At 64.8% G+C, this 51,226-nt stretch carries 55 protein-coding genes; 12 read left to right on the top strand and 43 right to left on the bottom strand.

Annotated features, from left to right (window positions below; all coding sequences use genetic code 11):
- Positions 1-124 precede the first annotated feature (124 nt).
- From MLGJGCBP_RS48230 to MLGJGCBP_RS48190, 9 genes are all read right to left on the bottom strand, one after another.
- Positions 125-922: a hypothetical protein gene (locus MLGJGCBP_RS48230; RefSeq protein WP_007299925.1), complete on the bottom strand. Its 798-nt coding sequence runs from the start codon at positions 920-922 to the stop codon at positions 125-127.
- Positions 922-2,760: a hypothetical protein gene (locus MLGJGCBP_RS48225; protein ID WP_160100505.1), complete on the bottom strand. Its 1,839-nt coding sequence runs from the start codon at positions 2,758-2,760 to the stop codon at positions 922-924. The genes MLGJGCBP_RS48230 and MLGJGCBP_RS48225 overlap by 1 nt, the downstream gene beginning before the upstream one ends.
- A 2-nt stretch (positions 2,761-2,762) precedes the next feature.
- Entirely contained in the window at positions 2,763-3,179 is a 417-nt protein-coding gene (locus MLGJGCBP_RS54585; RefSeq protein WP_373418959.1) for a hypothetical protein, read from the bottom strand.
- 243 nt (positions 3,180-3,422) lie between these two features.
- Positions 3,423-3,767, bottom strand: coding sequence for a hypothetical protein (locus tag MLGJGCBP_RS48215; protein WP_007299928.1), 345 nt, complete (start codon positions 3,765-3,767; stop codon positions 3,423-3,425).
- Between the two features lie 27 nt (positions 3,768-3,794).
- Complete coding sequence (locus MLGJGCBP_RS48210) at positions 3,795-5,093, bottom strand: AAA family ATPase (protein ID WP_007299929.1); 1,299 nt, start codon at positions 5,091-5,093, stop codon at positions 3,795-3,797.
- A 69-nt stretch (positions 5,094-5,162) separates the two neighbouring features.
- Positions 5,163-6,317, bottom strand: coding sequence for a hypothetical protein (locus tag MLGJGCBP_RS48205; protein WP_236581470.1), 1,155 nt, complete (start codon positions 6,315-6,317; stop codon positions 5,163-5,165).
- 33 nt (positions 6,318-6,350) lie between these two features.
- Complete coding sequence (locus tag MLGJGCBP_RS48200; RefSeq protein WP_007299931.1) at positions 6,351-6,545, bottom strand: hypothetical protein; 195 nt, start codon at positions 6,543-6,545, stop codon at positions 6,351-6,353.
- Complete coding sequence (locus MLGJGCBP_RS48195) at positions 6,542-7,801, bottom strand: vWA domain-containing protein (protein WP_012686792.1); 1,260 nt, start codon at positions 7,799-7,801, stop codon at positions 6,542-6,544. The genes MLGJGCBP_RS48200 and MLGJGCBP_RS48195 overlap by 4 nt, the downstream gene beginning before the upstream one ends.
- Positions 7,798-8,898, bottom strand: a complete 1,101-nt coding sequence (locus tag MLGJGCBP_RS48190) for an ATP-binding protein (RefSeq protein WP_012686791.1) — start codon at positions 8,896-8,898, stop codon at positions 7,798-7,800. The genes MLGJGCBP_RS48195 and MLGJGCBP_RS48190 overlap by 4 nt, the downstream gene beginning before the upstream one ends.
- A gap of 310 nt (positions 8,899-9,208) precedes the next feature.
- Here MLGJGCBP_RS48190 and MLGJGCBP_RS48185 point away from each other — a divergent pair, with 310 nt between their 5' ends.
- Both MLGJGCBP_RS48185 and MLGJGCBP_RS48180 read left to right on the top strand, forming a co-directional pair.
- Positions 9,209-9,427 (top strand): hypothetical protein, encoded by a 219-nt coding sequence (locus MLGJGCBP_RS48185; protein WP_007299934.1) that lies wholly within the window; start codon positions 9,209-9,211, stop codon positions 9,425-9,427.
- 32 nt (positions 9,428-9,459) lie between these two features.
- The gene (locus tag MLGJGCBP_RS48180) at positions 9,460-9,756 is read left to right on the top strand and encodes a hypothetical protein (protein WP_007299935.1); all 297 of its coding nucleotides are present in this window, start codon (positions 9,460-9,462) and stop codon (positions 9,754-9,756) included.
- 546 nt (positions 9,757-10,302) lie between these two features.
- Here the strand turns inward: MLGJGCBP_RS48180 and MLGJGCBP_RS51145 are convergent.
- Positions 10,303-10,452 carry a hypothetical protein gene (locus MLGJGCBP_RS51145; RefSeq protein WP_007299937.1) on the bottom strand — a complete coding sequence of 50 codons (150 nt, stop codon included), beginning with the start codon at positions 10,450-10,452 and terminating at the stop codon, positions 10,303-10,305.
- A 142-nt stretch (positions 10,453-10,594) separates the two neighbouring features.
- Positions 10,595-11,455: a DUF3800 domain-containing protein gene (locus MLGJGCBP_RS48175; protein WP_148222645.1), complete on the bottom strand. Its 861-nt coding sequence runs from the start codon at positions 11,453-11,455 to the stop codon at positions 10,595-10,597.
- A gap of 457 nt (positions 11,456-11,912) precedes the next feature.
- Between MLGJGCBP_RS48175 and MLGJGCBP_RS52830 the strand changes: the two genes are divergently transcribed.
- The 3 genes from MLGJGCBP_RS52830 (at position 11,913) to MLGJGCBP_RS48160 (ending at position 13,234) form a co-directional block, all read left to right on the top strand.
- A complete protein-coding gene (locus MLGJGCBP_RS52830) occupies positions 11,913-12,104 on the top strand; it encodes a hypothetical protein (protein WP_231869096.1) in 192 nt (63 codons plus the stop codon).
- On the top strand, positions 12,094-12,591 hold the full coding sequence (locus tag MLGJGCBP_RS48165) for a hypothetical protein (RefSeq protein WP_007299939.1): 498 nt from the start codon (positions 12,094-12,096) through the stop codon (positions 12,589-12,591). Before MLGJGCBP_RS52830 ends, MLGJGCBP_RS48165 begins: the two co-directional genes overlap by 11 nt.
- Before the next feature lie 118 nt (positions 12,592-12,709).
- The gene (locus tag MLGJGCBP_RS48160; protein ID WP_007299940.1) at positions 12,710-13,234 is read left to right on the top strand and encodes a DUF2441 domain-containing protein; all 525 of its coding nucleotides are present in this window, start codon (positions 12,710-12,712) and stop codon (positions 13,232-13,234) included.
- Between the two features lie 36 nt (positions 13,235-13,270).
- Here MLGJGCBP_RS48160 and MLGJGCBP_RS48155 read toward each other — a convergent pair whose 3' ends face one another.
- Positions 13,271-13,531, bottom strand: a complete 261-nt coding sequence (locus tag MLGJGCBP_RS48155; RefSeq protein WP_007299941.1) for a hypothetical protein — start codon at positions 13,529-13,531, stop codon at positions 13,271-13,273.
- Positions 13,532-14,344: 813 nt separating this feature from the next.
- Positions 14,345-14,605 (bottom strand): WhiB family transcriptional regulator, encoded by a 261-nt coding sequence (locus tag MLGJGCBP_RS48150; RefSeq protein WP_269454487.1) that lies wholly within the window; start codon positions 14,603-14,605, stop codon positions 14,345-14,347.
- Positions 14,606-15,081: 476 nt separating this feature from the next.
- Here MLGJGCBP_RS48150 and MLGJGCBP_RS48145 point away from each other — a divergent pair, with 476 nt between their 5' ends.
- On the top strand, positions 15,082-15,705 hold the full coding sequence (locus tag MLGJGCBP_RS48145) for a hypothetical protein (RefSeq protein WP_043827263.1): 624 nt from the start codon (positions 15,082-15,084) through the stop codon (positions 15,703-15,705).
- Positions 15,706-15,730: 25 nt separating this feature from the next.
- Here the strand turns inward: MLGJGCBP_RS48145 and MLGJGCBP_RS48140 are convergent, their stop codons facing one another.
- The 4 genes from MLGJGCBP_RS48140 to MLGJGCBP_RS48125 are packed head-to-tail and all read right to left on the bottom strand — an operon-like array spanning position 15,731 to position 18,409.
- The gene (locus MLGJGCBP_RS48140) at positions 15,731-16,456 is read right to left on the bottom strand and encodes a hypothetical protein (RefSeq protein WP_007299944.1); all 726 of its coding nucleotides are present in this window, start codon (positions 16,454-16,456) and stop codon (positions 15,731-15,733) included.
- Positions 16,453-17,322 carry an RAMP superfamily CRISPR-associated protein gene (locus MLGJGCBP_RS48135; protein ID WP_012686783.1) on the bottom strand — a complete coding sequence of 290 codons (870 nt, stop codon included), beginning with the start codon at positions 17,320-17,322 and terminating at the stop codon, positions 16,453-16,455. The genes MLGJGCBP_RS48140 and MLGJGCBP_RS48135 overlap by 4 nt, the downstream gene beginning before the upstream one ends.
- The gene (locus MLGJGCBP_RS48130; RefSeq protein ID WP_007299946.1) at positions 17,319-17,735 is read right to left on the bottom strand and encodes a hypothetical protein; all 417 of its coding nucleotides are present in this window, start codon (positions 17,733-17,735) and stop codon (positions 17,319-17,321) included. The genes MLGJGCBP_RS48135 and MLGJGCBP_RS48130 overlap by 4 nt, the downstream gene beginning before the upstream one ends.
- Positions 17,732-18,409, bottom strand: coding sequence for a hypothetical protein (locus MLGJGCBP_RS48125; protein ID WP_007299947.1), 678 nt, complete (start codon positions 18,407-18,409; stop codon positions 17,732-17,734). Before MLGJGCBP_RS48125 ends, MLGJGCBP_RS48130 begins: the two co-directional genes overlap by 4 nt.
- Positions 18,410-18,536: 127 nt before the next feature.
- On the opposite strand from MLGJGCBP_RS48125, the gene MLGJGCBP_RS48120 reads away from it, so the two are divergent.
- Positions 18,537-19,391 (top strand): phosphoadenosine phosphosulfate reductase domain-containing protein, encoded by an 855-nt coding sequence (locus tag MLGJGCBP_RS48120; protein ID WP_007299948.1) that lies wholly within the window; start codon positions 18,537-18,539, stop codon positions 19,389-19,391.
- A gap of 160 nt (positions 19,392-19,551) precedes the next feature.
- Here the strand turns inward: MLGJGCBP_RS48120 and MLGJGCBP_RS48115 are convergent, their stop codons facing one another.
- From MLGJGCBP_RS48115 to MLGJGCBP_RS48065, 11 genes are all read right to left on the bottom strand, one after another.
- Positions 19,552-20,304: an RES domain-containing protein gene (locus MLGJGCBP_RS48115; protein ID WP_007299949.1), complete on the bottom strand. Its 753-nt coding sequence runs from the start codon at positions 20,302-20,304 to the stop codon at positions 19,552-19,554.
- Positions 20,301-20,693, bottom strand: a complete 393-nt coding sequence (locus tag MLGJGCBP_RS48110; RefSeq protein WP_007299950.1) for a hypothetical protein — start codon at positions 20,691-20,693, stop codon at positions 20,301-20,303. Before MLGJGCBP_RS48110 ends, MLGJGCBP_RS48115 begins: the two co-directional genes overlap by 4 nt.
- A 96-nt stretch (positions 20,694-20,789) precedes the next feature.
- Positions 20,790-21,362 carry a 3'-5' exonuclease gene (locus MLGJGCBP_RS48105; protein WP_007299951.1) on the bottom strand — a complete coding sequence of 191 codons (573 nt, stop codon included), beginning with the start codon at positions 21,360-21,362 and terminating at the stop codon, positions 20,790-20,792.
- Between the two features lie 167 nt (positions 21,363-21,529).
- Complete coding sequence (locus MLGJGCBP_RS48100) at positions 21,530-21,946, bottom strand: hypothetical protein (protein WP_007299952.1); 417 nt, start codon at positions 21,944-21,946, stop codon at positions 21,530-21,532.
- Positions 21,947-22,074: 128 nt separating this feature from the next.
- Positions 22,075-23,022: a C40 family peptidase gene (locus tag MLGJGCBP_RS53950; RefSeq protein WP_007299953.1), complete on the bottom strand. Its 948-nt coding sequence runs from the start codon at positions 23,020-23,022 to the stop codon at positions 22,075-22,077.
- A 271-nt stretch (positions 23,023-23,293) separates the two neighbouring features.
- Positions 23,294-23,488, bottom strand: a complete 195-nt coding sequence (locus MLGJGCBP_RS48090; RefSeq protein ID WP_148222644.1) for a hypothetical protein — start codon at positions 23,486-23,488, stop codon at positions 23,294-23,296.
- Between the two features lie 56 nt (positions 23,489-23,544).
- Positions 23,545-24,432 carry a hypothetical protein gene (locus MLGJGCBP_RS48085; protein WP_007299954.1) on the bottom strand — a complete coding sequence of 296 codons (888 nt, stop codon included), beginning with the start codon at positions 24,430-24,432 and terminating at the stop codon, positions 23,545-23,547.
- Positions 24,432-25,469, bottom strand: a complete 1,038-nt coding sequence (locus MLGJGCBP_RS48080; RefSeq protein ID WP_007299955.1) for a hypothetical protein — start codon at positions 25,467-25,469, stop codon at positions 24,432-24,434. The genes MLGJGCBP_RS48085 and MLGJGCBP_RS48080 overlap by 1 nt, the downstream gene beginning before the upstream one ends.
- Before the next feature lie 439 nt (positions 25,470-25,908).
- Positions 25,909-26,862 carry an alpha/beta fold hydrolase gene (locus MLGJGCBP_RS48075; protein WP_007299957.1) on the bottom strand — a complete coding sequence of 318 codons (954 nt, stop codon included), beginning with the start codon at positions 26,860-26,862 and terminating at the stop codon, positions 25,909-25,911.
- Between the two features lie 971 nt (positions 26,863-27,833).
- Positions 27,834-28,232 carry a hypothetical protein gene (locus MLGJGCBP_RS48070; protein ID WP_148222643.1) on the bottom strand — a complete coding sequence of 133 codons (399 nt, stop codon included), beginning with the start codon at positions 28,230-28,232 and terminating at the stop codon, positions 27,834-27,836.
- A gap of 463 nt (positions 28,233-28,695) precedes the next feature.
- Positions 28,696-29,559, bottom strand: a complete 864-nt coding sequence (locus MLGJGCBP_RS48065; RefSeq protein WP_012686779.1) for a hypothetical protein — start codon at positions 29,557-29,559, stop codon at positions 28,696-28,698.
- A gap of 422 nt (positions 29,560-29,981) precedes the next feature.
- On the opposite strand from MLGJGCBP_RS48065, the gene MLGJGCBP_RS48060 reads away from it, so the two are divergent.
- From MLGJGCBP_RS48060 to MLGJGCBP_RS48045, 4 genes are all read left to right on the top strand, one after another.
- Complete coding sequence (locus MLGJGCBP_RS48060) at positions 29,982-30,323, top strand: hypothetical protein (RefSeq protein WP_007299961.1); 342 nt, start codon at positions 29,982-29,984, stop codon at positions 30,321-30,323.
- Between the two features lie 99 nt (positions 30,324-30,422).
- Positions 30,423-31,013: a hypothetical protein gene (locus tag MLGJGCBP_RS48055; protein WP_007299962.1), complete on the top strand. Its 591-nt coding sequence runs from the start codon at positions 30,423-30,425 to the stop codon at positions 31,011-31,013.
- A gap of 354 nt (positions 31,014-31,367) precedes the next feature.
- Positions 31,368-33,461 (top strand): ISAzo13-like element ISRop2 family transposase, encoded by a 2,094-nt coding sequence (locus MLGJGCBP_RS48050; RefSeq protein WP_007299963.1) that lies wholly within the window; start codon positions 31,368-31,370, stop codon positions 33,459-33,461.
- A 231-nt stretch (positions 33,462-33,692) separates the two neighbouring features.
- Positions 33,693-34,169 (top strand): CPBP family intramembrane glutamic endopeptidase, encoded by a 477-nt coding sequence (locus MLGJGCBP_RS48045; protein WP_007299964.1) that lies wholly within the window; start codon positions 33,693-33,695, stop codon positions 34,167-34,169.
- Between the two features lie 119 nt (positions 34,170-34,288).
- Here MLGJGCBP_RS48045 and MLGJGCBP_RS48040 read toward each other — a convergent pair whose 3' ends face one another.
- From MLGJGCBP_RS48040 to MLGJGCBP_RS47975, 14 genes are all read right to left on the bottom strand, one after another.
- On the bottom strand, positions 34,289-35,155 hold the full coding sequence (locus tag MLGJGCBP_RS48040; RefSeq protein WP_012686776.1) for a CopG family transcriptional regulator: 867 nt from the start codon (positions 35,153-35,155) through the stop codon (positions 34,289-34,291).
- A gap of 217 nt (positions 35,156-35,372) precedes the next feature.
- Positions 35,373-35,762, bottom strand: coding sequence for a hypothetical protein (locus MLGJGCBP_RS48035; protein WP_007299966.1), 390 nt, complete (start codon positions 35,760-35,762; stop codon positions 35,373-35,375).
- Positions 35,763-37,016: 1,254 nt separating this feature from the next.
- On the bottom strand, positions 37,017-37,655 hold the full coding sequence (locus tag MLGJGCBP_RS48030) for a hypothetical protein (RefSeq protein WP_007299967.1): 639 nt from the start codon (positions 37,653-37,655) through the stop codon (positions 37,017-37,019).
- An 11-nt stretch (positions 37,656-37,666) separates the two neighbouring features.
- A complete protein-coding gene (locus MLGJGCBP_RS48025; protein WP_007299968.1) occupies positions 37,667-38,227 on the bottom strand; it encodes a hypothetical protein in 561 nt (186 codons plus the stop codon).
- Positions 38,224-41,415: a LysM peptidoglycan-binding domain-containing protein gene (locus MLGJGCBP_RS48020; protein WP_007299969.1), complete on the bottom strand. Its 3,192-nt coding sequence runs from the start codon at positions 41,413-41,415 to the stop codon at positions 38,224-38,226. Before MLGJGCBP_RS48020 ends, MLGJGCBP_RS48025 begins: the two co-directional genes overlap by 4 nt.
- Complete coding sequence (locus MLGJGCBP_RS48015) at positions 41,412-41,873, bottom strand: TadE/TadG family type IV pilus assembly protein (RefSeq protein ID WP_007299970.1); 462 nt, start codon at positions 41,871-41,873, stop codon at positions 41,412-41,414. Before MLGJGCBP_RS48015 ends, MLGJGCBP_RS48020 begins: the two co-directional genes overlap by 4 nt.
- On the bottom strand, positions 41,870-42,322 hold the full coding sequence (locus tag MLGJGCBP_RS48010; RefSeq protein WP_007299971.1) for a TadE/TadG family type IV pilus assembly protein: 453 nt from the start codon (positions 42,320-42,322) through the stop codon (positions 41,870-41,872). Before MLGJGCBP_RS48010 ends, MLGJGCBP_RS48015 begins: the two co-directional genes overlap by 4 nt.
- Entirely contained in the window at positions 42,319-42,735 is a 417-nt protein-coding gene (locus MLGJGCBP_RS48005; RefSeq protein ID WP_007299972.1) for a hypothetical protein, read from the bottom strand. Before MLGJGCBP_RS48005 ends, MLGJGCBP_RS48010 begins: the two co-directional genes overlap by 4 nt.
- Positions 42,736-42,925: 190 nt before the next feature.
- The gene (locus MLGJGCBP_RS48000) at positions 42,926-43,183 is read right to left on the bottom strand and encodes a hypothetical protein (protein WP_005560295.1); all 258 of its coding nucleotides are present in this window, start codon (positions 43,181-43,183) and stop codon (positions 42,926-42,928) included.
- Positions 43,184-43,309: 126 nt separating this feature from the next.
- The gene (locus tag MLGJGCBP_RS47995) at positions 43,310-44,209 is read right to left on the bottom strand and encodes a type II secretion system F family protein (RefSeq protein ID WP_007299973.1); all 900 of its coding nucleotides are present in this window, start codon (positions 44,207-44,209) and stop codon (positions 43,310-43,312) included.
- The gene (locus MLGJGCBP_RS47990) at positions 44,206-45,081 is read right to left on the bottom strand and encodes a type II secretion system F family protein (RefSeq protein ID WP_005560293.1); all 876 of its coding nucleotides are present in this window, start codon (positions 45,079-45,081) and stop codon (positions 44,206-44,208) included. The genes MLGJGCBP_RS47995 and MLGJGCBP_RS47990 overlap by 4 nt, the downstream gene beginning before the upstream one ends.
- Positions 45,081-46,727, bottom strand: coding sequence for a CpaF family protein (locus tag MLGJGCBP_RS47985; protein ID WP_007299974.1), 1,647 nt, complete (start codon positions 46,725-46,727; stop codon positions 45,081-45,083). The genes MLGJGCBP_RS47990 and MLGJGCBP_RS47985 overlap by 1 nt, the downstream gene beginning before the upstream one ends.
- Positions 46,724-47,503, bottom strand: coding sequence for a hypothetical protein (locus MLGJGCBP_RS47980; RefSeq protein ID WP_236581471.1), 780 nt, complete (start codon positions 47,501-47,503; stop codon positions 46,724-46,726). The genes MLGJGCBP_RS47985 and MLGJGCBP_RS47980 overlap by 4 nt, the downstream gene beginning before the upstream one ends.
- A 45-nt stretch (positions 47,504-47,548) precedes the next feature.
- On the bottom strand, positions 47,549-48,256 hold the full coding sequence (locus tag MLGJGCBP_RS47975) for an SAF domain-containing protein (protein WP_007299976.1): 708 nt from the start codon (positions 48,254-48,256) through the stop codon (positions 47,549-47,551).
- 805 nt (positions 48,257-49,061) lie between these two features.
- Between MLGJGCBP_RS47975 and MLGJGCBP_RS47970 the strand changes: the two genes are divergently transcribed.
- Positions 49,062-49,844: a helix-turn-helix transcriptional regulator gene (locus tag MLGJGCBP_RS47970; RefSeq protein ID WP_012686772.1), complete on the top strand. Its 783-nt coding sequence runs from the start codon at positions 49,062-49,064 to the stop codon at positions 49,842-49,844.
- A 1-nt stretch (position 49,845) separates the two neighbouring features.
- Here the strand turns inward: MLGJGCBP_RS47970 and MLGJGCBP_RS47965 are convergent, their stop codons facing one another.
- Positions 49,846-50,625: an alpha/beta fold hydrolase gene (locus tag MLGJGCBP_RS47965; protein WP_007299978.1), complete on the bottom strand. Its 780-nt coding sequence runs from the start codon at positions 50,623-50,625 to the stop codon at positions 49,846-49,848.
- Between the last annotated feature and the right edge of the window lie 601 nt (positions 50,626-51,226).

Below are 51,226 nucleotides of genomic sequence, written 5' to 3'. Positions count from 1 at the left end.
TCGCCCTCACCTACCGCGCCGGATTCCTGCTCGCCGGCATCGTCGAGTGGCTCAAGTTATTGGGAGACATGCCCTAGCAGCCCGGTGGACCTTCGGCGCGGCCAGCCGAGGTAGTGGAGGACTGTTAGATCCAGTCGATGTGGACGGAGTCGATGTGGTCGAAGTGGAATCCGAACTGGTCGCTGTACTTGTCGAAACCCTTGTTCTCGGGGTAGTCGAGGGTGGCGTGCCGCTCGAGCAGTGCCACGACGCGGGCGTGATCGTCGTTGGCCAGTGCGGCGGCCAGTTCGCGGGACTCTTCACTGGTGAACGGTGTGTCGGAGTTCGCGAAATCCAGGGTGCGGACCCGGTAGTCGTATCCCTCGTCGGCGCCGTTGCGCACCATGACACCGCCCTTGACCCGGATGACGGCCTTCTTCGGTGTTCCGTCCGGTCGCAACACGCCGGCGCGTTTCATGATGTCCTGCGCCTTCACGTTGCGGAGTTTCTTGCTCGCGTCGGCACGCAACTCGTTCGTTTCACCGGACCGGTACCGGGACACGGCGGAGCGGGACCGGCCGATCTTGGCGGCCACGGCATCGACACCGCCGAGGCGTTCGATCGCGGCACGGCGCTGGGCTCGCTCGAGGACGTCCGGGTGGGGGATCCGGCCTTGCTGCGCCCACCGGCGCAACGTGCGAGCCGATGGGGGTGTGCGGCCGGCATCGATCGCCGCCTGCCGCAGGCCCTCGTTGCCGAGTTCCTTGCGCAACTGCTTGACCGAGACCTTGCTGGTCAACCCGGCGAGTCCCCCACTCTTGACCTGCTTCGACTTCTCGACACCGCTGGTGGCGGCGTTGGCAACGGTAACCTTGAGTCCGTCGAGGCCGACCGCCTCCTGCGCGGGCTTCTTGGTGCGCGGCTTCGGGAGATGCAGGGCCATCAGTCCTCCCCTTCCTCTTCGTCGCCGGCGGCGTCCTCGTTGTCGGCGAAGGCGGCCTTGATCGCGAGGTTCACCTCGTGAACGTCCTGCGCCGAAGTGAAGGCGGACAGGAGGGTGTCGGTGAGGACCACGTCCTTCTCGACCGACATCTTCCCCAGCGCCTCGCTTGCGTCGGCGATGTCCTCACCGCCGGCGAGGAGGTACACCCAGGAGTCGGTGACGGTGCGGACCGGCCAGCGGCCGTGCTCGCGGGCAATCCGCATCGCGACACGGCGGCCGCGCCACCGGCAGTGCGCGATGATCGACGCCCGCCAGAGCGGTTGGTGGTGATGTTGCATCTGCTTCGCAGTCCACATGTCCGGGTTGACCATTCGCCCGATGTAGCCCTTGTAACAGGTGCCGAGGAACCGCTTCGTCGCGTCGTCTTCGGTATCGACCGCGGCCTTGCGGGCCTCGCGCAGGATTTTGGCCCACTTGTCCAGCGCCCGGCCCTGCTGTGGGTAGACCCAGGCCTCGGTGATGTCGAGGTCGCCCCGGTCGGCGCCGATTCCTCCGTCTGCCACTGGTGAGCACAGCCCGTCGAGGCTGACCGTGGTCACCCAGGTCTGTACCGGTTGGTCCGCGAGCATGTGGGGGTGCGGCAGAGGTAGCTTCTCGGGCAGCGAAAGTGTTTGCCCGGGCGGCAGGGTGATCCGCCACAGCCCGAACGGTGCACCCTTCTCCCCCACCGCCGCAGTGGCCGCCGCGTCCCCGGTCAGGTGTGTGGGCTGCCCGTAGCCGAATTCGAGCATGCCCGCGGAGGCGAGGTAGGCGGCGCGTTGGTCAATCGAGACCAACCGGTGGGCGTTGTCGAGGTCGTCAGACTCCGGGACGCGGGTCCAGCCGACAGCAGGTTCGAGATCTCCCCGCGGCGGGCCGTCCAGGGGTGGAACCGAGCCGGGTGCGGTGACGACGATGCCTTTGCCGCTGCGGGTGCGTTCACGCTTGATCTTGTCGACGAGGGCGGCGCCGGTCCGGGCGGGCGTCGGTCCCGGGAGCACCCCGAGGTGCTTGGCGCACCAGGCCAACCGGCGACCGAGTTCACGTGCCGCCGACAGGTCGTCGTCCGGGAGATACGTTCCGGCGGTGGGTGAGCCGAGGATGCCCATGTCGCCGACGCGGTTGTGCCAACCGAAGTCCTTGTTCCAGTAGGTCCACACGTACGGTTCGATCACCACATCGACCATGGAGGTGAAGTTCCCGATCGAGCGGGACAGGTGCACCACGTGCCCCGGTTCGCCACGGAGTTCCCACCCTGCATTCAGCAGTGGGGTGAGGGTGGCGTGGAGGACGGCGGTCAGTTCTTGGGCGGCGCGGTTGCGAAGGGCTTCCATGTCGTCGACGTCGTCTTCGCTGCCGGGGTCGATGATCCACCCGAGCAGTTCGCACGCGGCCTGTCCGACGACCCAGATCTGTGCGGGGGCGCCCAACGGTGTCAGCGCGGCCCAGCGGATCAGCTTGTCCAGCTTCTCGACCGAATCGACCGAACCGGTCAGTTCCCGCCCGGACGGCGTGTAGGTCCCGTCGGCGGTCACGATCAACGCATGGCCATCGGCTTCCTCTCCTGCGGGCAATGCCTCCCATACCGGTGCGGGTGGTGTTGCCGCCGGCTCGGTCGCCGATGCATTCAGCAGATTTGCGGCAGCGGCGGTTGTCGTCGGTTCCGCCGAAGCTGGTTCCGCTGGAGCTGTTTCCTCCGGTGCAATCTCGGTGGCATCGTCGCCAGGCTCCGGGGCGGGTGCGGGAGGTGCTGGTTCGTGCAGGTCGAACAGTGCAATCTGCTCCCACGGACGGGTCACGTTTACTGCTCCACGATCCGGCCCTCGATGTCCGCCGGCGGTACGTGGTGGCGGTCGAACAACTCCTGCAGGGCCACGTCAACCACGCTGGTAACCGAGAAGTTGCGGTTCTTCACCAGCCAGTTCAGCCGCGCCTCCGTCGAGGCCAGAACCCGAGTATTGAGTTGCACTTTGGTCGGACCCCTCCGCGGTTCCAGCTTCGCTAGCGCCCCCACGGTCGGTGCCATCACGTCGGAATCTCCTCCTGCGCTGAGAACTTCATCCTGCGATCGCACTGCACGTCCGTTCCCCACCCCCGTCGGACGCTGGCGAGCGCCCTTCCGCTTTCCGGCCTGCACCATGCCTCGCTCCTCTGCTGCACTCCGGGACGGCCACTGACCAACCCGCCTACGGCCGCGTATTTCCGGGACCTTCGGCATTCATGCTAGAGAAGGACTCGCCGAATCACACGCATCTTTACTCGCGTGTCTGCACGCATTTTGACACGCAGGTCGACACGCGGAATGAAACGCAGGTGGGCCCGCAGAGTGACACGCATCAATCAGCGCGGTCGATGCGGGTGATGGCCACAGGCGAATCGGGAAGTACCGGTCCCCGGCGCACCCGGTGCCGGGGACTGCCGGCCGAACGGGTCCTTGGGACCGTCCAGCCGTCAGTTCCCTTTAATCCGCGCCGTACAACTCGGCGGTGTAGTGGACCGCTCCCCTTCGCTGTGCTTCGTCCCAGTCGACGCCCATCGCATCGGCCAGATGGTGCAGATCGCCGAGGAAGTCCCCGAAGACCGTCATGGCCTCCTCCTGATCGGTATTGCAGATTCGGGCGTAGGTGATCAGCCCGTCCCCTGCCCGCAACGCGCGGACGCCGTTGTCGTGGACCTGAGAATCGTCGTCGTACTCGTAGGTGAAGTTCGGTCGGATCCTCCCCGCGAATGCGGCTGCCAGCTGGGCTGGTGAGTCGACGTCCGCCAGTCGTTCTGCGTGGTATGCGGTCATGATTTCATCGGACATTGCGTAAATCCCTTTCCTTTTGAGTTGCTACACAGCGGGAGTGCGGTGCAGCGCGGCCAACAGGGCGGTATTGGTGGCGTGCGCGGTCGAGGGTTCGGTGTTGGCGAGTACCTCGGCGCTCGCGTCATCGATGACGACGCTCATGTGGGCGCGGTGGCGGGAGAGCATCACGCAGGCGCGGCCCGGATCGAGGCTGAACGGTTCGGCGGTGCGGTATCCGGCCAGCGGATGCAGCACCACCACAGCGGCACGCTCGAGCCCTTGCAGTGAGTTCGCGGTGCCGACCAGCACGTCCGGGTGATCGGACAGGAGGGCGCGGATCGCCGCCGCCTGCGTCACGTGGGGAACCACCACCGCGATATCGGCGGCGCTCATCGGTCGCTGGTCCTCGGCGGTGACCAGGACGGCGTCGAGCAGCTCCCGCGCCCGCTGTGCGCACGCGGTCACCAGCGCCGGATCGGACGGGCCACCGCAGACCGTGACCGGGCGGTGCGCCAACTCGGGCACGACTCCGCCAGCGTCGGTCAGGTGCTCCGGTGGTCGTCGGGAGGTAAACGGCAGGTCGGGGTAGAACAACGGCCCGATCAGGGCGGTGGTGTCCGCTCCGAAGCGCCAGGTGTGGCGCAGCCGGACCACGCCCACAGCGTCGCCGTGTGCGGCTTGCAGCGCGATCGGTCCCGGCAGGTTCGGGGCGGTATCGCTGCCGTCCCATCGCGACACGTCGCCGGTCACCACCGGATCGATCTGACCGGGATCGCCCACACAGACCACCTGCCTTGCCATGGCGCCGAGTGCGCCCAGATCGGCGTAGGTGCATTGCCACGATTCGTCGACGATCAGCACGTCGGCGCCGACCCGGTCGGGGTCCGAGAACAGCCATCGGGCGGTCGTGCCGATCAGGATCGCGCCCACGTCGCCGGGCCACCGCACCTTCTGCCCCGACACCGCTGGCGTCTCGCCGCTGTCGGGTTTCGGCGGTTTCGTTTTCCACATCAGTGCAGCGCGATCGGTGAGGGTGCCGAGGCGCCGCGCAATCTCCACTGCCTGTTCGCGGGTCTGGGCCGCGATGCCGACACGCAGATCGCCGCGGTGCGCCAATGCCGCCGCGAGCAGGGCAACCAGTCGGGTCTTGCCCGCACCGGGTGGCGACGGGACGACGACGGCGGGATCACCGGACCACACCGAGAACAGCACACGTGCGGTGATCGGATCGGACATGATCTGCGATCCCGGCCACTGCGTGAGCGACGGCGCGCTCGGCCTGGGTGCCGGTGCGCTCGAGGGTGCCGGTTTGGGGATATCGGGTCGGGGGGCGAGGATGCGCATGACGGTGCAACCTTTCACGAAAGGTGATGTGAAGCAGGAGTTTTTGGGTTGTGGTGCAGGCTGCCGGGGCTAGTCCTCTGCGCCCGCGATCAGCACGTCGAGGGGAACCTCACGCCGCGCAGCGACCGGTGTTTGGCCGGTGGAGAGCCAGGAACGGCGGGCACGGTAGAGCCGCCAGTATCGGCCCCGACCCGCGCGCATCGTCTGCGGGGACGGCGGCCCAGGCATCAAGCACACCCTTGCTCCCGGTGCGGGGGCGTGTGCGCCGACCGAGCCGAGACCGAGGACTAATTTTCCCTCTACGACCTGTGCCGAGGTGACCTCGACAAAGAACCGCTCGAAGGGCTTGTCCGCTGGGGTGCCCATCCAGCCGGTGACCTCGGATCCGACGCGTAACCGTGAATCGAGCCGATCACAGGTCACCGACAGCGATGCGTTGCGCCGACGCGACCCTTTCGGCGGCGGGGTCACCGATGCCACCCCGACCGCCACGTGCCCGGTATGGACTGCGCGTTGCCGCCAGAGCGGATCATCGAGCAGGGCGGCAGATTTCAACTCGGCGGCATCGCATCGGGTGCGCAGTCCCATGGCGGCGCTGGCAGTGTTGTCCGGACGCGACCAGTCATGCCCGGCCGTCGCTGCCGACAGCGCGCGGTCCCACGAATAGCGGTCGTCCTCGTGAATCGGCTCCAGTAGTGGTAGCAGCGGCCCGCCGCTGATCTTCGCGGCCCACTCATGCAAGCCGCTGACGCCGTCATCGCAGATGCGCAGCCACTGCCGCCACGTGGTCGCCGATCGTTCGGCCTCCGGGGTGGTGCCGAGGACGTACCGCGCCGACGACGCGGCCACCAGATTCACCACCGCCGACGTGCCGGGATGGTCTGCCCGATCCGCCCACCACGCCACCATGGCCGCCGCTCCGGCCACCTGCGGGTCCGGGTGGTGTGCGTGCGCCCGCGCCAGGGTCACCAGCGCGGGCAGGGTGCCGGTGTCGTCGGTGAGCAACGGTGCCGGGTCGCATCGCCCCACGATGGTGCCGCCGTGTGCGGCCAGCAGTCCCAGGGCATCCACGTCGCGGGCGCGTTCCTCGCGGCCCTCGAACCCGGCCACTGACACGGTGACGCTGCCGCCACGTGCCACCGCGCGCACCGCCAGCGCCGCCGTGGACGCCGCGAACGTGGTGTGCGTGAGCCGAGGCGACCGGCGACCGGGTTTCGGCGGCATAGAGTCGCTGAGCGAGGTCGAACCATTCCACGCTCATGCAGCTCCCCGCTCCTCGTCGCTTCCCTGCACCGGATTCGCGGCACAGCGCCAACCGGCGCGCAGTGCCGTCGCCGCCGCATCGGTCGCCGCACCTGCCACTACCGCCGCGACCTGGTTCGCGGTGATCCCGGTACCGGCCAACACTCGGTCGGCGTAGCGGACCAGGTCGCCGTTTCCTGCCGCGCTCATGCACGCGCTCCCGCGCCGACCGGCACGTACACCGTCGATGCCCACGACGGTGTACGTGCCGCAGCCGTGTCGCTGCCGATCACCGCGCACACCAGATGCGACCGCGACGGGCGATCCGGCCACGGCGTATCCCCGTCCGTCAGGACGATCACCACATGCGGCTGCGGACGCGCAGCATTGGCGGCGTCGATACCCACCCGCATGTCGGTGCCGCCGCCGCCGATCAGTTTCACGTCCGCGATGGACCGAACCGGCTGCGCCGTTGTGCTCGACGCGTCACAGGCCAGAATCCGCACCCGATCCCGTGACACACCGCCAGCCCGCAGCACCCCGGCAACCTCACTCATCGCCGCATCCAGATCGTCTGCCGACATCGATCCCGAGGTGTCGACCACAATCGAGACCGTGATCGACGGGCCGCGCATCGCCGGAGCGACTATGCCCGGGATCCCGCGCCGCGACGGCCGCGAATACGTGTAGTTCGTCCGCCCCGCCTGATCCGCCAAGACGCGCCGGATCGCCGCACGCAGCAACCGATCCCACGCCACGGTCGGCGGTGCCAGTACCTCACCGGCCCACCGCACCAGCCCGGCCGGGGCGCTCCCCCTGCCCTTTCCCGAAGACTCACGAACGGCCTGCGCGACGTACCGCCGCACCAGGTCTGCCTCCGCGCCGTCGAGACCTTCGGTGACCTCATTCCCTGCCGCACCCAACTCGCCGGGCACGGCAGGGCACCCCGCACCGGACCCGCACCCCGGATCACCGTCGCCGTCTGCGGGTGCGTTCGGAGATGGAGAGGCAGACGGATCGACCAGGTTCGTGTAGTAGTCCTCCGCAATGCCTCCCGATGCGCAGCCGAACGACTCCGGGGTGATCACCCCTTCGGGCAGTCCGACACCGGCCGCGAGAAGGTCATCGTTGATTTCCGCATCGGCGGCGTAGTTCCACGCCAGGTGCTGGACCGGTTTCGGCAAGGACGCGGCGCGCGCGGCATGTGCCCGCAGCAGGTGCCCTACTTCGTGCAACAGGACCGCACCCGCCACCGGGACCGGCCAGGCGTTCGCACCGACCAGCAATGCCGGATCAAGATACAACCGCCACTGCGCATCCACCGCGAACGTGCCCAGCCCCGGCGCAGCCACAGGTTGCGCCGCGAACAACGCCCGCATGAAGTACGGCATCTGTTCGGCAGAGACCAACCGGGCCAACCGAAACGGGCGCAACTCGTCCGGGTCGAGTACCCGCACCGCGCTCACGCCGCCTCACCGACCAGACCCGCAGCCACCAACATCGGGGAGAACCGTTTCGCCGCAGCCGGAACCACAGCCTTGGCGGGCCGCGCCTTCGCCAACGTCCGCGCCGCAGCGCCCGCCACATCAGGTGCACCCGCTTCCGCAGCCGCGATCAGCGGCCCCCACGCGCTGCGCCACGCCTCGACAGTGCCCCGCCCCGCAGCCCACGCCGTCACACCCGACAGAACTGCCCACACCAGGTCCGGACGAGACTGCCAGTCGAACGCCGTTTCCGGATTCTCGATCACCGCCACCGGGTCGGGCAGATCGGCATTCCTGCGCCATTCCAGGAACTCGACACCGGTCCCCTCACCGATCAGCCCGAACACCACCGCATTGATCGCCGCGTTGTCGTCGTCACGCAGATGCGGCAACACCGCCGCCAACATCGCCCATGTGCGGCGCGACGGCCACGCTCCCCCGGTCTGCGCCGCCGACGACGGGAACGCGTCCAACGCTTCCGGGTTGCGCTGGACATATCCGGTGATCGAACTACGCACCAGCGCCACGCGCTGTTCGTCCGTCGCCACCGCACGCGAGGCGGGCGGCGTAGCCCACCCCGTCGCCATACCATCCAACCACTCGTCAACAGACGGAGTGAACTCCACATGGCAGAACCGATTCGCCAATGGCGCTTCCAGTTCGTACCCACCGGCAGCGCAATCGGGAGGATTCGCACCCGCAATCACCCGCGTTCCCTTCGGCAATTGCAGATCACCGACCTTCAGGTCCAACGCGACCGCGAGCATCGCCGCCTGCACCGCAGGCGGACTCGTCGTCAACTCGTCCAGAAACAGATAGCCGCCACCCTCGGCGTGAATGCGCTTCGCCCAGTCCGGAGCCTCCAACGTCACCCCGTGCTCACGCACCACCGGCAGGCCAGCGAAGTCGGCCGGTTCACGCAACGACCCGAGGACCGTCTCGCACAGCACCCCGTCCGACGCCGCCAACCCACGAACCAGACTCGACTTACCCATACCCGGACCCGAGATCAACAACGACGGAACACCAGCCCGCCCATTCGCATCCAACACCGTCACAGCAGTCGCCAAATCAGCCACAGAAAATCCTTCAGAGTCGAGCGAGTTGGTCAGTCTCGCTACCGAATTAGACTCCTCGATTATACGGTCTGACCTGCAGAAATAGGGGTTTTGCGCTCGTCCCGCGTCCCCGGCGCACCCTGTGCCGGGGACGCGGGACGAGCGCCCACCCTGCACCGCGCGGAAAGATCGTCTGCGGGCCCCGCGGAGGGATCAAACATCGCCGGCCGCGGCACAATCCTGTTTTCCGCCACGCCCCCGGACGAGCCGTTCGATCGAGACCTGATCTAAAGAGGAGAGGTTGTCGGAGGTGAGGTCTACGCTGCCGCTCATGAATCTGATTCAGCGCACCAGTCCTGAACCGCAGGCGTTCAGTAGTCATGGTTTCAAGATCCCGCGCCCCAGCGGTGAGCACAGCGCCCGCATCTGGCAGGCTGCCGAGACGTTCGGCAAGGACAGCAATGCTGTGTCCGAGGCGACGTTCCACGCGGTCGTCGCCCTCGAAGCCGAGGTGGTTGCCCTCCGCCGCGCCACAGGTACGTCTGAGTAACTTCACCGACCTGAACCGAAAGGCACTCACCCATGCTCCCCCGGATCCAGGAGTCTCCGACTCGCATTCTGTCCGCGACGCTCACCGTGTCCGATCTGCTCGACTTCCAGAGCACCGACGAAGCACCACTGCTAGTGGAGGTCGACACCACGGACGACGACGGCCGAACGTACCGTCAGAGTCATATCGTCGCCAAACTCTCGGAGAAGCACGACACCGTGAAGGGTCACCACGAGTTCACCATCTGCTTCGCAGACCCCACGCTTGCGGCGCACACGTACGGTCCCGAAGACACGGTGACCATCCACCGCATGTTCTTCGCGCCGTGACCGGGGGAGCAACCAAACCTTTGCTGCCGATCGCTCCTGGTCCTTGTGGGCAGGATCCGAGACTCATTGTCAATAAGCCTGGCTCGTCTCCCCACGCTGCATCTTTCTGGGGATTTCGCACGCTCGACGCGCGGACCTCATGAATATAGGGGTCGGTGTCATGAAATCTGACCCCACCCCACGGGCAGGCCGCCGGATCCTCGAATATCGCGCGGAGGCGTGCGCGATATGTACTCACACACAGGAGGCCGGCGCTGACAAAAGAGGAGGGAGACCACACAAGGTGGCGACCGCCACCAGTGCCGCGATTCCACGGACCTTGGTCCAGAAGGCCGACTGGCGGGCGATGTCGACCTCTTCGGCGCGCTCAGAGCGGCGCAGCTCCCCCGCGACCACGAGGTCTGCCTCAGCCATCTCCCGCGGCTATCGCGTCGTCCCTCTCGGCGTTGCCGCTCGAGGAGTGCCAACAGCCTGGGGTCGACTGGGGCGGTTCCGAGTTGACGGATCAGTTCGCGGAGCAGGCAACGGGGGGCAGGGTTGACATCATCATTTGTCCCCTGATTGCGGATCAATTTCGTCGAACTTGAGATTCCCCTCGCGTGCCGCCTTCGCGAACCGCAGAACGATCTTCGCGAACACGTCGTCGGGCGCCGGTCCGACGGTCTTGACCCACTGGTTGATCTCTTCGTCTGTCAATCGTCGCCCCCACCTCGATCAGCAAATCCCTGGGCTGAAATTCTCCGTATTGGCACACAACCCTGTAACGTGGGCGACAGCGCTCAACCTTTCCCAATGGATTGGCTAGGCGCTAGCTGCCCCCCAGCCGAGCTGGGGGGCCTTATCTTTTCCGTATGACAACGCCAGGCGCGCCGTTGCGAGTGACACTGTTGACCACCCTGTGCGTCGCCAAACCAACGTGACGCCACATGTCCGACGGGCAGACCTCAGCCACCTTCTTGCTCGGAGGCATGTACGTTCTCCAACCTGCGTACGCCACCATGTCCGCTGTCTGGATTAACTGCGAATTATGCGATGCCCGCGACACAGGATCGTCCAGGAACAGCGTCCCCTTTGACCTGATCTGGCCAGAACCGTAAGCGCTGCCCGCGGTCAAATGCCGTCGGGCCTTGCGAAATTCTCTTCGCACCGCATGGTCCTCACCCTCGTCATGAAGGATCATAAGCGTCGACTTCTCTTTGGTGCTTGTGCGCTCCAAGCGGTTCAACAACGTTTCCCACGCCATGTGGAAACACTCCTGACCAGAGAGTTTGGTTGCCTCCTTGTCGACAACCACGGTGAATGCGCGTGCGCCGATTTCATGGAGCATCTTCAGATGGCCGCGGTAGACGAGATGCCGAATGCCCGGAGGCAACGCGAGAGCCTTCAGCGGGCCTCCGCCGCGGATGAGGTAGTTCGCCTTCAGCTCCCAGCGCTGATTTATCCCGTACGTCTTGGACAAACGCCGCCGAAAGTCGAGCATCTTGTCGAATGCTTCCGGCCACTGCGAGTCGTCGATCAAGACGCAACCGAGCGCGTAACAGTTGGTACCGCCCTTGGCGATCAATCCAGTGTCACCGGTCTCATCGATGTAGGCCATCAGCACCAGGTGATTATGCCGATCGTGACCGACAGCGATCATCACTGGGTTGCGCAGATATCCGAAGAGTGAATGGGAGGCCACGGCGGTCACCGGCGGCATGACACCCTGTCCCACGAGACTTCAAGCTCTCCGACGTCGGAAGGACCCGCCACACACCATGCCCATTTGAACTCTCTGGCTCGGCGCCGTGCTGGTCGTCGCTGGTCAGGCACCCAGATCACACATCGGGCCTCGGCAGCCCGAGCCCTCTGGCTGCTCGCCGTGCTCGCCTTCGCGGCCGCTGCCGTCGGGGCGGTGACCGTGTCGAGTTCTCGCTGCCCCTGCTGCTCACCGTGTTTGTCCCGATCGCGGCGACCATCGCCCTGAGCGTGGTCACCAGTGATCCGAAGAAATCCGTGGCCTCGAGAAGGGACGCCGAATGATCACAGCGATCTGCGCTATGGTCCTCGGTGTACTGCTCGGGGGATCGGACCTGGTTGACCGGTGGCGCACAGTCCAGTCGAAGCGGGTGCGTATCGCCTAGATCGCCACTAGTCTCGACCGCTTCCAGTGGTTGGTGCTCGAGGACCTCGCTGAGGGACGCCACCAGTTCCTGTACCGAGATCGCAGACAGGGGAACAAGCAGGTCATCGCGCTCATCGCAGCCCAAGAGCGCGCCACCAAGGTCGGTATCCCCGACGAACTGGCGGTGTACCGCCTGGCCGACCAGATCATCCGAGAACGGGACAAACAAGCCCATGCCCGCTGATCGCGGCAGCGTCCACACCGACTCCGACCAAGCGCTGCCGCACCTGGCCACCGATGACGTCTGGGCAGATTCGCACATCATCACGGCGGCCCGCACCGGAACGAATATTGAGCTGCAGATCCACACGTCCATCGCACCGTTCGGCGCCGCGGCCGAGGCGTGGTTCCCCGCGGCTACCGGGTTCACTGTCACCGTCATCGTGCACACCGTCGATGCGCAGACGGGCGAGCCCCGGTATTTGCCGCCCGCCGAGCCCGCCGAGTGGGCGCGGACGATCTTCTCCACCGTTGACGCCCCGCACGGGTACTTTCTCGGCGCCGTCGACCCAGCGACCGGCGTCCACCGGGGAAGTCAGCTCGCATATCGTCTCTACCTCGACAGCACTCGACGCACAATTCCCGTGCCCCGTCAAGTGGTCACCTGCCCGCACTACCTGCTCGCTGCCCTCGACGGCCGAGCCGAGGTCACCATCGATACCACCGCTTGACCAGCCGAGCGCCGCCCGCACGTACGTCCCTCCTGGTGGACACCATTTCGACCATGAGGAGATGGGGGCGGTCGGATGGTGAGTCGACTATCACTCACAGCTAGAGAGGTTTTCAGAAATGCCGCGCTTCTACACCGTCGACCGGAGAGGGACCCTTCACGAGGGACTGTCGCTCGGGCTCACCCGCTTCGACGACGTCGAACCGACAGCGCTGCAACAGCACCTCGACGTGCTGTTTCCCGATGGCGTTGCCGCGCACGGTGAGATTAACTTCGTCAACGCGGCCGCTCAGTTTCAAGTCACAGATCATCTGATCGAGCTGATATGGGAGAACGTGCGTCGGGCACACTTTCCGACCGCACCGTCTCGTTTTCAATCTGCCTTCGCAGTGGACACACTCGACGAGGCCCGCGCCTTCCGCACTGCCTTCGATCCGACTGAAGCAGCGAAGATCTGGCAGGTGGAGACCGATCACGACGGATTCCGGGCCAACATGGAGCTGCTCCGCGCCCCTGGCACCGCTCTGATGACGTCGTATCACTCCTATTGCTACTGGTCCCAGCAAAGCCCGGACCACGAGGTGCCCGTGACATGGGAGGTACTCCTGAGTCCACCTATCCGGGTTCTCGGCCCCGCCGAATAGGTTGTAATTGGGCGGTTCAACGAGAAGCGGAGCGGACTACCCGGTAAAGAGGTGCGCGGTCAGTCGCGACGCGAGTTCTTCCCGTGTGTCCTCGTCGCCGGGGTGCGAGTAGACAGGGCTGATCGGGCGACCGGCGTCGATCATGTCCTCGCGCGCTATCTTGACCGCCTCCGCACACTCGCGGAGGGCTTCGGCGAACTCAGCCACGAACGAGGCGTCTGTGGAGGGCGCCGCGTCCACGATGGCGTCGGAGAGGGCTTCGAGGTAGCGGACGGACTGTTCGAGGAGATCACGCATGCGATGACCGTAGCGCGGACGGAAGGGCCGTGTCACCGATGAATTAGGTTGTGCAGTAACAGCGGCGCCGCCAGCGGCACCGCTGAATCATAGCGAACTGATTCCGCATCGGGCGTGTCACGGCGTGTCGCTCGGGCCAAGGCGAGGAGTGATTGGGCGGTCGCCATCGCGGCGAACCTCCTACAACCGGCCCCGCTCGGGTCCACGGCCATGCTGGATACACCAACCCTGCCCACATTCGATTGAGCACCGACACCACCAACCGTGACGGGCAAGGACCCGAGCGACGCTGGTCAAGACCACCGAGCGTCACACGCTTCGGTGTGTCCGCCGACTACACATCGGCACGTCCGGCTCGGCTCCGCTCCCCAGAACAGGGCGACCACCAACCCCAGAACACCTACACCGCAGGCCAATGCCACGCCGAGGATGAACGCGTCACTCATCGCTTCCCCCCCATTCGCCGGTTCTCCATTACAACAGGTCCCATCAGCCTCCGGCTCCGGCTGCGTCGGCGACATCCACAAGTCCCGCTCGTCATGCGCGCGCGAGCAGCAGCGGGATGCTCAGGCTCCGCCCGCGCCCACCGCGTCTTCTGCTTCGGCAAACTCGCTGTGCCATAACAGGTCTCCTGCCAAACGTGGCGGATGAATGCCCACCCGCCGCGCAAGTCGGCGAAACTGTTGCGCCCATAGTGACAGCAGGTCGGCCGGGGCACGACCCGATCCCAAAGGTACCGGGCGAGTTGGATCGCTTTGGTGCCTCGCCGCCCTTCGGCCTGGCTGGTGTGTTCGAAGTCCATGGCCATGGCGGTCACCGGCGACGCTTCGGGTATCGCTTGCGGCGCTCGGCCGCGGTCAGCCCACCCCAGATCCCGAACCGCTCATCGTGGGCGAGTGCCTCGGCGAGGCAGGCCTCGCGAACCTCGCAGCCCGCGCACACCCGTTTCGCGGGGCGGCCGTTCTCCCCCGTTTCGGGGAAGAACGCTTCCGGATCGGTCACTCGGCAGAGCGCGAAGTCGCGCCACTCCGGAGCGTCCAACTCGATCCTGGGCCGTATGTCGGTATCGGTCATCTCGCTCATCTCCCTTTTCCCGCAGATGGTGTCTCGGTGAGGCGGACGGTAACGCCTGACCTGGACAGCTCCACACGAACTCGCACCTCCGGGACGCCCACCAGGTTCCAGCGACCAATCCGGGGCCAGTCCGATTGGGTTGTCTGTCATATCCGTGGTGACCTCTCCGGCGAAGTGCGAGTTGTTTTCACTGGGAGGAAGATCCGCGGCGTACGTGGTGAGTGACATCGCGTAATGGAACGTGCTCGACGAACCATCAACTACTCATCAGGGCAGGTGGAAACGCCGCTCCGACCTAGTTCTCGGCCGGTCACAGTCCACACCAACCCATTCCGCGACACCCGTGACCAGGACACCGGTCCCACACCGCTACTCTCGATGACGTCGTCCGCGCCACAACCGGCACGCATATGGAGGCTGACCACGACCCTGTTCACAGGGCGCCCGTCAGCCAGGGGAGAAAAGGGAAATGAACGATGATCATTCGCAGAACCACGATTGCTGCCGTGACTACCTGCACCGCACTGGGACTGACCCTGTCCGGGTGCGGCAATGGCGACGAACAGGCCACTCCCACTAGTCAGACCGCTACCTCGGCAGCGATGACCACCACTGGATCTACGACCACGACCGCAGCAACCAACCGGACCACGATCTCGTCGGATAACTCGGACACCATCGGCGGAACCGCTCAGACTATTACCGCCGCCGACGTCACCGCCCGCATCGAGGTGAAAGAGCCCCAGCTGATCGAAAAGACCTCCATGGGGGAGCCGCGGATACTGTTGTTCCCGATCGTGCTCGACGTCGACTCCGGAACCCTGAACGCGACATCGACCAACTGGAAGGTCCGCACACTCAGCGGACAGACCATCACCGGCGATAATTCCTGGGGCAACATCCCCACCGCGATGGGGAACAACGCCCTCGACGGTCACGCCGAAGGCCTCGTCCTGTTCCCCGGAATCGGGGACAAGCTGACCGACGACGTGTCGATCGCCGAGGTCGCGCTCTATCCTCCGAACGGATCGAATACCCCACTTGCTCGCTGGACGCTGCCCGAACCGGTCGCTGTGCCCGACCTCCCGCGTTCCGAATAGTCGGCGAACCGCACCACGCGGCGGCTCATCGAGGTAGGTGGAGTTGCCGCATTCGGGTCGGGTGCATGTACGGCGGCCGCAGGCCAGCCAACCCGAAGCCGGCCGATTCCGGTTCGGGTCGATCGGGCAGACAGGCCGGTGGTGTGGTGCGCCCGAGAGTGCCGTCGCTATGTAGGTGCGCCGCCGCCCACCGGTCGGCGGCGGGGCAGTGTTCGAACTCCCACCTCAGGACCCGGCCCTCACCATGGGCCCGTTTCTTGCCGATGACATCCAGGCCACCCAGGATCCTGGCGACGGCGTCGAGATCTCCGACTCCGCGCCAGGTGACCGTGCGAGTGCTGGTGATCATCAGGGGCATGTAGCGGGCCCGGTAGCGGCCCTGTCGATCCGAGATCACCGCCGGCAGCGTGTGACTGAGTTGCTCGAGCCCGCGGTGATCGGCCCGCGACGCCCAGTGCCGCACCACGGGATCACCGGCCGGGTCCTCGGGGAACGAGCACGTCGCACACCAATGCCAGTCCTCGCCTGCGAGCTCGCACCGAGCCAGTGGCAGCGCGAGGTCGGGCGGGGCGCACTCGGGTGTCAGCGCCGGCACATACTCGCCTCGGTCGAGTGCCGCGGCCTTGTGATCGGCCCACAGTTCGGCGGCGAGGATCCCGTCGAGACTGATTCCCCACGGCGTCGCGTGCGCCAGTCCCGACGACAGGTGCGCCCGGACAACGAACGGTGCCATCTCCTCGGTGCCCGTCATGTCAGCCAGCACAACGCTTCGATGACCTCATCACGCAGTGGTGCGAGCTCGACGCGCCAGTCCACTGTCTGTGGGTCCGGGCCGGCCAACACCACCCGATCCGATTCGGCACGGACGCGTCCGTGACCTATCGCGCTGCGCCCTCCGAGGAATCCGTCACGCGCGAATCTGCCCCACACATCGGTGAAGAACGAGATTTCGAGAGGGGTGGCCCGGTCCAGCCGTAAGAACGTTTCGAAACGGGTTCCCGCAGGAAGTGTTTCGACCTCGAATCGCATCAGCATCGACGAGCCGACATCCTTGCCGGCTCCGCCCCCCGCGGAGGATTCGGGGAACGTCCGGGTGTCGGTGTCGTCGAATCGGCTGTAGCTCTCCAGGGAGACCAACTCGAACTGACTCATCAACCGGCCGTCATATGCCCGGGTCATGATCGTCTCGGTCTCACGCACCCGCGGGACCACCTTGCCCACCCTCAGGCAACCGTCGATCGGTGGCTGACCTCCGCCGTTGCCGCCGAACACCCCGATCGGGGGAACCAGCTCCCGCAGTCGATGCCGCCGACGACCGGTCAGACCGTCGCCGGTGACCTTCGTCAGAGAGCCTCCGTTGCGTAGCGCGTGCGCCGCCGAGAGCGGGATCTGCCCTTCGTAGCCGATGACATCGCGGAACAGCTCCTCAGCGATCCTGCGCAACCCGCCGCGTAGAGAGTTTCCGGACACGATCGGCACCAGCACCGGCCTTCCGTCCGGCTGGATCACCGGCTCGCGCCGGAACAGTGTCGTCGTCGTTCCGGAGTCCTCCCCCTTCTGGGAGATCGAGGACAGCGCGGTCAGCTCGACATCCCAGCGCACCGTCGACCTCATCATTTCTTCGTTCCCGAAGTCCGAGCGGCGGCCACCGCTTCGGCGACGATCCGCGTGCGCAACACGTACGAGGTGGGACGCTCACGCAGCAACGTCAGCACCGGCTCGGACTCCTCACGCAGCAACGTCGCCAGCTCCAGCCGCTGGTCGGTGTTCGTCGGTTCCGATTCGAGGGACCGGGAGACCACCGACCACCACCGGTCGAGATCGCCGCCACCGATATAGGTGGCGACCCGAACACGGTTCGGCAGGTGCTGGGTCCAGTACGTTTCCCGCCGCCGGCCGATCCATCCCGAATCCCAGTCGATCCCGTAGTGCAGCAACAGCAGCAGGCGTTCAGCCGTTGCCGCCGGACCCTCGAGCGGCGGCAGCCCCGCCGGTGCGGCAGCGAGCCATCGATCGGTCGGGCTGGTCATTTCGTTCCTTTCGCACTCGCCGACACGGTGGCTCGCAGCGCAAGCTCCCACCACTGCCCGACCTGGCGGTACGGGGCGAGACGATCCCAGTCCGCGAAGACCGCCGGCCACCGCCCGGGGGCGATCGTGGCGAGCACCGGATACGGGGCCGCAGGCTCGGCGAGCATCCGGGCCCCGAACCCCAGCGCCCGCAGTCGACGCATCGCTGTCACCGCCGCGACATCACGCGACGTCCAGGGCAGGCACGTGTCCTCGACAGCAATCCCGCCCCACCGCGCGTGCGGCAGGATGTGCTTTCGGCCGGGCCGCAAGGGCACCACCACGGCGGTATCCGGATCAAGTGGCCGCGACAAGATCCGTTCGAGATCCGCCGCGGTCACTGCCCTCATCGCTGGTCGTGTGGTGACCACATGCATGCTTCTGCGCAGATCCGGGTGCCGGTAGGCCCAGGCGCAGGACGTGCACAGCCCACCTTCCACGGGCGCTTTCCAGCAGTCGTAACCCGTGAACGTTCGGGACACCACCTTGGTCACCGCCTCCACCCGAACCGGGGACGCCGCGCATCTCGCACACCGGCCCACCCTCGCCACCTCGACTACCTCGCGCGTCTTCGTCGACGCGAATGCCGCGGCGACGACGTCCTTCCGGCCGGCCACTTCGCACAGTTTCCCCACACCACACTCCTCACATGCCCAGGCGACTTCAAACGCCCCTACGACTGGAGGAAGATCTACCGGGCGGACACTGTGTGACAGAAGCTGCGAGATCTCGATACCGACCGGACACCGTGAAGGAGGACGTGTGGCGGGCAAGCCCGAACCCGACGGCCTGGACCTGAACACCCTCCGGGCACTGCGCCGGCCCCGCCGCGACCTCGCAAAACTCACCGGCCGCATCGCCGGGCACCTCGACGACCACGACGGATACCTCGCCTTCTCCGGCGGCAAGGACTCACTCGTCGCACTCCACCTCACCCTGCAGGTCGAACCGAACATCCCCGTCGTGTTCTTCGACTCCGGCCTCGAGTACCCCGAGACCTACACCTACATCACCGCACTCGCCGACACCTGGAACCTGAACCTCGCACCCCACCGAGCCGACCCACCACTGCTGACCGTCCTCGCACAATCCGGCGAATGGGACCACCACCAGCCCACCCGAGCCACGAGCCAGAAACTGCGCGACATCCTCATCGGTGCCCCCTCCCGCGCGGCGCACGCAGCCCACGGGCCAGGAGAAATCTGGGGCGTACGCGCCGACGAATCCCCGAAAGGGACCGGCCGCTGGTCGCTGTACTACAACGCACTCAGCAGCCACGTCACACGCATGTGCGACGGCTGCTGCACCAACACCACCGAGCAACGCCGACACCACGGCGGCCTCATCGACCGAGCCGACGGAACCCGTGTCTTCGGGCCCGTATGGGACTGGAACACCGACGAGATCTGGACCTACATCGCCCACCACCAGCTACCGGTGAACCCCGTCTACGGCACACTCCGCCGACTCGGCACCCCCGAAAAACACCTACGGGTCTCCCACATGCTCGACGGCGCCTTCCTCGAACACGGCCGTATCACCCGCCTACGACGTGGGTGGCCGACACTCTTCGAAGAACTCGCCCACGTCCTCCCCCGGATCCGCGAATTCGTCTGATAGCGAGGGGGTATCACGGGACCGCGACAAGAGCGAGAGAGAGAAGTTAGCGCGGTGTCGCGTCGCTTGTGGACCTCCGCCGACCCAGCCACAACCGGTGTCGCGACTGTGGTTTCCGCCCCGACGCTGCGGAGAATCTCGTGATCCCACAACGGACGACTCATGTGTCGTCCCATTCGAGTCCGAGCAGACGCATCGCCTGGACAAGGTCACCGTCGTCGGGTGCCACCGGCACCTGATCCAGTGCGGTGACGTGGGGGCTGACCACCGGGTCACCCGGTCGCTCGTAGACTGCCCACAACCGCAGCCCGTCACCGTGTCGCGAGTCGAACTCGACTCCGGTGATCGGACATCCGTCCGGACCACCAAGGGTGTTGATCCACTTGGAGATTGCCTGCGTCAACGCCCGCGGGCGGCCGTCCCGAATCGCGGCGCCGTCGAGATCATCGAGTCCGTGCCGGATCGCGGCCGACCGAAACCCGACACGCAGCGTGGCCAGCGTCTCCGGGTGCCCGGGGACCGCGAACCACCCCGTCAGCGCGCCGTGGGCGGTCATGCGAGGCTCGCACCACGACCGTGGCACCCGGCCGGGTTCGACCGTGGGGAATGCGGCGGCATCCTCGTCGTCGACGACGATCTCGTCCAGATCTGCGATCACCTGCGCGCTCGGCCGGGCGTAGGCGAGGACCTCCAGGTAGCAGGCCAATCGGCTGGCACCCACATAGAGGGTGCGCCACACCCCGTCCGGGTCGTCCCACCGGCCGGTGAACCGGCCGTCGGTGGCGTACACCCACGGTGTCCATTCCCACGGCGACGGCGCGAACCCGACCCGATAGACCTCGCATCCGTATCGGTGGGCGCACCACATCGACCCTTGCGCCGTGGCGACGAGGGCATGGTCGAGCTGGGTCATCCGACGGCGGCGAACTGCCGGGCCGCGGCGAGGACCTGCGGGCCGACATCGGCGAGTTCCCCCTCGCGCAGCAACAAGGCGGGGGCGCGGTCGTCGAGGATCGGATTCAAACCCTGAAACCAGGCCTGCGCCACCGCCGGGGTGTCGCGGGCGGTGATCAGCCGTGCCGCCCGGTACGCGATCCGCAGCCGTTCCACATCCGAGTCGCTACCGATCGTCCGTGTGCCCTCCGCCCACTGGCGCACTGCCCGGGTCTCCTTGACCCGACCCAGATAGGCGACCAGCTTCGCGCCCAGCAGCTCCCGCAACGCGGTGACCAGCTCGGGCTGGGACATACGGGCGGCCTGGTTGTACGCCTCCAGATCCGGCCGGGGATGTGCTGCGGTCATCACGAACCACCTCCAGATCCCAGGGTAAATCACAATCACGATCGCAGCAAGGACACCAGCCAAGAGAACAGACTCAGAAGCAGATGACTCGGTGGACTACAGCGGCAAGTGGGAGGTAGTGGCGGGGTCCACGGTGGTGGATGGCGCCGAGGTGCCCTCCGCGATGCCGAGCAGGACGGTGCGCGCGGCCGCGGCGTCGCTGCGGGCTCGGTGTCCGCCATCGAGCCGAATGCTCTTCTCGGTGCCCTCGGCCTGCGATCGCATCCGCATGATGCATCCCCACATCTCGGGGTCGGCCAGGTGCGCAGGGTCGAGACCATGCCGAGCACAATCATGGAGAACGCGCCCCCTGTCGAACTCACTGTGGTAGCTGAGCGTCACTCGCCCAGTGGTCACCGCAATCAGAGCCTGGTGGACCGTAGACCAGCCAGGTGCGCCAATCAGATCGGCCAGGGCAATTCCATGCACGGCATAAGCGTCCGGGTGCATCGGAACGTCGCCCGGATCGACCAGGGTATCGAGCAGTGGATTGCCCGTGGCCGCGTCCAAAACGCAGATTTCGATGATGCTGCCGTCCAAATTGGTCGATTCAACGTCCAGCACCGCTGCCCGGCCGGGGACGAGCATGCCCCGTGCCCACTGCTGCGGAGACGTTTGTGTACTGGTCATGCCACTTCCTTCTCATGATCATCGTGACGGCACCCTCTGACATGTGGTTCTCACTCCGGCACCTATGCCAGCCCGGCGAAGTTCCTGGTAGCGCTCGGGAGCCGTCTCCCGACAAGGATCGGGACGACGGCGCCCGAGAGGCTGGGGCCACCCCACCGGACAGCTTCCTAGCTGTAGGAATGCTCAGGTTCGCGCTCGCTGGAGATCTGCCCGTCGGTGCTCGGCGGCTGATCGCCTCCCTGCGGTGCAGCAGCATCTGCGACGTCGGTCGTCTCAGTCGCGTCCTTACTGGCGCCACCACGCGCGGCCTTACTGGAGGCGTTCTTCCGCTTCTTCGGGGCGGTGTAGCCCATGGCTGCGAGCTCTTTGGCCGTCCATCCGCCTTCGATCGCGTTCTCGTGGGCCGTCCTGATTGCATCTACAGCTGCCTCGCGTGCGGAATCGAGTGCGGCAAGCTCTTCCACTGCTTCCCCGATGGCTCCGACAAGCGCGACTCTGGTTTCGATTGCCTTCTGCGCCAGTGCTTCCGCATTCTTTCGCGCGGTCTCGATTGCCTTCTTGTGGGCTGCTGGCGTAATCGTCATGTGTCACTGTCTCCTTCGTCTCTGCGGTCGTGCCGCACGTCGCGACACGACTTTTGACCGGTCTGGGTCTATAGTGGCGATCGTATTGTTCCGCTTCGGGATCAAGCACAGGGCACTGTCCCCGATGGTCACAGGAAGCGGGCGGGCACCATGTCCGAGCGCACGGCGCTGATCTGGATGAGCTCCCCGGTCTGCGGTGCTTCAAGCATTCTTCCGCCACCGAGGTAGATCGCGACGTGGTTGGCCCCGTCTGCCTGCCAGTTCCCGAACAGCAGGTCACCAGGCTGGGCTCGGTCCATGCTGATCTGCTGGCCTGCCCGGAACTGTTCCTGTGAGGTTCGCGGCAAGACCTTCGTGCCGCCGGTACCGATGTAGTAGGCGAAGCGAGTGAGCCCAGAGCAGTCGTAGCCGGCGGTAGCTCCTCCGGTGCCGTCGCCCATCGACGGTCCGGTGAGAAGGCCTCCGCCCCATTGGTAGGGCAATCCGATCGCACGCATCGCCGCTTCGATGACCGCACGCGCGAACTCGAGGTTGCGGGGAAAGCGGGGATCGAAGGTCAGATCGCTGACTGCGGTCGGGGCGAGCATTCCTGTCAGGGAGGGGATGCCGGCCGCAGTGGTGGGTGCTCCGCTGACGACAGGAGACAGGAATAACGGATTCGTCTCCTGCTGCGGAGTCGATGACGGTGCCTGAGCTGCGGGTCCCGCTGGGTCGGCGACACCGCCGGCGGGCCCGGGCTCCGGACTTGGGGCGGGCAGGACCACCTCGGGAATCAGACCCTGAGCCTCGGGCGGGAGCTGTTCCCTGGCCCCCTCAGCGGCATCCCGGACTTCCGGTGGAATGGCGTTCTCGATCTCGGCTTGCCACTCGTCGGGCAACTGCTCCTGCGCCTGCTGCACGGCCCGGGCCGCGTCGTCGAGGTAGGGCTGCGGGTCCGGGACATACTGGGCGAGAGCTGGCGGTAGTTTCTGTGCGACCGACGTGACGCTGTCGGTGATCGCGGGGTCCACTCCGCCGCCCTGGGCAGCTGATGCGCCGGCCACTGCGACGCCGATGATGATCGATGCGAAATCCATGATGTCTCCTAGCCGAGGGTGTGGCGGCCAAGGGCGGAAGTATTGTCTCGATGACCGCGAGGGTGTCGTGCGATCAGGACAGTAGAGATGGACCTGTACAACTCGACCGAACTCACAACCGGGGCAACCCAGTCGGGCATCCACAATCGGCCAATAGGGCGTAGAGAATTGGACCGGATGCGGAAGATCAAATAGGGTGTGGGTACTGAGAATGCACTGGGTGAGTCGGAGGCACACCATCTTGTAGGTGGCCTCCGACTTTTCTTTCTGCTCACAGCCCCTTGCCATCTCGTCGTCCGGTATGAGCGTCTGCGCCGGAGCCCTCCTTCCCTTGCGTTGTGTCCGTGGTCGGATCCGCATCGTCGTGTGGCGCGGCTTTCACCACTCTGAATTGCGCGGGCGCAGCGAAGATATCGGGATGAAAGGTCAGGTCGGGGCGCCGGTGGCGCGGCTTGTCCGCAGTCATGACTGTGTGTTCCTTCCCGTGGGTTGAATCTGTCTCGAACCCCCCGCCTCGACTCGTCATGGCGTCTCGTGATCGACGAGTTGGACGACCAGGCGCTCCCCTGGTGGCTGTCCGGGTCGCTCGTACGGCACAAAATGAGCCCCCACCACCTGTAGCTGCATTCCTCGTGGCAGTAAGTGGTGCGAGTTGTCTACGCGGGAAGATTGCCCGTAGTACATACCCCGGTCGGTCTGGATCTCGAAGACGACATCGGTGGGCCGGGCGGTCGAGTCCAGTTCGTGCAGCGAATGGGTTGCTGCAGTGAACCGGTCGAAGGACAGGACCGTCCCCGGCGATAGCGTCGAGGGCAGATCTGACGGGTTCACGACCGCGTTGGGGATGCTCACCGAGGTGTACACGAGATGACCTCGTCCGGATGCGCGTTCGTATCGTTGGATGGCCCTGTCCACTCGTTGGACCTGCTTGCGGCGAGCATCGTCGAGCTCGACAGCGTCGCCGGCCACAGCGGAGAGGGCGTTGTTCGTCTCCCGCCAGGTCTTCGGGTCCGAAGTCAACGACGCCAGCGCCGTGTACTGAGTTTTCGGCATGGCGTCGAGGACGCGGCGCTTCGCCGCGGATCGGGTGTTCCGTTGTCGTGCCGAGAGTGTGCGACGGAGTTCGATCGCCGGTGGCAGCTGGGGGCGTAGCCGAGAGTTTCCGATTGCCGCCGGCGTGGGCCGTGGATAGGCGCGGTTGAGGTCCCGTTGCGCTCGGGTCAATCCGGGTAGGTTCTCGGTAGCGGTGTCGAGTTCTCGTGCTCCGCTGCGGAGATCGGCTCGGGTGTCGTAGGCGTGCTGCGAGATCAGGGCGCCTTCCTTGCGGGTGGCGACGTCGCTGTCGCCCCGGTCGGGATCGAACACACCGTTGCCGCGGTCTGGGCTGATCCGGTCATGGCTGCGGCCCATCAGTTGCGCCGATCGAATCCGGTGACGTCGCCGCGCAGCTGGGCCAGCGCCTTTTCCCGCGCCTGGTGTTGATCGGCCAGGTCGGTGGCCAGGTCACCGATTGCCGACGCTGCGAGGTCATCATTCGCCGAGTTGACCAGCAGTTCTCCGAGCGCCGGTGCGTGAGCGTCGATGCGACCGAGAGCCGCAGTACCGTCGATGGAGTCCTGAAGCATCAGTAGGTCTTGGTGATATGTCCACAACGCTGCGACCCGCCCGATCAGTGATTCTTTGGCCTGTTCGAACCACCGTCGCTGCTCGTGGTGGGCGGCCCGAGCCGCGTCAGCCTCGGCACTGACTCCCCTCGTGGGTTCGCCGACGCTGGCCCGGAAAGTTGCCAGCTCACCGCAGTGGCAGAGAATCATTCGGAGTTGGTCCTCGATGTCGAGCCGGATGCGGTGGATGTCGAGGTCCTCGTGACTCCATGCCGGCACTTCACGAATATCGTCGACGATCGCGGACGCAGTCATGGCCAGACGAAGTTCGAAGTAGTCGCCGCCGGCCGAGACGTAGGCATCGAGCTTGGCAATGCTGCCGCGGATCATCTGCTTGTCCGCCGCGGTCAGTCTGAGGGGATCGCGGCGGATCCACCACCACATCGCGAGGACCTCCACACCTGCAGCCGCGGAGATGAATACCGTCAGATCTGTGATCGGAGACTGAAACAGCGGATTCATGTTGAGTAGGACAGGAATCATGCCGATCAGAACAGGTGCGATCACGACGAGGGGAATCTCGACAACGACACCGCCGTTCGTCCGCCCGAACGGGACCTGCGTGCGCCAGATATTCCGTCGGGGATAGGTATTCACGTCGTGGGCGGTAAAACCCAGCTCCGCTCGCCTTGCGACGATTGTGGCCGCCCTCGGCGAGAGGAGTTGTAAGTGGATGCGGTCGAGCGCCGTCAGAAACTGGTCGCTCTCAGGGTCGATCTCGACGCGGTCGATCATGTCCAGAACAGCGCGGGCCGCGGGGTCGCCCGCTTCTGCCGGGATCATCGGCGTAGCTCGCTTCGCCCGATGGGCCGCTGCTCGCTGACCTGCCGCGATTCGGTGTCATTCTTTCCGGGATAGGTCCGTGGATCTGGCCTCCCCGAGGGGTGATGAGGGAAACCGTCGAATGCTTCGACGGCGGTGTCGAACTGCGCATGATCGCCGGCCCACCGGATGTGACCGCAGCGGCAATAGGTGACGTCTTGCCATGGGTTGTAGGTCTTCGGTTCGTGATGCAGATCGATGCACCGGTGCCGCGCCCCGACCTGCACACCACACGCTGCCACCCGGTTCAGAACATGGCGTGTGTACGACCTCGCGCCGCGGTGAACGAGCTTGTCCGTCCGGTGGTGCGCCGGACCGGATGACAGGTCAACGTCCTGGTGAATACTCACCACTTCTCCCATCAGTGGTTGTCTCGTCAGGTCTGAGGCACGCGCAGATCTCACGCCCCGACGAGGTCGGATTTGGATCTGCGGGTGGTGTCCTGTTCGCGGCGCCCTACCGCGCGGCCGAGCAGTCGATCGAGACTCTCGCTCACCACGTCAGGGCGCTCGAGTCCGACCATGTGCCGCGCTCCGCTCACCGGGATCAGTTCGGCGAGGGGAAGAGCCGCCGCGAGTCGCTGTGAGTGCCCGATCGGGGTCACCCTGTCCCGGGTTCCACAGATGATCGACGCCGGCACCTTCGCGAGCACGTCGAGCGCCGGGGAAGCGTCGTAGATCCGCAGGTCACGCAGGAAGGCGGCCACGGTGGCGATCGGCGTCGCGTGGACCATCCCGTAAGACGTGGCGGCGGCACGGACACTTGCACTCGGAGCAAGCGGGCAAGTTGCGCCGACCACCGGCGACAAGATGCGACGTGAGAGATTCCAGCTGCGCCCGACGAGCCCTGGGGCGTGAGCTGATGCCGACCGCAACAACGTCACCGCCGGTGTATTCAGAGCGCGCCCGATGCCGGCGCCGGCGACATTGTCGACGGCGGTCGAGATCAACCCGACTCCCACGACTTGCGCGGCCGCGGCCTCTTGGTGATGGGCGACGTAGGACATCACGGCCATCCCGCCCATCGAGTGCCCGACGAGGACAATCGGACCCTGTGGTGCCACCGTGCGAATCACCGCATCCAGGTCCCGTCCAAGCTGGCTGATCGTGTAACTGTCGGTGTCAGCCGCGCCGGATCCACCATGGCCGCGGTGATCGAAGAAGACCAACCGGGCACGCCCACGCCAGACCATAGCCAGGTAGGCCCGTTGCGGTGCCCAGGCGTCCATGTGGAGACAGAATCCGTGCGCGAAAATCACAGTGACCGGCGCCATCTGGGATCCGATCTCACGCACCGCAAGAGAGGTGCCGTCGGCGGTGAGGACGAGGCGTGTGCGATCCCCGGGGGCCCTCATCGCTGGCCATCCAGACCTCGAGCCAACCATCCGCATCCATACTGGTCCGCGCGGTGACGCCCGGTGAGCGACTCTGAATGAAGGTGGCGGCGGATTTTCTTCGCATCCGTCGGGTGGATACGGCGAACCTCAACATTCATCGGTACCACTCCTTAGTCCTCACGACAGCAATTGCGAGGACCATAGGTCCGGACCTTGACTGCCCCACCTCGACCGCGAGCGATCGGCAACTCCGCCACAACAGACGCTCCTCCGTCGTAGGAAGTGCCACCACTCCCAATCATCTGGAGGAAGATCCACACAACTGGGGTTGTGTGACATGTCTTTGGACAGAACCGATGGGTCTTCATCCACAGGCCGACATCGCTCAGCATGATGTCCGCGCCCGGAACACCGTTGGGGCGGCGGCCGTCCTATTTGAAGGCCAGTCTGCCGGTCAACGACACGGTGGCTCCGCGCCTATCGACGGATCACCGGCCACGCCCCATCGACCGTCCTTCCCAGAGGGATCTCGGTACACACGATGTCCTTTACTGAGTAGGCGATCGCCCCGCACCGAGGGCACTGCCCGGGCAGCTGTTGGTGTCGGATCATTGCCCAGTGCTCGTCACACAGGAGGTAGTCCACGCGAGCGTCGAAGTGGCAGCAATCCTTGACGACCACCGCCCAGCGAGCCGCACGCACGAAGCCGACGGGGTCACCGGGGAAGTACTGAGGATGCTCCGCGCAGAACTCACACGGCAGTTCCGTCTGAACGATCGACGGCATCGGGGCGGATTGGTCCGCATCGTCCATACCGAAACACCTCCCAATCTCGAAACCAGTCACCCGGCCCTCGACACCTCAGCCGAAGAACACGTTCGATCGCGCGCCGATCACGGCATCACCACCCCGCTCAGACACTCAATTTCGGATCGGTGGTCGCCGATACACGTTCCGAAACCTGCTCGCCGCCGTTTCGTACTCATCCATCACGCGCCCAAACTTGTTCCCTCCTCGTACGGAACCGAAGCGAGAATCAGCAACCTCTGATCGATGGTCGCAAGCAACTCGTCCACCCTCTCCGCTGGAACGGGGGCTGGTTTTCCCCTCAGAAGGAACCACGCCACCAAGTTAATCGTCAACCGATAGACATGCCCGAAAACTAGACGCAACCCTTTGACGGCCTCCCGCAGCCGCTCGTCGCAATCTCGTTGTGAGTCCGAACCCTCGGTAGCAGAAGCAAGTTCGAGCACCAACTCGCGAATGCCGATCAGCTGCGCAGGCAGTGTCGGATCGGTCAACCGCGTCGCCCTATGTCCACGACGCCGAGCCGCATCAAGCTCCCTCACAGCTAAAACAGAGGCGACCGAAAAAATGAAGACGGTCACTCCAGCAACCGCCGCCCACATCCCCGTCGATGAGGGCGCGATCGACTCCCCTTGCGATAGACGCAAAGTCGCGATGACGCCCAAGCTCACGACAATCGCGTAATGCCCAACGAGGAACCTGATGCAGTCGATGTTATTCGGGGAATAAGCTAGGAAGATTGGGAGCGTCAACCCAAGATAGCCGACCCAACAACCGACCCCTACCACCACCCGGTTGCCCCACCCTGAACGTCGACAACCATGAGCGCCCACAACGCCACACCGACAGCACACGCTAACGAGACACTTCCCACAGCAACAAGTCGAAGAACCTCGTCACGATAGGAAATCGGCCTTACCCGTATATCACTCACTCCCTCCCCCTTTCCTTCCCTTGTGTTTGGGAACACCCCCGGGAAACGTTCATCCGCATCGCACCTCCACTTGGCCACCACCAGGCAAAACCTAGGACTCCTTGCGGCGTTTAGATCCAGACGATCCACCACATCGGGGGGACCGCGATCGCCAGCGCGGTTCCGGAGACGAGGAAGGGGGCGAAACCGAACTCCCCCAAATCCTTCCGTCGTCCGATAAGTTTCACCCACAGCATCACCACGAGCGCGAGGACGTTCGGTAGCAACATCCCTGAGAGCACATTCATCCATCCGACCCATCCCAGGGCAGCACCCAGAATGAAACTCAAACGCACGTCGGCGAGCCCGGGGTAGCCGCGGGTGACGATCGCGAAGGCAAGGTTGAACGCGAACACCAGCATTCCGGCGAGAAGAGCGCGCCCACCTGCCGCAGGATCTTGATCCACCGCCACAGCGAATGCCCCGAACATCAGGCCCACTGCAGTGGTCAACCGGATCAACGTCAACGGAAACCGCAGCGTGAAGTGATCGATCCACCCTGCCCACACGCACAGCAGGCTCAGTGCAAGCCAGGCTGTCAAGATCGCGTCGCCGCGGGCGAGCAGCACGGCGCCAAACCACATTCCCGCGGTCGTAGCCGCAGGAACGATCCGCCGGCCGGTTGCCTCTGATGGAATATCGACCGCCTTACACAACCGGGCCATCATCGGCGCTATTGCCGCACTCAACGCCGCACCAACTGCAGCGCAGGCGCTTGCAGCCCACCACAGCGCTGTTATGCCGTATTCGGCATCAAACCACCGAACCGCGAACCACACCACCACACTCGCGACGACGACATTCCCAGCAGGCGCGTACACCGTCGCCGGCAGATGATCACTGCGTTGCCCTGCCGCATCTTCAGCACCGACGGCCGGCGATTGTGGCTCCTCGCTGAGACCACTGCCCGCCAACTCGGACGTCGGTTCGGTCATCTTGGGCACTCCTCCGCAACTGTGCGACAGACATAAGGGATAGATCGACACTAGCCGTCCACGTGGACAGTCTCAGCACCACCGAACCGATGCGGGAGCCCGCGCACTGGAAGGGCCCTTCGAGAAACCGCAGCTTGACCCGCTGGTGCGGCGGTGGTCGCGCCGGGCGTCGTTTTGTCCAGGTCATCACATATCACTGGGCTCGACATTGCGTCCTCCCTGTCGGACTGGAATAGAAGCGAGTACTCGTGAATCGACGAACCACCACGGAATTTGCTGCACTGTCCCTCATCACGGCCGCCATCCTCACCGGGTGCAGCAGCACAGAAGCCGAGACCGTATCCCCGTCAGCCGAACCAGCTGCTGCTGCCACAAGCGTCGAGTGGTCGACGAACCCTACCGTTGATCAAGGTCAGCCCGGCGTGGCCGACGCTCAGACCCGGCTATCCGAGACACAGCCGGCGACGACTACGCAGGCCACCGCATTGCCGCCCACGAGCGCTCAGTGCGGAATCGTCACGAACAACCTGAACGGTGCGACTGCACCTGTGATCATCATCGCCGGAACTCCGAGCTGCCCAGCAGCACTGAGCATCAGTGATCGCTACCTCAACGACCGCACGGTCGCCGCACAAGGACAAGGGCGATTCGCTGTCATCGACGCTTGGAACTGCAGCTGGCCCTACCTTCCGGACCGATCACACGCCGACTCCTATCTGCACTGCGTCGACCCGACCGGGAATGCCGTCAAGATCGGCGACTGACACAGAACACCGCGGCACACCGAACCTCGTGCAACCCACGCGCGACGCGCCGGCATCAGCGCTCGCACGAACGACACCAGACGAAGGCACTATTGACTCATGGGGGCACCAGTGAAGAAAACCACGCGCAACTCACGTCGGCCGCATTGTGGCCGCTCCACATCGCCGGTCCGCAGCTATACGGAATACACCAAGCGCCTCGCCGCTGGAGCGAAAACCGTCGTCATCGACGCCGACCCGGAGAACTGGCTGGACCTTGGTCACATCCCCAGCCAAGTCGAGGTCAAAATTATCGGACAAACCTGCGCGGGAATCGCCGGCGGCTCCATCGCAGCCGCCGGCCGGTGCTTCGTCCAAGCGTCCAACCACGCCAGGGTCACTGCCTACGAACATGCTCACATCGAAGCGTTCGACGACAGCACCGTCGATGCCCGCGGTAAGAGCCATATCGTCGGCACCGACAACGCCAGGATCCGCGCAGAAGACAGCGCCATCGTCTTCGCGCACAGTCATTGCCACGTCCAAGCCAACGGTCAAGCTCTGGTCGCCGCCACCGACACCACCACAGTCCGCATCGATGGCGAGGCCCACGTCCGAGTGAGCGGTGGCGTACGCATCATCGGGCCCGGTCGACCCGCGAATGTCGAAACCCATCCGATCAGCCGTCTCGCACGCCACCTGAATTTCTGAGCGAGACGATCCCCGCTGTCCGGATGTGCCGCGGGGCAGAACTGTCGAGCTGGGCAGCTCATCTACGCCCCACGCTGCACTCATCAACCGGTGATCGCATGACTGCGGTCCAACTCGCAGCAGACGTATCACCGCACAAACGCATTCACTGGAAAGGTAGCTCTCGTTGTCCAACGACAAGCCCCGAACATCAACGGGTGACCTGCTCGTAGCAAGTACAAATCCACGACGGCCCGCCACACTCGAGACCGGCTTCCCGAGATTGTGCTTGGCAGTCTTGCTGTGGGTATTGTGACTGTAAGGTAATAACATGGTGTTTTGCGGTTTGAGTCGGGTCGGTGCGGTAGGGCGGTTGTGAGCGAGGTCGACGGGCGGCTGCGGGAGCGGTTCGAGGTCTTGTTGCCGCATCTGAACGAGCGGCAGCGGCGTTTGGCGTTGGCGGCGGAGGCCCGGTCGCTGGGGCATGGCGGGGTGCGGGCGGTGGCCCGGGCGGTCGGTGTCAGCGAGACCACGGTTCGCAGGGGCGTGTTCGAGTTGGAGGCCGGCGAGCAGCCGGCGCCGACGGGTCGGGTCCGCCGTCCGGGTGGGGGCCGCAAGGGTGCGGACGCGCTGAATCCGCAGCTGGTGCCTGCGTTGTTGGCGCTGGTCGAGCCGGATGAGCGTGGGGATCCGGAGTCTCCGTTGCGGTGGACGACCAAGTCGCTGCGACACCTGGCCGAGGAGCTGACCCGGCAGGGCCATCCGGTGTCCGCGCCGACGGTGGGACGATTGTTGCGGGACAACGGATTCAGTTTGCAGGCCAACGCCAAGACGTTGGAAGGCGAGCAGCACCCGGACCGGGACGTGCAGTTCCGCTACATCAACGAGCAGGTCAAGGCGCACCAGGACGCGGGCGAGCCGGTGATCAGCGTCGATTCGAAGAAGAAGGAACAACTCGGCCAGCTGCCCACCCCGGGGCGCGAGTGGCGCCCGCAGGGCGATCCGGTGCGGGTGGTCGATCACAGTTTCTTCACCGGACCGAATGCGGACCGGGCCATCCCGTACGGCGTCTACGACTTGACCACCGACGCAGGTTGGGTCAATGTCGGCGTCGACCACGACACCGCCGCGTTCGCGGTCGCCTCCATCCGCCGCTGGTGGCAGGCCCGCGGCGCCGCCGACTACCCGCACGCGCGCCGGCTGCTGATCACCGCCGACGCCGGTGGCTCCAACAGCTACCGGTACCGGTTGTGGAAGGCCGAATTGGCTGCGCTGGCAACCGAGACCGGGTTGGCGATCACGGTCTGCCATTTCCCGCCCGGCACCTCGAAGTGGAACAAGATCGAGCACCGGTTGTTCTCCCAGATCACCATGAACTGGCGAGGGCGGCCGCTGACCAGCCATGAGGTCGTGGTCAAGACCATCGCCTCCACCCGCACCCGCACCGGGTTGCGCGTGGACGCCGAGCTGGACACCGGCGACTACCCGATCGGGATCTCGGTTGGTCGAGACGAGTTGCGCGCGTTGCCCATCCGACCGCACGCCCAGTGCGGAACGTGGAACTACACCATCGAACCCACTCACGCCGACGCCGCTCCGGTTCCCGGCCGGGACCGGGAAGGCGAGCGCGTCGCGGCTGTCGCGATGCTCGCCGACTCGCGTCTGACCGGCATGACGGGCGACGAGCTGGACGAACTCACCGCACGGCTGGCACCGGCCCAGGCCGCGCGCGCCGAGCAACGCCGCTGGCACCAACGCGGCGGCCGGCGCCGCAATGCCCCGGGTGCCGGCGGGCGACGGCTGCTGTCGGACGCCGCGGCCCTGCTGATCACCGTCGTGTATCTGCGGCAGGTCTGCCCTCAGCGGGTGCTGTCGGATCTGCTCGGGGTGAATCCGAACTCCATCGGCGAAATCATCGCCGAAACGCGGATGCTGCTCGACGAACACGGCCATCACGTCACCCCGACCATCGGGCTGCGCTTCAGCACCGCTGCAGACCTCGCGGGATTTCTCCGTGACGGCACGGCACCCGACCCGACACCGAATCGGCCGCTCCCCGAGGCACTGTCGCATCCGGCTCTGACCGGCATGAGTCGCCGGCAACTGGGCGACCTCGTCGAACGCCTCGCCGTCCGGCAAGCCGCCATGGTCGAGCGACGCCGCTACGCCCAACGCGGCGGCGAACGCATGCCAGGGGGCCGCGGCGGAATCTTCCTCCAGAAGATCACCGATGCCGAACGCGTCCTGGCCACCGTTCTGCATATACGCCAGCTCTGCAACCGCGCCGTCCTGGCCGAACTGTTCCAGGTCAGCCCCCGCACCATCGGCAATGCCCTGCTCGACGTGCGGCCACTGCTCGAACAGGACGGCTACACCCCGGCACCGGCAACCATCCGCTACCGCACCGCCGCCGCCCTCCTCGCCGCCATACCACCACGAGAGGGCGACACACCCGAATCGGCACATTAATTCCTTACAGTCACATTCCTCATCTTTTTTGCGGGCGTACCGACCATATCCGCTCAAGAAGGGAACGCGGTCGGACTCGGCCTTCTTGTTCTTGCCATCATCTGGGGCGTGTTCCTGCTCTGCATGCTTGCTCTGTTGGGTTCCTCCCATGGCGTCCGTGCCACGGTCGCCCGGGCCCGCTGGGCAGCACGCAGCATCGGCTGCGCACTTCCACAGCCTCGGACTATCGTGATGCTCCTTGCTGTCACAATCGTCACCCTGGCAGTGACGGCACTGCTGAGAGGCCCGATTTCCGACCTCGTGGTCGCGACAGCAGGAACGGACCAATCACCTGCGCAACGTGCCGCGGACGCTGATAGGTCCACCTGGTCAACGTCGGGTTGGGCCGGCCACATCCCTGGTCTGACGCTGATGTCCGGGGTCGTCACTGAAGAACTCATGTTCCGAGGACCACTTGTCGCTGCGGTCGTCTTTGCCCGCAGATACTTTCGCAGCGGCTGGCCAAAATGGGCAGCTCGCATCCTGATCGCCATTCTTTGGATTTTCCTTGGCTATGAATTCGGCATCGGACACGACACCTTCTCCGCCTTGAACGCAGCACTCATGGTGGTCGCCGGCCTTCTCTGGGGAGCCCTCGCCATCTGGACAAAGTCGCTGCTCCCCTCAATCGCGAGCCATGCGCTCTACAACCTCTTCGCAGACTGGTGACCACCACCCTCGTGTGGGCACGAAAGCCGGCCACCGAACGCAGCATTCTTGCGAGGGTTTCCAATCATGGGAGCACCGCAGGTGACTTAGCGTCGGGAACAGAAGGTTGTCCGCGGTGATCAGTCGGGCTGCGTGTGGCGTCGCGCCTGGCGGCGAGCGTGCCTGGCCATGAGGTGCTTCCGGTTCTTCTCGCTGCGGAAGACCTCGTTGTTCACTGCTTGTTCGATCTTTCCGGGTTCCTCGAGCACCCGTCTCGCGGCAAGGCGCATCAGCTCAGCGCGATCGGACCCGACCCGTGCAGCCAACCCGTCGAGCTTGTCGCGCAGAGGCTCGTCGAAGTGCACATTCGCCCTGGCGTAGATTTCGGGCCTGAGATCGCGCAGCGGCGCGATGGTTTCCAGGTCTCCGGCGAGGTCACCGGGCTCCTCGAGCAGGCGTCGTAGTGCGACCCGGAGCAAGGACGTGTTGAGCTTGTCCCCGTATCGGCCGGCGAGTCGCCAGATCTGCTGCTTGCTGGACGGGTTGACCATCACGTCGACCCAGTCGGACAAACCTGTCCGCTCGGCCTCGCGGAGCATCGGATGCTTGTAGCGGCCAGGCGCTTGCAGGAATCGGTGCAGCGCGATCCTCATCAGCGCGCTGACCGTAGTGTCATACGCGGCGGCCAGCGCCGCGAACTCCTGGGCTGTGTCCGGCTCCAGCTTAATCTTGAGCATGACCAGCGGGATTGCCCGCAGCGCTTCCGAAAGCCGTCGCTGTTCGGCGAGGCCAGTGCCGACAGCTTTGGGCTGGGTGACCAGTCGTCGGCAGGCAACACGAATCAACGCCCCGAATCGACGGGGGCCGATCCCCTCGGCCATGTCCTCGAGCTTGCGCTTGGGCTCTGGATCGAAGCGCAGTGCAATGGGATCGCCCACGGGGATCCGCCCTGGCCTCGTCTCCGTCACCCTCGATCCGTCCTCACTGCAATGAATGTGCCCCGGCATCGGTTGACGCCGGGGCAGAGGGGGGTTCTGGGAACAAAATTGGGGGGATGATCACCAGAACACCAATAACTCTAGCGGTTCGTCGATCGCTCGACGCATGCCCCCCACCATAAAGACTGGTGGCGGGCGTCTTCGATACTCATCAGCGCGGGTGGCTACGTACTCCCCAAGTTGAACGCCTGTGGAAGTGCCGTGGGGCAGCCTGCCGTCTGACTACCTACTTGATCCCCGCCGCGTCGAGAATAGATTGCGGGCTGCCGCAGACATCCGAGTTGTCGACTGCGCTGCCCTCTCCGTCGTGTCCGGCATAATCCAGCACGCCTTGGATCTGCGATGTAGACAGGCCTGCCTGATGTTGCCGAAGAACGAAATCGGAGTACGGCAGGCAGATCGCCTGTCGTACAACTCGTGGGTCGTCTACATCTGCCAGGTTCGAGATCGTTCGATCAACGCCCTCCGCCGCGGTGAAGACCATTGTCCCAATGAGAAAGCCGCCGAGCACGATCAACAAGGCGATCGCGACGGCCGCGACGGCCGTGACCTTCTGCGCAAGGGTGCTCACCGGCTTGGTTGCGGAAGTGGTCGTAACCGCCTGCTCTACGGTCATGCTGTTCTCCGTTCTGTTGGTTTCCGCAGGAGACAACAACTCGTCTCCTCGTTAGCGAGCCAGAACGTAGCAGTGGGCTTCTCCATCACACCCTCACTCAATTTGGCAATCAAACTCCAGCAGCAGCACCACTTCCTGATCTGAGCTACTTCACGGCTCATTGCACAGCTCGCGACGTCGACACCGCAGCGACGCGAGGGCATCGATCCGGGGACTCAGTCCTGCGCGTCCAGCGCCACTGAGTTTCTGACCGGACCGACGCCGCACCAACATCGAACGGAGTCCACGTCGAATCAATTGGGCGTAACCAGCACCTGTAGCTCACCGATTCGCTGTTGGTAGTTGGAGGTCAACGGAACAGGCACGACTCCACCTGCTCCGCCACCTGGCCATACTGCTGTCCAGTTCACAATCCAGGCCGCCGTCGCCGATACGTTGTTCACGCCGCCGGGCTGCGTGATCGATGTCTTCTCGATGTGGTGACCGCATGTCGGGGATGGCAATCCACTCGGTGGGGTCAGCGGACTGGCGTCGATCAGGTCGTTGTACGGGGTGAACGGTAGAAGCGCGCCCGGGCAGATTGTCGGGAGGGACCCGTCCCCCCAGTTGATCGTGACACTCGAGTTGACAGCTGTGGCGGTCACCACGACGCCTCCCGGACCAGGGACGACCCGTGTCACGGGACCGACGGTGCTCTCCCGGATCTGATCCGGGCAAACCCACGCCCACGCGTTCTTTCCGACCAAACCGGTTCTCCCACCAGGGAAGTTGGCAGGTTCGGGGGTCCAGCACATCGGCGGCTCCTCAAGCTGCATCCCGGTCACGGCTGTTCCCACCACATTCATGACCTGCGCCATGCTCACCGGGGTGGCCGGCATACCCACATCCGGACTCAGCGGAACGCAGTCCGTGAATCGGCCGCACGCCTTCAACTGCTCCCGAACCGGAGGTCCCGTAGGAGCGGCCACGACGTCACCACCACCGCTGTATCCAGACCCACCGCCGCCCGTCCCCGCTGCACTCGCCCCTGAGGAGCCGCCGGAGCCAGGCGACGCCGAAGGTACCTGGACGTAGCTGCCTTGAACGACAATGTTCGCACCCAGATTTCCGGAACCGGGAGCGACGTCTATTCCTCCAGAACCGAAGCCGGGTTGTCCAAGCGCTGAGTGTGGCGACGCAACCAGGCTCCCCAGAACGAGCGCGCCGATCACGGCCGCATGAAAACGACGACGATTTGGCATGTGTTCTCCTTGGTTATGGTGCATCACACGGCGCGTATCGGGCAGCTGCATCGCTGGTGACTCGCCAGCCGTTTGCATCGGGCCAATCCGCATTCCGGACGGTCAACTGGGCGAGCACAAACTGCGGCCGGTTGACGTCGTAGGCGGGACTACCGTCTGACTTCGTCCAGGTCATACCGGAGATGTCGGTGCAGGCGCGCACGTGGACCCAGGCGGGCCCGGAGATAGCCTTGCCGTCGTCGCCTACAGGTATGCCGGCGTCGGTGATCTTCGCATCGACAACCTTGACGTCGCCCGCTCCGACCACGTTCTGCGATCGACGCAGGGTGATATCTCCCCGCCAGCTATCCAGCACGGGACCACCGGCAACGGTGTCGAGCTGCTCAATCGGCGCAGCGGCATCGCCATCAAGCTTGCCCACGACAGCGTAAAAGTCATTGACCTTCGCAAGCGCCTGTTCCCGTGCCAACTCGTCAGGAGTCTTGTTCGACGTGTCCGCCCCGTCGGGACCCTCGAACGCCGGGTCACCGGTGACAGTGAGCTCTACCGCCGGATCCGCCGCGTCGGTGTCGGAGCAGGCGGTCACGCCGACCAATAGGGCCGTCGCAGCCAAGGCAGCGACGGCGGTTCGGCGGATGGTGGTGTGTGCCATAGTCGTATCTCCTAGAAAAGTCCGGCATTGCAGGGCGTACCGGGCAGTGTGTAGTCGGCTGTGACTCTCCATCCTGCTGGGTCGGGCCAAGCGGCGTTCGTCAGGATCGGCTTCCCGAGCTCGAGAACGTCGGTAGCGCGGGCGAGGCAGACGTCCATCTCGATGGTCGCGGTGCCGGGCGTAGGGATGCCGTTTTCGTCGATCGGGATGTTGTGGCGGGTGATGGTGTTCTTGAGAACCTTGACCTCGCCTGCGTCCGCCTCGATGCGATGCGCGGTGATGTCCCGCTTCGTCGATTGAAGGAAGTTGCCGGCCGCGACATTGTCGAGATCTGCGGGGTTGGCGGCGGGATCGGCACTCAGACGCGCGAGCACCGTGTAGTACTCGTTGACCTTCACCAGTGCGGCTTCACCGGCCTGTTGCTCGGGGGACTTTCCGGAGCCGGGCGGCCCGGTGAACGTGGGTCCGGCGTTGGTTTCGAGGATGACCGGTTCTGGGGTCAGGATGCTGCAGCTGGCTGTCAGGCACATCGCAGCAGTGAGTGTCGCCAGTGCGGCGATGCGGCGCGTCATGATGCTGCTCCGATCCGGTAGTGGCTCCCGTAGGTGGAGTCGAGCTGACTCAAGAGCATCTTGGTTTCGTGTTCGGGCTCTTCTTCAAGGGCGTCGAGCTCGGTGATCATGCGATCGATCAACCTTTGGGTGATCTCGGTGTCACCCGAAAAGTGGGTGGCGATGATCGCCGCACGCCAGCACCCTTCGTGGACTATGTCGACCTCGAGGCCCGTCTCCGCGGCGGCGTGTGCAGCCGCGAGGTCCTGGGGAACTTGTTGGCCGCGGATGTAGCGGGTGGCGAGCTCCTCGGCGACGTCGGTAACGGCGGAGATCATGTCCTGCTTGGTGTGGTCGGCCCACCCGTAGGCGGTGGGGTCATCGCTACTGAAAGGTTGACCGGTGACCAGAGCTAGTGCTGCGGATAGCCGGGCGATGTCGACGTCAGCGGGATGGGAATTGACGAGTTCCTCCCAGTAGTCCCAGTCGGTCGTGACGGCGTCGTGGAGCCGTTGCGGGGTCCGACCGGTTCGATCTCCGGACTTGATGAGGGCGGGTTCACCGGTCTCGGTGTCACCGAGCCACTTACGCAGGCGAGAGAGCGCTTCGTTGCGGCGCCGGCGGAGCCGGGCCTTCGCTTCTTTCTCCTGCTCGGCTGTGCCGGTTCTGGCGGCTTCGACGTCATGGGGCCAGATTTTGCTGTCGATGTCCGCGGCGAGGACTCCGCCATCAGTGGTGATGAGAAGCGCGGCGATTTCGGTCAGGCTCTTCTCTCGGCCTTCGGCCGGCCCTGGTGACGGGGGTGTGACGGCGGGTACGCCGAGCAGCCTGATCCAGATGTGATCCGCCTCCGGCAGCTCGCCTTCTGCGGTGACCTCATCCGAATCGGACGGCTCTGGTCGGTCGACGGCATGGTCGAGGTCCTCGTTCCCGACCACGCTGAAGGTTGCGGGATCGGAGCTGGTGATGAACTCGTCGGTCGAGATGTCGTTGTCGAGACGGGCTGCTTCCCATCGAATGTCAAGGTTATCGCCCTTGTGGGCAACGCGAGGTTCGCGTGAGGTGGTGGTCAGTAGGTCTAGGACAGACGCGTAGCTCTCCTCATCGAGGGTGGTCACTGTGATGCCGGCCGACGCGATTCCTGGACGAGCAAGGACGGCCGAGCCGTTGTCGTCGACCTCGAGGGTCCATTTGGCGTTGGTATGTGCGCTCTCGGTGGTCACTGCGGCGAACGCGATTCGGGGTGCGTGCCGTGCGATGCCGGCGAGTAGCCCGGCCTGTGCCTCGGTCACCGGATCGGCGATCAGAACGATCTCGGGTGCGGTCAGCTCGCTGGTGGTGTACGACGTGCGTGCCTGCGCGATTGACTCGAAGTCGTTGTCCGCGAGGATTTCGGAGTCGAGTTTGACGTGATTGGCGAGTGTCGTCAGTACCGTGTCGGCGTCCTCGGAGTGGGTGATGCGGCCGTTGTCGATTGCCTCCGGCAGGTCGGCGCAGTATCCGACGAGGTTGAGGTGGAGGCTGTCGGCGATGGGCGAGACTGCGAGCTCGACGGCGAGCGCACGCAGCACCCCGGCTGTTGCAGTCGGGGTGCCGCTGATGGCGAGGTGGCCGATCTGTTCGAGGTTGAGCAAGAGGTCGCGACCGTCGTCGCTGGTTCCGACTGCCGTCAGCGCCGGGTACGGACTGATCTCGGCCTCGGGAACGCCGCGCGGAAACGCTCTCGGATCTACTGACCAGGTGGTGTCGTCGATCTGTGTCCAAGGCGCGGGGAGTGAGACCTGTTCGACGAGTCCGAGGTCGATGTCGTTGTCACCGACGAAGACCGCCAGCAGGCCCGGCAGAGCGATACCCGTGGACCTGCAGTGGTGCGCGAGGTGCCGCAATGCGATGTCGACATGGGTGGTGGTGAGCGGATCAGCGGCGGCCGTGAGTGCTTGCTCCGCCTGGATCGCGGTTTCGGCGGGAAGGGCGATGCGCTCGCCGCGGCGGCGGCGATGTTGTTGCTTGCGGCGACGAAGAGCGAGGTGCCCGGTGAGTCCAGCTGCAGCAACCGCTGAGATTCCGAGACCGATGAACACGACGTCGGATGAGCCGTCCTCGGTATCGGTCTCTGCCGGCGCGTCATTGGTGACGAGGTCGGCAGGCATTTGAGGCTCGACGGGGTCGAGTTGCCAGTTGGGGGCGACATCCACAGGCGCGGGCGCCGGAGCGGGAGCCGGAGCGGGAGCCGGAGCGGGAGCCGGAACAGCTTCCGGAGCGGGAGCGGGAGCCGGAACAGCTTCCGGAGCCGGAGCGGGAGCCGGAGCCGGAGCCGGAACAGCATCAGCCGGCGGCACCAAGGCCGGCGCCGGCGTAGCGTCAGCCGCCGCGGAGGCGGCGGTGGGCATGATCAATTGCTGGCCGACCGTGATCAGCTCGCCAGCCGGGGTGCCGTCGGGAGTCGTGATCTCCTTGAAACGCAAAGGATCGCCGAGCTCTCGCTCGGCGATATCCCACAGGGTGTCGCCCTGCTTGACCGTATAGGCGCCGCGTACCACCTCGAGCTGGGATGCGGGCAGCTGCAGGGTCAACCCTTCGGCCAGAAACCCTGGCTCGGGGACAGCAGTCCGGTTGAGGTCCAGGATCTCGGCGTAGCGGCGGCCCTCTCCGAGATGCTGCTGGGCTAATCCCCACAGGGTGTCTCCCCGCACGGTCGTCACTGTCGGCCCCGCCGGTTGTACCGCCACCCGGGTAGCCCGCGGATCCACCTGCGTCTGCGGTAACGCGCTCGGATCTTCCTGCTGCGAGTGCGGCGCGTACGGAGACGTGCTTCCCACGTCCGCAGGCTGGGTCAGGACGGGTGCGGCGGTGGCGGTTCCGGCGGTCAGGAGCAAGAGGGCGCCGCTGACGAGGAACGTCGCCGTCCGCTGTTGTGAGCGAAGAAGGCGCAGCTTCGGCGTTTTGACGCCACGCAGTGTCGCCGCGAGTTCGAGCAGAATCGGTACGGTGAAGGTGGCCCAAGCAGCCCAGCCAACAAGGGGAAGAAGGGCGATGAGAAGACTGCCGTCATCTGGACTCGCGAGCAAACCTTCGAAATCCGACCACGGTATGTCGAGCGGATTGCCGCGCAGCGCCCAGAGCGCGGCCGGGATCCCGGCGACAAGCATCACCAGGATCAGGAGGTAGCCGAGTCCGGCAAGGCGTGACCGCGCGGCGTTTGCGCTCACAGAATGTACACCTCCCCGGCGTTGGTGCGGTTGAGATTCACAGCGGCCGTACCGATGAGCAGTTTCGTTCTGGGGTATGGCAGAAGTTTCGAGTTGTAGACGATGCGGGTCGTGATCAGGAGGGTGCGCGGGCCGGTGGGGATCACGTCACCGTCGACGCCGGCCTCGAACAGGTATCTCTTGGCGGCTGCGGTCGCGCGGACCGGGTCGACGACCGTGCCGATGCCGCGGGCGCTCACCGATCCGATGATCTGCTGACCGGCTGCTCGGGCAGCATCCTCGGCGACGTTGTCGGCTCGCTGGTCGGCGGTGAGCATGCCGCCACCGTCGACGATCAGTCCCCAGACGAAGAAGATCAGGACAGGGGCGAAGACCACCGTCATCAGGGTGACGGCACCCTTGTCGCGGTGCTCCGCCGGCAGTCGGGAGGCGAGTCGCTTACGCAGGGCGTTGGTCATCGGGTGCGCTCCCGGTAGGTATCGATCGGCGAGATTGCGGTAGCGGTGACGGTGCGGGCACCATTGACTCCGGGCCATCCAAGTGCGTCGAAGGAGACCTGGCAGGTCACTGTGACCTCGACCGTGGCGGGGACACCAGGTCTGGTGCGGAATCCGCTGGTATCGGCGTTGACGTTCATGGTGGCGCACTTGAGGCCTTGTCCGTCCATGCTGCCGGCCGCTGCTTGGTACGCCAGCGGGGTGGCCGTGGCGATGGTGCGGGCGAGTGAGGCTGCACGGGCACCCTCGGTGGCGGCGTGTTCAACCTTCTGGTGCGCCTGTCGGTTGACGCCGTACGCATACATCCAGCCCAGGAGCAAGATCAGGATGACGGTTGCGAGGCACAGCTCGATCGTGACGTCGCCCCGGTCATCTCGGCGGGCGCGGGATATCCATCGGGTGCCTCTCATCCGATTCCTCCCGGGTTGGTGACGCGTTCAGTCGGTTTGGTGTGGTTGACGACGATGGGGAATTCGAGACCCGGGACGAGGGAAGGGGCTTTTCCGGTGATGTTGACGGTTGTTTCGCGGATGTTCTTGCTGACGAGGACAACCGGGATCTGCAGGTCACCGGTTCCTGCCTGGGCGATGCAGGCATAAGCGGCAGCTGTTCCGAGCGCTTGGTTGCCGTACTGGGATCTCGTGTTCTTCAGTGCCTTTTCGGCGCAGCTGTTGGCGACGTCACGGCCGTGGAAGAACAGAGCGGTTTGCAGCAGGACCGAAAAGATCAGAAGGAATGCGACCATCGCGATGACCGTCACGAGCGTCGCCGGGCCTCGGTCATCGCGGCGCCATCGGTCGATCAACTGTTCCAGTGTGACCATGGTCTGCTTTCCGATAGTTGTTGGACGGCTGGCTTTTCAGGACGGAATAGGGATATACGGCCACGGCCAGGAATCGATTCCGAGCTGCACAAGCACCGCAGCGACTGCCACCATCGCAGCGGCCTGGAAGACCCTCACGAGGTATGTCACGTACTCACCGTCTCTCCAATCGATGCAGCGCTGTCTGATTTCAGTCGGGGATTGCGTTTGCGCGGGACATGATCTTGCGGACGACGATCGCACCGGCTGCGGCGGCGGCGCCGACAACCAGGACGGCGAGGAAGACGTACTCGAGGGTGGAGGGTCCGCGGTCTGAGTCTTTGCCGCCGGCGCGGTGGAGGAGGGTGCCTGCCAGTGCGGCGACGAACATCATCGTGAGGGTGATGTAGGAGGTCACGGCCTCGCGGGCGGTGCGCCGGGTGGCGGTAGCGACGGTGGTGATGCTCATGGTGGGCTCCTTGTGTTTGGTCGATGTGTAGCAGGTGAGCTGGACTGGATGATCGTGACCGGCCAGGCTCGGTGGTCTGGGCGTCTCGCTCCTTTCGCGGCGCTGGCTGCGCGCCATCGAATCGGACTAGCCGGTGATGATGGTCAGTGCCGGGATGAGCAGCAGCATGATGAACAAGCCGGCAAGTCCGGCCAGCGGCATAGCCAGCTTTTCGGTGGCCTCCGCTGCCGCACCCTGTTCTGCGCTGGCCTGAGCGGATCGCAGGCCCGCGGCCTTTGCCCGCAGTGATGCGTAGACGGATGCGCCTTTGTCTCCGGTCATGTTCATGATGTCGGCCAGGTCGCCCAGCTCGGTCAGGCCGAGCTCATGGGAGACGCGTGTCAGGGCATTCCACGGGGCTTCGCCGGAGCGCCCGGCTTCGTACAGTTCCTCGTCGAGGCGCAGGAACACCCATGAATCTCCCACCTGCGCAGCGCGCTCGAGGCTCTGGGTGGTGCCGATGCCACCGCGTCGGCACAGCGCGACGAGATCGATGTAGGAGCTCAGCGCCTGCGCGAATTCCGCTCGTGCCGCGGTTGCCCGGCGTCGGATCTCGATGTCGGGGATGAGGAAGAGCAGGAAGGCGGTCGCAATCGACAGGATGGCCGGGATGGACCATCCCAGGCCGACCCCGAATGCAGTCAGAACGAGGTTGAGGAAGGGGAAGATGAGCAGTCCGAGCAGTGCTGCGACGAGCTTCTCCCCGAGTACGTGGGCGGGATCTCGGTGCAGCAGGGCGAGATCGGCGTTGGGGAGCGTGAAGAATTTGCTGTCCTGCAGGTAGGGGTGGACCCGGATGCCGAGTTTGTTCGCCATCCCGTCGATCAGGGAGGTTCCGGCTGTCGACGTGCGCTCCGGGGCCGGTCCGGACAGGCGCGACATGGCATCGCTGAGTGCGGGTTGTGCGCGCATGAAGTAGAGGGCGACCAGGTAGATGCCGATTGTTCCGACGCTCGTGTAGAGGATGACCGTCATCTGAATGCTCATCGCTGCGCTCCTACGAGGTCGGTGCGGTTGACGCGATCATTGGTGCCGATAAAGCGGGGGTAGGTCGGCGGTTTGGTGGCCTGCTTCATCCAGTACAGGTCGGCCGCGAACAGGGTCAGCAGGATCAGTAGCACGATCTGCATTCCGCCCGACTTGTACGGTTCCATGAAGTTGGTGAACAGGAACGCTGCCGCGAGTGTTGTGATCGCGATGATGGTGACCCATTTCGCCTGTGTACGGCTGGATTTGCGGTCGGCCTCGGTGCGGCGTCGGCGCGCGACCATGTCACCGACGTCTTCGGCGAGGCCTTCGAGCACGGCTGCAAGTCCAACGCCCCGCAGTTGCATGCTCAGTAGCAAGGCGCCGCAGATCTTGTCGCCGACACTGTCGTTGAGGTCCGAAGCGAAACGTGTGATCGCATCCACCGGAGGGACGTTGTTGCGCAGGCGGCTGATGAACGCGGTGATCTCCTCACGTAGCGCCTCCGGGATCGGAGTGGAGATGATGGTGTGCTCGATTCCCGAACCAGCCTTCATGCTGCTGGACAGGTTGCGGGCCCACTCATCCATGGCCGCCAGCCGACTGATCTGCTGTTCTGCTTCGGGACGGCCGAGCAGGTACGGCAAGCCGACCAGCAGCGCCGGGACCAGAAAGAGGGTGAAGAGCCAACCCGAGAGGGACGACACGACGATGCCGGCGGCGAAGCCGACGACGAGCAGGATCTGGGTGCTACGCGGGATCTTCGACGAGCTGCGGCGCCGGCGCTGACGCGTGGGCGCGGTGGGATCGCGGCGGTCTTTCCATCCCATGACGATGCAGGCGACCCCGGCGCACAGCAGCAGTACCAGGAAGATGCCGATTTGCTGATACATCACGCCACCTCTTCATCGTCGTAGAGGTCGCGTTCTTCGTCGAAGTGGCGGAGGCTGTCGCTGGGGAGGTGGATTCGCTTGAATCCGCCGGCGAGCAGCTTGCGGAGCAGAGGTTGTGGAATGGATCCGAATTCTCCTGTGCCGTCCGAGTATCCCCGGTAGATCGTGGAGAAGGACGGCTTCTTGTCGTCGCCGGGCTCGACGTAGACGACTTCGTCGACGTAGCGGACCGAGGTGCGCGACCCTTCGCCATCGACGCGGACCTTCGTGCCGAGTTGGACGATCAGGTCGATGTGCTCTGCGAGCTGGCGTTCGACGTAGTCGACCGTCGCGTTCATCGGGGGTTCGGTCGCCAGGTTCACCAGACGGTCGACGACACCGCGAGCGGTGTACGCGTGGGTCGTGGATAGCCCTCCTCTGGCCGTCTGCAGTGCCTTGAGAAGAGCGAGGATCTCGTGACCGGCGACCTCACCGACGATCATGTAGTCGAGCTGCTGTCGCACGAACTCGTACAGGATGTCCGAGAGGGTGTAGCTGCCGGCGAGCTCGCCGTCTGCACCGCGTTCTCCGCCGCCGAGGATTGTCTCGGCGTCGACCACGAAATCCTCGCGGCCTGGCAGTTCGTCGATGAAGAGTTCTCGTTCGGTTTCCGCGATTCCGATTCGCGTCTGCAGAGGAAGCGCATTGGCCAGTGCACGCGTGAAGGTCGTTTTTCCGAAGCCCATTCCGCCGCCGGTGACCACCGAGGCACCGCCGCGGACCGCGCACGAGAGGATGGTCGCGAGCTCGATCGGCATCATCCGATGTTCGATGGCGAGCTGATCGAGGGCGATGTTCTTGAGGCGGTGGATGCGGATTGCCACCGAGGGTCGTTTGACCGAGTAGCCCATGACCGACAGTCGGTGGCCTCCGCGCATTGTCAGACGCAGTGACGGATTGAGCCGGGAGAATGGCCGGCCGCCGTTGTCGGCGCGTGAGGCCAGCAGTCCCATCCACTCGAGGAGTTCCTCGGGGGTGTCGACCACTGGGTCGCGGTGTTCATAGTGTCCGTCGGGGAACTTGACGTAGACGGCCGCGCCGTTGAGGAAGATGTCGGTGACGTGCGGCTCTTCGACGAGTTCCTGCAGCGGGCCCAGGTTGAACTGCGCGTCGAAGATGGCCTTGATCAGGGCTTCTTCTTCGACGATTGTGAAGGCTTCGCCGCCGGAGTTGATGGTCTTCTGGACGTGGTTCTTGACCAGGCCGGTGATCGTCTCACGGCCGAACTCGCGTTCTTCCTCCTCGGTGAACGGGGCGAAGTATTTGCCGGCGTTCTTCGGGTCGTGGCGCTCGCGGTCACGCGCTGACCGGTAGTCACGCAACAGTTCCGCAGCTTCTTTCTGCAGAGCGCGGACCAGGGCGCGATCGACCTTGACCTTCGCGGCCGGCGGCACGGACCGTCGCGCAGTGCCGCTGTGCCCTTTGGTGCTGGCCGGTGGCAGTTCGTGTAGGCGAAGCGATCGCAACGGATCGGTGTCGGGGAGCGTGATTTCCGATATGGAACTGCGGCCCCCACCTGCGAGGTCGGCGTCCGGGATCGGGGCTGAGAAGAAGGGAAGTTCCGTGATCTTGTTCTGCGGAGGCTGAGTCGCGTCGTCGGAGTTCATCGACGTTCTCCTGTCAGTGTCGGCAGCGCCGCATTGAGCGTGGGACCGGGCTTCCAGTCCGCCTGATGGCTCACCGCGAATTTGGTGATCTTCGGCCAGGTACTGCGGTGGAGGGTGTGCAGGTAGATCGAGCGGCGACGGCGCCATTTGCTGATGGACAACCCGTCCGAGAAGACCTTGGCGTCATCGGAGTCGGGCAGGACTGCGATGACGTCAAGTCCGGTGACTTTCGTGACTTCTTCTGCGTTGTAGGGGGACTCACCGATCAGGATCAGCCCCAGACTTGCCCGTGATTGCACCGCGGAGAGCTGCTGTCGCAGGGCGTTCTGCGAGGCGCGTAACGCTGCGATTGCCGTTCGCTCAGTGCGGGTGACGATTGCGATCGTTGTCGCGTTGACGATCAGTTCGACTGGAGCGCCGCGTTGCCCGATCCGGCCGGCGTCGACGATCACGTTGGTGTCGTCGACGCTCAATCCGGCCAGGTGGACACCCAACGGTCCCCACACGGGCCGCATCGCATCTGCCTGGGCGGAGTGGACCAGCCCCGGGAGCAATGACACCGACGATTCCGGGATCTGGATGAGTTGCTCGGCCAGAGCAGCCTTGAGGCGCCCGTGACGATTCGCGTCGACGAGATTGATCAAGGAACGATCGTGATAGTGGTTTCCGAGCATGTATCCGGCCAGGACCGGCGAGGACCCGATGGCATCCGCTTCTACGAGCAGAGTCCGGTCGGTCGGTGAGTTCAGGGCCAGGGCGAGCGCCGTGGTGCTCACACCGGGTGAGCGTGAGGCGGATGTTAGTGCGAGAAACATCGCCGATCACCGCACTCGGTTGTCGAGGACGATCGCGACACGCTTGGTTGCGCCGCGGGCGGCGACCCAGTTGGCCTCTGCCTCGGGCACGAGCAGGTTGAGCGTTGTCTCGCCGGCTTCGGGGATCTCTTTGGTGGAGTACACCTGCGCCTTCGTGTTGATCGGGCCCTGTACGGGCGGGTCGTCCTGGTCGCGTGGTGTGTCCACGACACGGACCATGTCGCCGGGGACGATCGGCTCGGAGGGGAGGTGGCTGTAGCTCACCGTGATGCCGACCATCGTGAGGCCTTCCCCGGGGACAACCTGATCGGTGATCGCGGACGGGAGCAGGACGGTGCCGGCCGGCAACCGGGTGCTGGCACTCATTCCTACGACGCGGCCGCGTTCGCTGGCGGGCAGCGCACCGAGATCGGCATCGACGTTGACCGATTTGGCGGCCAAGTCCTTGGACTCGATGGTCTCGCCTTGCTGCACTTCGTTCGTCAGGACGAGCACATCGGTGGTTGCGCGCATCGCGTTGACCGCGGTGAGCATGCCGATCACTGCCACCACGACGAGTGCGACACCGATTGCCAGGTAGATGGGGCGTCGTCGGACGCGCGCGCGGGTATTCAGATCGGGTGGGTCGTCCTGATCTGCTTCGTTGTGAGCCGGGGGCAGGTCATCCCCGGACGAGCGGAGCTTGTCGATTTTCTTGGTCAGCAGGGATGCCATGTGGTGGTCCTTCACAGTGGACGTGTGGACGTATCGGAGACTTTCGTATGGCGAACAGTAGAGAGGTACCTGGACACGTTCGCTGCGACCACGTCACCTGCAAAGCTCCAACGGACTGGTGACGCCATCCGGTGCGACTGGTCCGGTGCGTGTGAGGGCGCCGCTGGGCGCGTGAACCAGCTGCGTTGCGTGGCGGATTTCGGTGGGGCGGCGACCGTGTTGCTCGCCATGGCAGTTGTGCACGCCGCTACGTTTTCGCCGGTATGTGCATGAAAACCTGTGTGTCCGGCGATATCCCGACCTCGGGTGCCGGAGACGACGGTTCCGACTATCCGGCGTTGGGCAAACTGCGCGGCATGCCGTTGTCCGACTACTTCTATTGCCCTATATAGGCAGTCGGGTTTGAAATGGTCATAGTAAACATGCCTGCGGACCGTTTTAGGCGTCTCTGCTTGGCTCGACCATCGCCTCAGCACGCCTAGCGATCCGTGCCGTGCCACGTCGAGCACGAGTAGCCGAACGCCGAGCACCGTCCCCGTCGATCGCACACGTGAACCCCATTGTGCTGCACGTGGCATAAACGCTTTCCCCTCCGCAACCCGCCTGGGCCCTCCCCCTCGGCGCGACTGTCGACCCGCACTCGTCTGCCTGCCACGCAGCTGTGAGTCTTCTGGGAAAACATTCCATCAGGTCGGGAACTGCGTTGTCCAGCAGGGGGGTAACACTCAAGAGTGTTACCTACAAGGCTTGACATTCCCCGGGAGTAGGGTAGTGCCGCTGTATTCGCTATCGGAAAGGCCAACCAATGGACTCGATCAGTCCGCCGAGTCTCGGTGATTTCATTCGTGCTCGGCGCACCCGGGCAACGCCGAAGCACCCGGATGGTATGACTCGGGCCCAACTGGGCGAAGAGAACTATTTGAGTGTCAGCTACATCGCGCGGCTGGAAGGAAACGTTAAGGACGCGAGTCCTTCTCCACCGGTTCTCGACGCCACCGCCAACGCACTGTGTCTCGATGATGCAGAACGTCGGCACCTTTTCAATCTGGCACGGCGGACCCAGACCGAGCGTGAGGACATCACGACACCGTGGACGATCGCCGACTATCGGACACTGATTACACCGGACATGGAGACCGCCATCGCGGCGCTGAACCCGCACCTGGTGGCGTACCTCGACGAACGCTGGAATGTCATCGACTGTAACTCGGCGTACGACAAGGCGTTCCCTGGACTGGTCGACGAGGGAAACGTGTTGCGCTGGTTCTTCTCGACTCCGGCATCAATGACGGTCATGGTGGAGTGGGAGGCGGAAGCCGCCTTGACCGTCAGCTGGTTCCGAGCGTTGATGGGTCGCTACTACAACCCCGACTGGGCGGTGGAAACCCTCGAAGAGTTGAGCGAGTTCCCTCTCTTCCGCGAACTGTGGTTACGCGAAGAAGTCCGGTTTGGCCGGCACCAGCCGTTCATGCACCTCCGCGACGCCGAGACTGGTGAGCACTATAGCGTGCACGTGCAGGTCCACGCGGAGATGCGGGGCAAGTATCCGCTGCAGATGTACCTCGGAGTGCGCCTCCCCGCCTCCTGAACTAGCGGAGCGCCTTGACGAACGCAGTGATCGCCGCGTTGACCGGCTCTGGGTGTGTCCAGTTTGCGGCATGGCCAGCAACCGGGATCGTGACAACTGGCGCAGCACCGGGAAGACCTGCTTTGAGCTCGTCGGCCTTCTCTGCGGGCGCTGACAGGTCATTTTCCCCACGGATGATCAATGCCGGAACGTCAATGTCGGAGAGTCGGTCCACGATGTCGTCGCGTTCGATAAGGCACTCTGCGGCTGGTCGGACAGCCATGCGATCTCCGCTGTTCCATTTGCTGATCCACGACGTCCAATCCGCAGGTTCTCCACCGATCAGTTGGGGGGCAAGTGCGCTGGTGAGCGGTTCGAATGGCTCTGTGCTGCACCACTGATCGAACAGGACGCGGTATCCGGACTTCTGCTCAGGAGTACAGGCTGAGGCTTCCGTGTCGAGCAAGATCAGAGCCCTCGTACGCCCCGGTGCGAGAAGTGCTGTGCGCAGCGCGGTATAGCCGCCCTGGGACATGCCCCCGATGATTGCCTTCTCGACGCCGAGGTCGTCGAGGACGGCGAGGGCGTCGCGTGCGAGGTCCCAGTATGTGAACGGCATACCCGCATCGGTGGTCTTTCCGTGGCGGCGCGCATCCCAACTCACAACCCGGAGGTCCGGAGATAGATCGCGAACCTGGGGCGTGAACATGGATGAGTCCATGAAGAACCCGTGCCCGAGTAAAAGTACGGGCCCCTCTCCCCCACTGTCGGTGTAAAAAATGTCGGCGTCGGGCGTTGTCACTGTCGGCACGTAGCCGATCCTAGGGTGAGGTGACTATCCCCGGGTCGGATGCGTCGATCACACCGGGCCGCTCAGGACGAATGAGCGAGGCTGAGGGGTTCGTCCCTGACGTGCACGTGAACCCGTACAAGGTCGCTGACGAGGACTGACCACAGACCAACTGACAGGGCGTCAAAGTCACCGGACACCGGACGGAACCATGCACTGACCACGACGCTCACCTTTCCGAGCAGAGCCGGTTAGCAGCGCCACGACGTGGGCGGGCATCACTTCCAAGCGAGGTGGTGCCCGCTCGACGGGTCAAAACTGATTCCACCACTGGGCGAACATGTTCCATTGAACGGTGCGTGTCCAATAGTCACCGACGTCAAAGAACCCTGGAAGATCGAACACGATGCCGATCATGATTTCTCCTAGAACTGATTGAACCAGAGGGCGAAGTTGTTCCACGCTTCCACGTAAGGAATAGCCCCATCATGTAGAACAAGTCAGGAAAGTTGCCGGTCATAGCGGGTTCCACACGTTGAATCGCCCCGGGTCTGTCGGAGGCTCTCAAACCTGTGAAGGATGGAGAGCATGGCAGCACCACGGAAGTACAGCG

It is taken from the genome of Rhodococcus sp. T7 (assembly GCF_009872365.1).
Classification (GTDB): Bacteria; Actinomycetota; Actinomycetes; order Mycobacteriales; family Mycobacteriaceae; genus Rhodococcus_F.
The sequence above is the reverse complement of the archived record's forward strand: the minus strand, read 5'-3'. Positions and strand labels throughout refer to the sequence as shown.

Excerpts from the sequence above, each read along its gene's own strand:
- MLGJGCBP_RS48230 (WP_007299925.1), bottom strand. The coding sequence starts at position 922 with ATGGCCCTGCATCTCCCGAAGCCGCGCACCAAGAAGCCCGCGCAGGAG.
- MLGJGCBP_RS54585 (WP_373418959.1), bottom strand. The coding sequence starts at position 3,179 with ATGCCGAAGGTCCCGGAAATACGCGGCCGTAGGCGGGTTGGTCAGTGG.
- MLGJGCBP_RS48215 (WP_007299928.1), bottom strand. The coding sequence starts at position 3,767 with ATGTCCGATGAAATCATGACCGCATACCACGCAGAACGACTGGCGGAC.
- MLGJGCBP_RS48210 (WP_007299929.1), bottom strand. The coding sequence starts at position 5,093 with ATGCGCATCCTCGCCCCCCGACCCGATATCCCCAAACCGGCACCCTCG.
- MLGJGCBP_RS48205 (WP_236581470.1), bottom strand. The coding sequence starts at position 6,317 with ATGCCGCCGAAACCCGGTCGCCGGTCGCCTCGGCTCACGCACACCACG.
- MLGJGCBP_RS48200 (WP_007299931.1), bottom strand. The coding sequence starts at position 6,545 with ATGAGCGCGGCAGGAAACGGCGACCTGGTCCGCTACGCCGACCGAGTG.
- MLGJGCBP_RS48185 (WP_007299934.1), top strand. The coding sequence starts at position 9,209 with ATGAATCTGATTCAGCGCACCAGTCCTGAACCGCAGGCGTTCAGTAGT.
- MLGJGCBP_RS48180 (WP_007299935.1), top strand. The coding sequence starts at position 9,460 with ATGCTCCCCCGGATCCAGGAGTCTCCGACTCGCATTCTGTCCGCGACG.
- MLGJGCBP_RS48175 (WP_148222645.1), bottom strand. The coding sequence starts at position 11,455 with ATGCCGCCGGTGACCGCCGTGGCCTCCCATTCACTCTTCGGATATCTG.
- MLGJGCBP_RS48165 (WP_007299939.1), top strand. The coding sequence starts at position 12,094 with ATGCCCGCTGATCGCGGCAGCGTCCACACCGACTCCGACCAAGCGCTG.
- MLGJGCBP_RS48160 (WP_007299940.1), top strand. The coding sequence starts at position 12,710 with ATGCCGCGCTTCTACACCGTCGACCGGAGAGGGACCCTTCACGAGGGA.
- MLGJGCBP_RS48155 (WP_007299941.1), bottom strand. The coding sequence starts at position 13,531 with ATGCGTGATCTCCTCGAACAGTCCGTCCGCTACCTCGAAGCCCTCTCC.
- MLGJGCBP_RS48150 (WP_269454487.1), bottom strand. The coding sequence starts at position 14,605 with ATGACCGATACCGACATACGGCCCAGGATCGAGTTGGACGCTCCGGAG.
- MLGJGCBP_RS48145 (WP_043827263.1), top strand. The coding sequence starts at position 15,082 with ATGATCATTCGCAGAACCACGATTGCTGCCGTGACTACCTGCACCGCA.
- MLGJGCBP_RS48140 (WP_007299944.1), bottom strand. The coding sequence starts at position 16,456 with ATGACGGGCACCGAGGAGATGGCACCGTTCGTTGTCCGGGCGCACCTG.
- MLGJGCBP_RS48135 (WP_012686783.1), bottom strand. The coding sequence starts at position 17,322 with ATGATGAGGTCGACGGTGCGCTGGGATGTCGAGCTGACCGCGCTGTCC.
- MLGJGCBP_RS48130 (WP_007299946.1), bottom strand. The coding sequence starts at position 17,735 with ATGACCAGCCCGACCGATCGATGGCTCGCTGCCGCACCGGCGGGGCTG.
- MLGJGCBP_RS48115 (WP_007299949.1), bottom strand. The coding sequence starts at position 20,304 with ATGACCCAGCTCGACCATGCCCTCGTCGCCACGGCGCAAGGGTCGATG.
- MLGJGCBP_RS48110 (WP_007299950.1), bottom strand. The coding sequence starts at position 20,693 with ATGACCGCAGCACATCCCCGGCCGGATCTGGAGGCGTACAACCAGGCC.
- MLGJGCBP_RS48105 (WP_007299951.1), bottom strand. The coding sequence starts at position 21,362 with ATGACCAGTACACAAACGTCTCCGCAGCAGTGGGCACGGGGCATGCTC.
- MLGJGCBP_RS48100 (WP_007299952.1), bottom strand. The coding sequence starts at position 21,946 with ATGACGATTACGCCAGCAGCCCACAAGAAGGCAATCGAGACCGCGCGA.
- MLGJGCBP_RS53950 (WP_007299953.1), bottom strand. The coding sequence starts at position 23,022 with ATGGATTTCGCATCGATCATCATCGGCGTCGCAGTGGCCGGCGCATCA.
- MLGJGCBP_RS48090 (WP_148222644.1), bottom strand. The coding sequence starts at position 23,488 with ATGACTGCGGACAAGCCGCGCCACCGGCGCCCCGACCTGACCTTTCAT.
- MLGJGCBP_RS48085 (WP_007299954.1), bottom strand. The coding sequence starts at position 24,432 with ATGGGCCGCAGCCATGACCGGATCAGCCCAGACCGCGGCAACGGTGTG.
- MLGJGCBP_RS48080 (WP_007299955.1), bottom strand. The coding sequence starts at position 25,469 with ATGATCCCGGCAGAAGCGGGCGACCCCGCGGCCCGCGCTGTTCTGGAC.
- MLGJGCBP_RS48075 (WP_007299957.1), bottom strand. The coding sequence starts at position 26,862 with ATGAGGGCCCCCGGGGATCGCACACGCCTCGTCCTCACCGCCGACGGC.
- MLGJGCBP_RS48065 (WP_012686779.1), bottom strand. The coding sequence starts at position 29,559 with ATGACCGAACCGACGTCCGAGTTGGCGGGCAGTGGTCTCAGCGAGGAG.
- MLGJGCBP_RS48055 (WP_007299962.1), top strand. The coding sequence starts at position 30,423 with ATGGGGGCACCAGTGAAGAAAACCACGCGCAACTCACGTCGGCCGCAT.
- MLGJGCBP_RS48045 (WP_007299964.1), top strand. The coding sequence starts at position 33,693 with ATGCTCCTTGCTGTCACAATCGTCACCCTGGCAGTGACGGCACTGCTG.
- MLGJGCBP_RS48040 (WP_012686776.1), bottom strand. The coding sequence starts at position 35,155 with ATGCCGGGGCACATTCATTGCAGTGAGGACGGATCGAGGGTGACGGAG.
- MLGJGCBP_RS48035 (WP_007299966.1), bottom strand. The coding sequence starts at position 35,762 with ATGACCGTAGAGCAGGCGGTTACGACCACTTCCGCAACCAAGCCGGTG.
- MLGJGCBP_RS48030 (WP_007299967.1), bottom strand. The coding sequence starts at position 37,655 with ATGGCACACACCACCATCCGCCGAACCGCCGTCGCTGCCTTGGCTGCG.
- MLGJGCBP_RS48025 (WP_007299968.1), bottom strand. The coding sequence starts at position 38,227 with ATGACGCGCCGCATCGCCGCACTGGCGACACTCACTGCTGCGATGTGC.
- MLGJGCBP_RS48015 (WP_007299970.1), bottom strand. The coding sequence starts at position 41,873 with ATGACCAACGCCCTGCGTAAGCGACTCGCCTCCCGACTGCCGGCGGAG.
- MLGJGCBP_RS48010 (WP_007299971.1), bottom strand. The coding sequence starts at position 42,322 with ATGAGAGGCACCCGATGGATATCCCGCGCCCGCCGAGATGACCGGGGC.
- MLGJGCBP_RS48005 (WP_007299972.1), bottom strand. The coding sequence starts at position 42,735 with ATGGTCACACTGGAACAGTTGATCGACCGATGGCGCCGCGATGACCGA.
- MLGJGCBP_RS48000 (WP_005560295.1), bottom strand. The coding sequence starts at position 43,183 with ATGAGCATCACCACCGTCGCTACCGCCACCCGGCGCACCGCCCGCGAG.
- MLGJGCBP_RS47995 (WP_007299973.1), bottom strand. The coding sequence starts at position 44,209 with ATGAGCATTCAGATGACGGTCATCCTCTACACGAGCGTCGGAACAATC.
- MLGJGCBP_RS47990 (WP_005560293.1), bottom strand. The coding sequence starts at position 45,081 with ATGTATCAGCAAATCGGCATCTTCCTGGTACTGCTGCTGTGCGCCGGG.
- MLGJGCBP_RS47985 (WP_007299974.1), bottom strand. The coding sequence starts at position 46,727 with ATGAACTCCGACGACGCGACTCAGCCTCCGCAGAACAAGATCACGGAA.
- MLGJGCBP_RS47975 (WP_007299976.1), bottom strand. The coding sequence starts at position 48,256 with ATGGCATCCCTGCTGACCAAGAAAATCGACAAGCTCCGCTCGTCCGGG.
- MLGJGCBP_RS47970 (WP_012686772.1), top strand. The coding sequence starts at position 49,062 with ATGGACTCGATCAGTCCGCCGAGTCTCGGTGATTTCATTCGTGCTCGG.